Source organism: Pollutimonas subterranea (assembly GCF_002849655.1).
GTDB lineage: Bacteria > Pseudomonadota > Gammaproteobacteria > Burkholderiales > Burkholderiaceae_B > Pollutimonas > Pollutimonas subterranea.
In genome coordinates, this window is record NZ_PDNW01000022.1 from 1 (window position 1) to 57671 (window position 57671).

General features: G+C 54.7%; 48 protein-coding genes, 4 tRNA genes and 2 pseudogenes (1 of these 54 running past the window's edge). 34 read left to right on the forward strand and 20 right to left on the reverse strand.

Annotation, left to right across the window (positions count from 1 at the left end; genetic code table 11):
* Window positions 1-128 precede the first annotated feature (128 nt).
* The 9 genes and pseudogenes from CR159_RS18655 to CR159_RS22270 all read right to left on the reverse strand — a co-directional run.
* Window positions 129-320, reverse strand: a pseudogene (locus CR159_RS18655) (hypothetical protein); the annotation flags it as partial.
* 141 nt (window positions 321-461) lie between these two features.
* Window positions 462-1100: a hypothetical protein gene (locus tag CR159_RS18660; protein WP_102075466.1), complete on the reverse strand. Its 639-nt coding sequence runs from the start codon at window positions 1098-1100 to the stop codon at window positions 462-464.
* A gap of 123 nt (window positions 1101-1223) precedes the next feature.
* Window positions 1224-1427, reverse strand: a complete 204-nt coding sequence (locus CR159_RS22265; RefSeq protein WP_102075467.1) for an MbcA/ParS/Xre antitoxin family protein — start codon at window positions 1425-1427, stop codon at window positions 1224-1226.
* Between the two features lie 434 nt (window positions 1428-1861).
* Complete coding sequence (locus tag CR159_RS18670) at window positions 1862-3712, reverse strand: TniQ family protein (RefSeq protein ID WP_158238563.1); 1851 nt, start codon at window positions 3710-3712, stop codon at window positions 1862-1864.
* Window positions 3696-5150, reverse strand: coding sequence for a TniQ family protein (locus CR159_RS18675; RefSeq protein ID WP_102075469.1), 1455 nt, complete (start codon window positions 5148-5150; stop codon window positions 3696-3698). The genes CR159_RS18670 and CR159_RS18675 overlap by 17 nt, the downstream gene beginning before the upstream one ends.
* Window positions 5147-6085 (reverse strand): TniB family NTP-binding protein, encoded by a 939-nt coding sequence (locus tag CR159_RS18680; RefSeq protein ID WP_102075470.1) that lies wholly within the window; start codon window positions 6083-6085, stop codon window positions 5147-5149. The genes CR159_RS18675 and CR159_RS18680 overlap by 4 nt, the downstream gene beginning before the upstream one ends.
* The gene (locus CR159_RS18685; RefSeq protein WP_102075471.1) at window positions 6085-8058 is read right to left on the reverse strand and encodes a TnsB C-terminal domain-containing protein; all 1974 of its coding nucleotides are present in this window, start codon (window positions 8056-8058) and stop codon (window positions 6085-6087) included. The genes CR159_RS18680 and CR159_RS18685 overlap by 1 nt, the downstream gene beginning before the upstream one ends.
* On the reverse strand, window positions 8021-8608 hold the full coding sequence (locus tag CR159_RS18690; protein ID WP_158238565.1) for a TnsA endonuclease N-terminal domain-containing protein: 588 nt from the start codon (window positions 8606-8608) through the stop codon (window positions 8021-8023). Before CR159_RS18690 ends, CR159_RS18685 begins: the two co-directional genes overlap by 38 nt.
* Before the next feature lie 361 nt (window positions 8609-8969).
* A complete protein-coding gene (locus tag CR159_RS22270) occupies window positions 8970-9221 on the reverse strand; it encodes a helix-turn-helix domain-containing protein (protein ID WP_102075473.1) in 252 nt (83 codons plus the stop codon).
* Between the two features lie 368 nt (window positions 9222-9589).
* Between CR159_RS22270 and CR159_RS22125 the strand changes: the two genes are divergently transcribed.
* The gene (locus CR159_RS22125) at window positions 9590-9718 is read left to right on the forward strand and encodes a hypothetical protein (RefSeq protein WP_255398964.1); all 129 of its coding nucleotides are present in this window, start codon (window positions 9590-9592) and stop codon (window positions 9716-9718) included.
* 156 nt (window positions 9719-9874) lie between these two features.
* Here the strand turns inward: CR159_RS22125 and gyrB are convergent, their stop codons facing one another.
* From gyrB to dnaA, 3 genes are all read right to left on the reverse strand, one after another.
* Window positions 9875-12325: a DNA topoisomerase (ATP-hydrolyzing) subunit B gene (gene gyrB / locus CR159_RS18700; protein WP_102075474.1), complete on the reverse strand. Its 2451-nt coding sequence runs from the start codon at window positions 12323-12325 to the stop codon at window positions 9875-9877.
* A gap of 93 nt (window positions 12326-12418) precedes the next feature.
* Window positions 12419-13528 carry a DNA polymerase III subunit beta gene (gene dnaN / locus CR159_RS18705; protein WP_102075475.1) on the reverse strand — a complete coding sequence of 370 codons (1110 nt, stop codon included), beginning with the start codon at window positions 13526-13528 and terminating at the stop codon, window positions 12419-12421.
* A 2-nt stretch (window positions 13529-13530) separates the two neighbouring features.
* Window positions 13531-14949: a chromosomal replication initiator protein DnaA gene (gene dnaA / locus CR159_RS18710; protein WP_102075476.1), complete on the reverse strand. Its 1419-nt coding sequence runs from the start codon at window positions 14947-14949 to the stop codon at window positions 13531-13533.
* Window positions 14950-15165: 216 nt separating this feature from the next.
* Between dnaA and rpmH the strand changes: the two genes are divergently transcribed.
* From rpmH to CR159_RS18735, 5 genes are all read left to right on the forward strand, one after another.
* A complete protein-coding gene (gene rpmH, locus CR159_RS18715) occupies window positions 15166-15300 on the forward strand; it encodes a 50S ribosomal protein L34 (RefSeq protein ID WP_023951589.1) in 135 nt (44 codons plus the stop codon).
* Between the two features lie 50 nt (window positions 15301-15350).
* On the forward strand, window positions 15351-15719 hold the full coding sequence (gene rnpA, locus CR159_RS18720) for a ribonuclease P protein component (protein WP_102075477.1): 369 nt from the start codon (window positions 15351-15353) through the stop codon (window positions 15717-15719).
* On the forward strand, window positions 15716-15967 hold the full coding sequence (gene yidD, locus CR159_RS18725) for a membrane protein insertion efficiency factor YidD (RefSeq protein WP_102075478.1): 252 nt from the start codon (window positions 15716-15718) through the stop codon (window positions 15965-15967). The genes rnpA and yidD overlap by 4 nt, the downstream gene beginning before the upstream one ends.
* A gap of 108 nt (window positions 15968-16075) precedes the next feature.
* On the forward strand, window positions 16076-17764 hold the full coding sequence (gene yidC / locus CR159_RS18730; protein WP_102075479.1) for a membrane protein insertase YidC: 1689 nt from the start codon (window positions 16076-16078) through the stop codon (window positions 17762-17764).
* A gap of 306 nt (window positions 17765-18070) precedes the next feature.
* A complete protein-coding gene (locus CR159_RS18735) occupies window positions 18071-19504 on the forward strand; it encodes a catalase (protein ID WP_102075480.1) in 1434 nt (477 codons plus the stop codon).
* Between the two features lie 53 nt (window positions 19505-19557).
* On the opposite strand, the gene CR159_RS18740 is transcribed toward CR159_RS18735, so the two are convergent.
* Both CR159_RS18740 and CR159_RS18745 read right to left on the reverse strand, forming a co-directional pair.
* The gene (locus CR159_RS18740; protein ID WP_102075481.1) at window positions 19558-20250 is read right to left on the reverse strand and encodes a DUF421 domain-containing protein; all 693 of its coding nucleotides are present in this window, start codon (window positions 20248-20250) and stop codon (window positions 19558-19560) included.
* Between the two features lie 48 nt (window positions 20251-20298).
* Entirely contained in the window at window positions 20299-20595 is a 297-nt protein-coding gene (locus CR159_RS18745) for a YciI family protein (protein ID WP_102075482.1), read from the reverse strand.
* An 88-nt stretch (window positions 20596-20683) separates the two neighbouring features.
* On the opposite strand from CR159_RS18745, the gene mnmE reads away from it, so the two are divergent.
* The 3 genes and pseudogenes from mnmE to CR159_RS18760 all read left to right on the forward strand — a co-directional run bounded on the left by mnmE (window position 20684) and on the right by CR159_RS18760 (window position 24684).
* Entirely contained in the window at window positions 20684-22123 is a 1440-nt protein-coding gene (gene mnmE, locus CR159_RS18750; RefSeq protein ID WP_102075483.1) for a tRNA uridine-5-carboxymethylaminomethyl(34) synthesis GTPase MnmE, read from the forward strand.
* A gap of 10 nt (window positions 22124-22133) precedes the next feature.
* A pseudogene (locus CR159_RS18755) lies at window positions 22134-22310 on the forward strand (transposase); the annotation flags it as partial.
* Window positions 22311-22377: 67 nt separating this feature from the next.
* Window positions 22378-24684, forward strand: a complete 2307-nt coding sequence (locus CR159_RS18760; protein WP_102075484.1) for a 2OG-Fe(II) oxygenase — start codon at window positions 22378-22380, stop codon at window positions 24682-24684.
* Window positions 24685-24807: 123 nt separating this feature from the next.
* Here CR159_RS18760 and CR159_RS18765 read toward each other — a convergent pair whose 3' ends face one another.
* From CR159_RS18765 to CR159_RS18785, 5 genes are all read right to left on the reverse strand, one after another.
* Window positions 24808-25068, reverse strand: coding sequence for a ribbon-helix-helix domain-containing protein (locus tag CR159_RS18765; protein ID WP_102075485.1), 261 nt, complete (start codon window positions 25066-25068; stop codon window positions 24808-24810).
* Between the two features lie 208 nt (window positions 25069-25276).
* Window positions 25277-26101: an ABC transporter ATP-binding protein gene (locus tag CR159_RS18770; RefSeq protein WP_102075486.1), complete on the reverse strand. Its 825-nt coding sequence runs from the start codon at window positions 26099-26101 to the stop codon at window positions 25277-25279.
* Complete coding sequence (locus CR159_RS18775) at window positions 26098-27153, reverse strand: FecCD family ABC transporter permease (protein ID WP_102075487.1); 1056 nt, start codon at window positions 27151-27153, stop codon at window positions 26098-26100. Before CR159_RS18775 ends, CR159_RS18770 begins: the two co-directional genes overlap by 4 nt.
* 27 nt (window positions 27154-27180) lie before the next feature.
* Window positions 27181-28179 (reverse strand): FecCD family ABC transporter permease, encoded by a 999-nt coding sequence (locus CR159_RS18780; RefSeq protein WP_199173370.1) that lies wholly within the window; start codon window positions 28177-28179, stop codon window positions 27181-27183.
* An 8-nt stretch (window positions 28180-28187) separates the two neighbouring features.
* Entirely contained in the window at window positions 28188-29084 is an 897-nt protein-coding gene (locus tag CR159_RS18785) for an ABC transporter substrate-binding protein (protein WP_102075489.1), read from the reverse strand.
* 498 nt (window positions 29085-29582) lie between these two features.
* On the opposite strand from CR159_RS18785, the gene CR159_RS18790 reads away from it, so the two are divergent.
* Complete coding sequence (locus tag CR159_RS18790) at window positions 29583-30677, forward strand: metallophosphoesterase (protein WP_102075490.1); 1095 nt, start codon at window positions 29583-29585, stop codon at window positions 30675-30677.
* Window positions 30649-31305 (forward strand): FMN-binding negative transcriptional regulator, encoded by a 657-nt coding sequence (locus CR159_RS18795; protein ID WP_102075491.1) that lies wholly within the window; start codon window positions 30649-30651, stop codon window positions 31303-31305. The genes CR159_RS18790 and CR159_RS18795 overlap by 29 nt, the downstream gene beginning before the upstream one ends.
* Window positions 31306-31764: 459 nt before the next feature.
* Here CR159_RS18795 and CR159_RS18800 read toward each other — a convergent pair whose 3' ends face one another.
* Window positions 31765-32934, reverse strand: a complete 1170-nt coding sequence (locus CR159_RS18800) for a methionine aminotransferase (RefSeq protein WP_102075492.1) — start codon at window positions 32932-32934, stop codon at window positions 31765-31767.
* A gap of 1080 nt (window positions 32935-34014) precedes the next feature.
* Between CR159_RS18800 and mnmG the strand changes: the two genes are divergently transcribed.
* The 23 genes from mnmG to CR159_RS22335 all read left to right on the forward strand — a co-directional run.
* Window positions 34015-35931 carry a tRNA uridine-5-carboxymethylaminomethyl(34) synthesis enzyme MnmG gene (gene mnmG / locus CR159_RS18805; protein WP_102075493.1) on the forward strand — a complete coding sequence of 639 codons (1917 nt, stop codon included), beginning with the start codon at window positions 34015-34017 and terminating at the stop codon, window positions 35929-35931.
* Entirely contained in the window at window positions 35931-36608 is a 678-nt protein-coding gene (rsmG, locus tag CR159_RS18810; protein ID WP_102075494.1) for a 16S rRNA (guanine(527)-N(7))-methyltransferase RsmG, read from the forward strand. The genes mnmG and rsmG overlap by 1 nt, the downstream gene beginning before the upstream one ends.
* Entirely contained in the window at window positions 36605-37441 is an 837-nt protein-coding gene (locus tag CR159_RS18815) for a ParA family protein (protein WP_102075495.1), read from the forward strand. The genes rsmG and CR159_RS18815 overlap by 4 nt, the downstream gene beginning before the upstream one ends.
* A gap of 14 nt (window positions 37442-37455) precedes the next feature.
* Window positions 37456-38379: a ParB/RepB/Spo0J family partition protein gene (locus CR159_RS18820; protein ID WP_102075496.1), complete on the forward strand. Its 924-nt coding sequence runs from the start codon at window positions 37456-37458 to the stop codon at window positions 38377-38379.
* Between the two features lie 117 nt (window positions 38380-38496).
* Window positions 38497-38583, forward strand: a tRNA-Tyr gene (locus CR159_RS18825).
* A 72-nt stretch (window positions 38584-38655) separates the two neighbouring features.
* Window positions 38656-38729: transfer RNA gene (locus tag CR159_RS18830), tRNA-Gly, on the forward strand.
* A 48-nt stretch (window positions 38730-38777) separates the two neighbouring features.
* Window positions 38778-38852: transfer RNA gene (locus CR159_RS18835), tRNA-Thr, on the forward strand.
* A 46-nt stretch (window positions 38853-38898) separates the two neighbouring features.
* A complete protein-coding gene (gene tuf, locus CR159_RS18840; protein WP_102075497.1) occupies window positions 38899-40089 on the forward strand; it encodes an elongation factor Tu in 1191 nt (396 codons plus the stop codon).
* A gap of 92 nt (window positions 40090-40181) precedes the next feature.
* Window positions 40182-40257 (forward strand) — tRNA-Trp (locus CR159_RS18845).
* Between the two features lie 46 nt (window positions 40258-40303).
* Complete coding sequence (secE, locus tag CR159_RS18850; protein ID WP_102075498.1) at window positions 40304-40684, forward strand: preprotein translocase subunit SecE; 381 nt, start codon at window positions 40304-40306, stop codon at window positions 40682-40684.
* A 9-nt stretch (window positions 40685-40693) separates the two neighbouring features.
* The gene (gene nusG / locus CR159_RS18855; protein ID WP_102075499.1) at window positions 40694-41227 is read left to right on the forward strand and encodes a transcription termination/antitermination protein NusG; all 534 of its coding nucleotides are present in this window, start codon (window positions 40694-40696) and stop codon (window positions 41225-41227) included.
* A gap of 69 nt (window positions 41228-41296) precedes the next feature.
* Window positions 41297-41728, forward strand: coding sequence for a 50S ribosomal protein L11 (gene rplK / locus CR159_RS18860; protein WP_102075500.1), 432 nt, complete (start codon window positions 41297-41299; stop codon window positions 41726-41728).
* Between the two features lie 2 nt (window positions 41729-41730).
* Complete coding sequence (rplA, locus tag CR159_RS18865; protein ID WP_102075501.1) at window positions 41731-42426, forward strand: 50S ribosomal protein L1; 696 nt, start codon at window positions 41731-41733, stop codon at window positions 42424-42426.
* 249 nt (window positions 42427-42675) lie between these two features.
* Window positions 42676-43200, forward strand: coding sequence for a 50S ribosomal protein L10 (rplJ, locus tag CR159_RS18870; protein ID WP_102075502.1), 525 nt, complete (start codon window positions 42676-42678; stop codon window positions 43198-43200).
* 75 nt (window positions 43201-43275) lie between these two features.
* Entirely contained in the window at window positions 43276-43653 is a 378-nt protein-coding gene (gene rplL / locus CR159_RS18875) for a 50S ribosomal protein L7/L12 (protein ID WP_102075503.1), read from the forward strand.
* 161 nt (window positions 43654-43814) lie between these two features.
* Window positions 43815-47927 carry a DNA-directed RNA polymerase subunit beta gene (rpoB, locus tag CR159_RS18880; RefSeq protein WP_102075504.1) on the forward strand — a complete coding sequence of 1371 codons (4113 nt, stop codon included), beginning with the start codon at window positions 43815-43817 and terminating at the stop codon, window positions 47925-47927.
* On the forward strand, window positions 47927-52174 hold the full coding sequence (gene rpoC, locus CR159_RS18885; protein ID WP_102075505.1) for a DNA-directed RNA polymerase subunit beta': 4248 nt from the start codon (window positions 47927-47929) through the stop codon (window positions 52172-52174). Before rpoB ends, rpoC begins: the two co-directional genes overlap by 1 nt.
* Window positions 52175-52586: 412 nt before the next feature.
* Window positions 52587-52964, forward strand: coding sequence for a 30S ribosomal protein S12 (gene rpsL, locus CR159_RS18890; protein WP_073110196.1), 378 nt, complete (start codon window positions 52587-52589; stop codon window positions 52962-52964).
* Between the two features lie 138 nt (window positions 52965-53102).
* Window positions 53103-53573, forward strand: coding sequence for a 30S ribosomal protein S7 (gene rpsG, locus CR159_RS18895; RefSeq protein WP_102075506.1), 471 nt, complete (start codon window positions 53103-53105; stop codon window positions 53571-53573).
* A gap of 18 nt (window positions 53574-53591) precedes the next feature.
* Window positions 53592-55694 carry an elongation factor G gene (gene fusA / locus CR159_RS18900; RefSeq protein ID WP_102075507.1) on the forward strand — a complete coding sequence of 701 codons (2103 nt, stop codon included), beginning with the start codon at window positions 53592-53594 and terminating at the stop codon, window positions 55692-55694.
* A gap of 75 nt (window positions 55695-55769) precedes the next feature.
* Window positions 55770-56960, forward strand: a complete 1191-nt coding sequence (gene tuf, locus CR159_RS18905; RefSeq protein WP_102075508.1) for an elongation factor Tu — start codon at window positions 55770-55772, stop codon at window positions 56958-56960.
* 60 nt (window positions 56961-57020) lie between these two features.
* Window positions 57021-57332, forward strand: coding sequence for a 30S ribosomal protein S10 (rpsJ, locus tag CR159_RS18910; RefSeq protein ID WP_013743964.1), 312 nt, complete (start codon window positions 57021-57023; stop codon window positions 57330-57332).
* 189 nt (window positions 57333-57521) lie between these two features.
* Window positions 57522-57671, forward strand: the start of a protein-coding gene (locus CR159_RS22335) for a glycine betaine ABC transporter substrate-binding protein (RefSeq protein ID WP_102075510.1). 1770 nt of this gene lie beyond the right edge of the window; 150 of the gene's 1920 nt are visible here — the first part of the coding sequence; the start codon lies at window positions 57522-57524; its stop codon lies off the right edge, out of view.

The following is a 57671-nucleotide window of genomic DNA, read 5'->3' on the forward strand; positions in this document are numbered from 1 at the left end:
CATCATTCAAACATCTTTATGCTCGGCGGCGAGAGCTATCGACTGAAGCAGAAAACATCCAGTTAGCAAAGAATGGGTGGGTCAATTTTATTGGCCAATAGTGGGTCAAAAGTAATGGCCATTGACATGTGGAACAGAACGTAGTCAGCACGCTTGCTCCGGGCGCGCGTGTGTAGCTTGCCTCGGACGATAATTCGACCCTTGGTCAGCGAAAACTCTTCACGCACCTGAGTAACAATGTCCCAACCGGCCTGTTCAAGTGCAGGCGTGATGAACTTGGTACAGATATCGCGTTCCGAAAGGTCTTTTTTGTTGGTCATCTAGAGGTCTCGCTCGATACGTAACGGCCCCAAACTATCAGAGCAATGAATCGTTACATGATAGCGCAGGCCTTTTGGCTAGACTAACCGCAACACATACCCTCCAAGGGTCAAGCTGCTTTCGAGCTCAACGCGACCCTACTATGCCTTCTCGATATCCGAATAGTCAGTAAGCCAATGGTTTCGCCCGTAGCAATAGTCCGGAAACTCACGATCAAGCGAGGTCTCACCCCGAAGTAAGCATCTGGCAAGGTCTGCAACGGCTTTTAACTCTTTCTCGTTTCGCACCTCCAATGGTGCGACCAGCGCTACGCCTGTGGCCCATGACAGACGTTCACGACGCCAACTTGCGTGAACGTCAAAATCAATACCGTCACGCTGGAGGTTCTTTGTAACTGCATCTAGATTGTCATAGTACTGACGCAGCTCTTCCTGTGGGGGTGACGTGGTATAGCTTGTAATCCTCTTGCGTGAGCGGCCTATCTGTTTATAGTTTGGAGTCGAGTCGCTGAAGAGCTCGCCCTCTTGTGGAGGCTCTCCCGCTTCGCTCCACGCTCGATCCTGAATCTCATCCTTATAGGACATGCGTGGATGCTTCCACCAGACAATAACGCGCCGTTCACCCAAAATGAACCCCACGTCGTCCCACCAAGACAAAGCACCTGGAGACGTTTCTTCATACGAGTGTGGCATGAAGAGCCCATCCTTCATTACCCATCGGCAACAGCGATGATATGCTCGCTGAGACTCGCGCATTCGTTCAAGTCGTTTAATTTTCATTGCTTCACCATCTAATAAAGATCACCACGCCGTCCACTGAAAGTTGCAACCGCTATCGCGACTTAGCTTCTGCCAACTCTATAGCGCTCAAGTGTTTGAAGTGACTGATGATAATGAAACACATCAAACCACACCGCCAAACTCAATCGCACGCAAAACACGCCTGACATGTTGCGCCCCTTGTGCAGTGACACATAAATCGATCGGTTTACATCCACCAAGAGCCGTGTTTGGCGTAGACAACCACGCTTGCGCAGCATGGCTATTTCCAAATACGACTTCTGCCAACTTCTGTACCGATCTCAGCTTCGCTCTATGCGGCTCCATATCGTACTCGCCCACGATTACCGATCCGACTGCTTATCGTATCCATAGTCAAATGAGATGCAGCCGTCCCGCTCCAACGACTTCCAGCACTCCATGAGCGAGTGAGGCGTACGTCTCGCCGATGTATTAATCACGAATCTCCAAATTTACGTCCTCTGCTGCAGCTGCGTTGAAACATAGCGCATGGCATTGACTCTCTCATTTGTCTATGGCGCTCCAGCTTTACGACTGAGGATCCGATCTATCGTTAGGACGGGTCCGATAAGCTTTCTCGACAGCAATACGGGTCTTCGGGCTAGCGCTTGTTTCATTGTGTGGATTAAAGCGCCGCTGCGCCGACTCGCTGCTGAAATACAGCGAAAATAATCCGAACGCGATAAGAATTGACCCTAGAATGATGATCCAGAATGTTGCGGAATCCATAACGTACTCCTTTAGTCTATTGTGCTCCCATTACCATGCATCAAAAATCTAGCGGATGCGGCTATCCTCTCATCCGCCTTATCATTTAAATCCGCAACTCTATAGAAGTACTGTCGTCCGCCGTCAACATCCGGACCCGTGGCCGGATCACATAACAAACACAAGCGTAGCGTTTTGGGCGATGTCCCTCTCTTTTTTGCAAGCGTGGCAAGTGATACATACTTTGCCTGAAACGATTTCAAATCCTTTTGGCGAACCTGAACGCTACCTTGAGTACGGCCAGAACAGCTGATTAGTAAGCCTTTGCGCACCAGGAAGTAGGCAACCTCTTGCTTTATACCCAGCGCCTTTGCTGCCTGGTCAACGGATAGAGGCAGATCATTATCAAATCTGAATTTTTGTAGCCACTCCGTGAGCGCGACACGGCTTACTCTGGCCTGACCTAACGGAATAGTGCTTGCACTACCATTAACCGTCTGAATTTTCCCAGTCATCAACGCTTTGACCAAACCAATGAATTCCTCATTGGTAAGCTTGCCGCACTTCATGACGTGCGTGAATGAAACGGCATCGGCCGCCCGGTGCCCTTGGTTATGAAAAATGAGCCTATGCAGTTGATGAAGCGAAATAAACCACGCAGCAGCCTTATAGATTACTGGCGAAATATCCGCCTTTATAATCTCTGCTTCAATCAGTAGTCGAATGCGCCGTTCCTGAAGGTGCAATAGCTGTGCTGCTTTCTGCAGTGTCACGCCATCAATATGCTGCAGTCGTCGAGTCTCAACAGTGGTTATCCGACGACCGTGAGTTGTACCCACCTCAGCCGCTGCGACAATTGTACCCAGCCGCTTAAGCACCGAAGGTGCCGCCTTCGACTTTGCGGTGGCGTCCTTGAGCGTCATTCTTGGATGCTTAGCGAGCGTGCCTCGGGAAAATGACTTATTCCTCTTTGTGAGGGCTCCTTGCCAGTGATCATTGACAAATTTCTCGAACTCATCTCGCAAGAATTGATATTCTGAGCCCCTCAAACAACGATATAGAACGGTGTATACCACCCCAAAATCTCGGCGAACACTTTGCGTAGACGGAAGCGCTTGATTCAATGCCAGTAGCGTTAAAAAACTCTCCGGCCAACGATCTAAAGTGTTCGCCGCCGCCGTCATCAATACACGATCATTGAATAATCGGCATGAGAGCGCACTCTCGCGTAAAGACTGTTTACCAGAACCACAAGCCAGCATCCCCATGTAATGGGCCAACTTGGCAGCCTTAAAATACGTCAACCCAAAAAGGGCCTGGCTACCTTCACAAAACAGGGACCGATGCAGCTTTTGCTGTAGTCGATACAGCGGTTCGGGGACGGCATGATCTTCCGAGCGAGTTAGGATGAGTCCGCATTTGCAAAGTCCTGGGAGAGAACGGGCGAGTTGAGGGCTATGGCAGCTCGGACATTCATCACGCAAGTACGACCGATGTTTAACGCAAATCACGGTCGTTCTATATGCCCAATTCGCCAAAAATATGCCGTTCTCCACAACACATTTAGGACACCAACGAATTCGCGGAGTTAAGAATAGTTTTCGGTGCTCTTTCGCCTCAATCACCACATGCTCTGGATCCATCAAACGGCCGAGTTCTTCCTCTTGCAGCGAGGCATGGCGCTGTAAGAACTCGAGCTTGGATGTACGAGCAAGCGGAGATGCCTCAACCAACCCTCGCAACTCCTGATAGCCATTGACGCGAAGCAGCCGGTGCAAATACGCATCGAGTAGTTCTCCTTGCACCGGTCGCGGTCTTAAAACAAAGGGCAGACTATCTGCTGTATTCTCCCAGTTGTCTGCCCTCTCAGCGAAGGTGTTCACAGAACCTCCTTCGCTGCGCGTGCAAACTCGCTTCAAGGAGCGCCTTCCAATGCTGCAGCTCTGCCATACTACATCTCATGAGATGCGCTATCAGACGTTTATATGGCCGCTGACGCGGCCTACCCGGCAATCGTCGAGGCAGGCCAATACCGGACCAAAAATCGTTTAGGTCCGAGATGCGAAAATCCATACACGCTGCAAATACCAGCAAGTTGATCAAATTCGCCAAGCACACCTCGCGGTCTACTGCCGCATCGGTCTCCTCGTCGGCGCTCAGTAAGTCCTTAGTCGGAGCGAGAGTCCAAGTTGCGGACGCATAGCCTCCTTGGTGTGCTTCATCGACGGCTTGCGGCCACCATTGATCAAATTGCCGCAATGCTGAGACCCCGATGTTTAACGGCACCTGGCTATGAACATGTATCAGTACACGGCTTAGCCGAGCCACACGATGCGGATAAATCAGCTCAGCAGTTTTCTTAAACTTCCTTTCTGCCGCGCTCTTCCTCCTGGTACCGGACGCCTCAAACGAGCCAGGAACAACCATGTGCGCCAACGTAGAAACATACTCTGGTATGTGACAACCGGCTGGCTGCATAACTATCCGCCACAGGTAAAGCCATCGGATGAACAAAAAGGTCACGGGCGGATTAATGCCAATTGCATATTCAATTTGCATTGTGTTTGGCTCGTCTTCGACGTTCAATGCTGCGTTTGCATAACTCTCCAGCCCCCAATCGAGGTCTACCACGCTGCGTGCTGCAGTTGGAGAGTTCCATGTAAGCGACGACAGGTAAGCAACGTAGACTTCATGAATGGCTACCTGCTCACGGTATCGAGCCAAGTTGGATGGCACACCCCCCATGAAGAAGTGGCTGTGCAGTGAGAAGAACTGATCCCTTATTACCGAGCGTAGCGTCCCAGTTGAGCTAACACCGTCGTAGACCTTGTGTCCCGCAGAACAACGCCAACCTCCGTTTAATCCCGACCAGGACAAGGGCTTTTCGCAAACACGACATACGGAGCTCAACGATTCATTATGCACTGGACAGGTTTTAGCCAAAGGAAACACCCAATACTCTCGGTGTATCGGCTCTTCTTTCATGCATGTGCAGCAGAACCAAACGTGTTTTGAACGCTGTTTAGGAAACTTGTTGTTGGTCCGATAAAACTCGTCTTTGAACAAATATTCCCGCTGGCGCCAGAATTGTGCCTCGGAATAGTCAGGTTCTCCAATTGTCACTGCCAACTCCCGCAATAGACTGGCAGAGCGCTCCAGATCCTTTGCATAAATGTGGCATACCGCGTTGTAATACCCGCCAACCGCTATTCGATGGCCGTTGGCAGCCAAGAAGCGGTAGATGTAACCCACCAAACTTTCTTGGCCATGTCGTTTTGGCCGACAGGGGAACGAAGAGAACGCTAGCAACCTACTGCTCATACCGGTCGATCCAATGCGAACGGCTCGCCTGGCCGGTCGAGCCTACGAAATACAAAACGTGGATTGAAAGGGTTGAGCTGGCCGATGGCGCCACGCCAGATTGTCGTGAATGCAAACTCCAAGTCGCTTCGCGTTATTTCCTCACCTCCAATTTCCCACGTCTTCTCTAGCGCTGACGCCAAGAGCTTCTTCAAATAGCCGACACGTCCATCCGTGGCGTAATACATGCGTTGAGTCAGGTCTTGGACGCTCATGTCCCCGCGTGACAAGGGCAAGGGAAGCACAGGTAGAAGCGCATTCAGCACATCGAAACTCGCCTCCAGGAACTGTGGCTCATCAGGGTTCCCCAGTGATAGTATTAGAGGCGCGCTGAACCTGCGACGCAACTGAACATTGACACGTAAGAGATTTTCCAGTCGCGGTATGCCAAACAGAACAACCGGAATCTCTATGGCATTCAGCAAGTTCTTCAGCCAATCTGCAGTCGCATATTGACTTTTACTCTGTCCACGGTCGTATACGTGCTGAGCCTCATCTAATACAAGCATCTCCGTCTTCGAGTTTTTCACCAACAGTCGGATGCGTGCCGTTTGGTCGATAACTCGCCCCTTTTCTGGAAATGGGTCGCCCAAAGCCTCCAGGATCTGTCGAGCTAGACTACCAACCGTGCCCACCGACGGCACCTCTATCAGCACCACCGGCGTCACTGTCTGCTCTACAAGATGTTGGCGCGGATATCGTGCGCAAAAGGATCGAGCCAAACTCGTTTTGCCGCAGCCGCTTTCACCAATCACTACCAGATTCCTGACGATGCTCGTCTGCCGATACAGCTGTATCACATGCTCCATCTGCTGCAAAATTTGGGAAAACGTGTCGAAACTCACATACTCACCGTCAAACGTGACGAGGGCACGATAGAACTGTTCTCTGTCCATTACAACGCCCCTTTGCGCATTTGAAACGTCTGCAGTCGCGGTCTATCGTTACGCACCAACGGGGGCGAAATATTGAGCGCATCGCGGGCCGGGTGAGATGCAATATCTTCAGGACGCCGCTCGGAACTATCGGCAAATGATCTCTCTGGCTTAGAAGCGTATCGTGCACCCTGACGCCGCTTGGAGTGTTTTTTGCTGAAAATTAATTCAGAAATGTACGCTTGGATTGCGCGCTTCGCTGCATAGAGCGCCTCAATATCTACCGCCGCTTGACCTTGAGCTCTGACCTCTGCTTTTATAAGCTTATGTTGCTCCAAGGTTAAGCCATTTGCATATTCAAATTCATTTGCCTGAGCAACATGAACGGCTTCGTTGGAATCTGGTTCACAGAGTCGAATTTTTCCCATATCAGCATGGTCAACGAGGACGGTAAGGCGTACACCTTCACCATATCGACGCATAATCGTTGCAAGCGCATCACCAGCATAATGTAAGCCATACACTACTATTCCATCGTGGCGAAGACTGCGCCTCAGGGGCATGCCCATTTCTTCTATGAGGCGGTCAATACTCTGCGGTAGCCTTGGCGGATTAGTCCGGGCACTACTCGTCCATTTTTCAAATGGGGTAGTTCCTAGTCCTCGGTGCACCGTGTGTGCGTACTCGTCAATCATCCATTTTTCGAAGATATTTTTGAATTGCGTCAATGTCAGAACTGCATTGCGCTCTGGGTCGTAATCACCGCGCTGATAAAATCTGGCAAATGAGGTTCCAGGAAGAAGATGAACAAACGAATAATTAATCGTTTTTAAATAACGCTCAACGGCCCCCTTGAAGCGTGGCTCTCTTTTGGGACAATACAGTATGCGGATGCCAAAGTTTAAGGCCAAGTGGTCAAGAATAAGCCCATGAAACTCTATGCCGTTGTCAACTATGATTGCCTGTGGAATGCCGTAACAAGGCCAAGGCTTAATAATCTCAAGGCCATCTGCGCTTGTTGTATAAATCTTCGGCAGCACGGCATGCCTAATCGCAGAAGTAACCGCGAGGGCTGACGCGCCATTGAACCCCACGTGGTAGCCCAATGGCATGCGGCTGTAGTGGTCCACCAGCATAGTCAACATCGGACGCCCGAGAGGCATGCCTGTGCGTTCGTCAACAAGGAACACATCGATGGGTGAGTGGTCAACTTCTACTCGCTCGAGTATTCGAGTAGAGACCGCCCCGGGGCCGCTGATCGTGAATTTTCGGTCTGCTGCGGCTTTTCCTTCGCGCCATACCGTTTTTTCATACTGAGAAATTCGATTGAACAAACGATACGTCGTGGCCTGGCTTGGCATCTTCAATTGCTGCCCGAGCGGGCGCAATGAGTTTTCATCTTCTATCAAAATGAAAAGACGATCATGCACGGCTTTGACCGTTGCCTGCGGACTTTTGGAGAACGCTTGATCGGCAGCTTGCTGGAATAGCTCAATCACCCGATTTGGCTGATAAAGACTGCGAGGGCCACGGCGGTCATGACGCGGTATCAAGATCCTAAACGTCTTGCACTGATAGAATGCTCGCATCCAACGATAAAGGGTTGTAAAAGACGGTGGTGCTGCATCGCCGATCCTATCGGCTACTACAGCGCAGATAGGCATTACAGATTGTGGCGTCAGAACACTTAGCGCTTCCTCCCGAATTGCAGATACGTATTCCAGACGCCGATTAATTTCTTTCCGTATAGAGTCCTTCAGCTCATCAATTGGTCGTGAGTACAGTTTCTTCGGTTCCTCGTGCCAACTATCGCCATGGAATTTCAATGAACCGAGAGTGAGAGAACGTAGAAGAGCCTCTCTCTGGAACACCGTGACTTCGCCGGTCTCAATTCTTTCGGTGACGACGCTTTGATCAGGGTTTATCTGACGGACAACATACAGAATGTCATCCAAATCAAAACGGCAATTTTTCAGAAATTCGTAGCCATTCATGGTCGGGCTCCTTGAGGATCGACACGGTTGTGGATGAAGACATTTCGGTATCTAAGTCACAAATCAGATATCCGTTGGCCAGCAGGTCGGCTGTTGTCAACCCACGGTGTTTTAGGTAATCATCCAGCTCCAAAATAGTCGGGGAGTCATTAGCGAGTAGCGGGCTAATCGCGGTGCAGATGAAGTCGTCGGTGGGTGTGGGGAAGGTCAATACGGCGGACGCCTTTTTCAAAGTCGTGAGGCGCGGCTCAAGGCGGATTAACTCCTCCGTAATAATTGCGTAATCGATACCCTCACTGCCCAAGTGAGCAGCGATGTTGTCGTACTTTTCTCGTACATCTTTTCTGGCAAGGATTTCAGAGTGCTTGATTTCTACGAGCACTTTCTTCCCAGTGCGCAGGGTCAGTTCAAAATCCGGGGTGTAGTTCCGCAGTCGGTAGCCCTCCGGATACCTCAACTTCAGGGGCTGCTCTTGGTATCTCAGAACCAAAGGATGCATCTCGAACAGAAAGCACGCATCAAGTTCGATGAGACCTTCGTGATGAATCATCCGTCCGTTCTTCCGGCTGGGAAACTTTCCTCTGAAAATGGCACCGGACCTAGTAATGACCCTTCGTGCTCTTTCCGCTGACGGGTGTGCGTATATTGGCATTGGGCTGACGTGGCTCATTAACCTACTCCTTTTTTGGGCAAAAGAATCCCCCTACGCCTACCGCGGACGCGGATCAAAGACGCAAGAACACCCCGCCTTGCGTGCCCGCAAGAAAACGTTAAGTTACTTTTAGGGGTTTGAAAGCTTGACTTAAGCCCAAGAAAGAAGGAATACTGAGAGTGTCGAAGTCGCAGTTCTCGATCTAATTCGAGCCCAAGCCGAGCAATCTTCTAAAGGGTTGCTCGGTTTTTTGTGGTGACTATTCTCCTTTTTCTGCGTGGGGATTGCGCCCACCCTGCGCTTTGTGCCGCGAATAGCGACCCGGCCAGATACGTTCAACTTCCTCCCCAATAACTGTAGCGATGTGCGTGGCAACGCGTTGAGATGCACCGCGCCCGTGTACGACGTCATTCACGACCGCTCGTTTAACACCGAGCTCCTGTGCTAAGCGGACTTGGCTATATCCCGCACGTTTCAACCGATAGATCAGATCTATTACGTCCATATGCATAGCGGGCCTGAACACGGAGTGATTTACATTCTCTAAAGTCTAGTCCCGAGTTGTCCGTCGTACAAGTATTAGACTATCGAGCAATATAATTCAATAGTTTTTGCATTAATTTAATGCATAACCGAAGATGATGCGAAACGACTTTTTTGCTGAGTAATATCAATGCCTTACATAGCATCATGTTTAGCCTTTCCGTAGGAACGTCAAACAAGACATGAAGGCAGAGGTTTAAATCTAATTATTTATGTTGTAACGTTATATTTATTTTGACTCGGTGGTGTCGCTTATTCACATGATTTTGCTTCGCGTGCTACGCTCGTAATTACCTTTCCCGTTTAAAGGCTGCTCGTTTTTTCCGAGAGGGTCGTATGTCTAGTACAACATTGATCGCTGTAGGCTTCCTGTTGGTTCTTTGCCTTGGGCTGGCAGCCGGGTCTGCCCATCACTATTTCACAAAAGAACAGCCCAAAGAAGGCGATACCACCAATCCCAGCTAGTTACTACCTCCCAGCAAATACAAACAAAACGGGCTCCGGCATTACTGCCCGAGCCCATTTTGTTACGTTCACATTGCTGCGGATTTTTTCACTAATTGTGAGAACGCATTTTCGTTAATTATGAGAATTTTTCAACAATTGTGAGAACCGACAACATCAAACATCAATATTGCTGGCCTGCAGCGCATGTTCCTCGATGAACGCCCTGCGCGGTTCGACGTGGTCGCCCATGAGCGTCGTAAATATCTCGTCGGCGGCAATGGCGTCTTCCACCTGCACGCGCAGCAAGCGACGCACCTTGGGATCCATCGTGGTTTCCCATAGCTGGCTGGGATTCATTTCGCCCAGGCCCTTGTAACGCTGCTTGCTGATGCTGCGGTCGGCCTCGCCGCGCAACCACTGCATGGCTTCACGGAAATCGGAGATATACTTTTCGCGACGCTTATCGCCTTCGCCACGCGCCACCAGCGCGCCTGTGCCCATCAGGCCAAGGAAAGTCTTGGCCGCCTTGGAAAGAATGGCATAGTCGGCGCCGCGGACAAACGTACGATCAAAAATGCTGACGCGCACATTGCCGTGATGCATGCGGTTGACGATAAGGCGCCAGGAGTCGCCCTCTTCGTTCTCGTCCACGGTAACCTTCACGCCGTTCGGAACGGAAGGATCGTCGATAGCGTCCTGCAGGCGCTGGGCCGAGGCCGCTGCCTGTTCGGCATCATCAAGGTTGATTTCCACGCCTTCGGCCATGGCCGACAGCGAGGCCATGTCGATGTGCTTGGTGAGACGGCTGATGACGCCATCGGCCATGATGTACTGGCGGGCCAATTCGGTCAGCGCATCGCCGGAGATCGGGTCGGCGCCATCCCTGGGGATCAGCACCGCGTCTTTCATGGCCACCTGCAGCATGAACTGGGCTTCTTCCGCATCGTCTTTCAGGTAGCGCTCTTCACGGCCGACCTTGACCTTGTACAGTGGCGGCTGGGCAATATAGATATGACCGCGGTCGACCAGTTCGGGCATCTGGCGATACAAGAGCGTCAGCAATAGCGTGCGAATGTGCGCGCCATCGACGTCGGCATCGGTCATGATGATGATGCGGTGATAGCGGAGCTTGTCGATATTGAAGTCCGGGCCAATGCTGGTGCCCAGCGCGGTGATCAACGTGGTGATCTGCTCGCTGGTAATCAGGCGATCGAAGCGTGCCTTTTCTACGTTAAGCACCTTGCCGCGCAAGGGCAGGATGGCCTGGAACTTGCGGTCACGGCCTTGCTTGGCCGAACCGCCTGCGGAGTCACCCTCGACAATATAGATTTCGCACAGAGCCGGGTCTTTTTCCTGGCAGTCGGCCAGCTTGCCGGGCAAGCCGGCGCCTTCCAGCACGCTTTTGCGCCGAGTCATCTCGCGGGCCTTGCGGGCCGCATCGCGGGCGCGAGCCGCATCGATAATCTTGTTGCACAAGGCCTTGGCGTCGGTGGGGTTCTCGAGCAGCCACGTTTCCAGCGTACGGGCCACGGCCTCTTCGACCGCGGGGCGCACTTCGCTGGACACCAGCTTGTCTTTGGTCTGGCTGCTGAACTTGGGATCGGGCACCTTCACTGACAATACGCAGGCCAGGCCTTCGCGCATGTCGTCGCCAGTGGTATCGACCTTGGCCTTCTTGGCCAGGTCGTTATCGGCAATGTACTTGTTCAGGATACGCGTCATAGCAGCGCGCAAGCCTGTCAGGTGCGAGCCACCGTCACGCTGGGGAATATTATTGGTGAAGCACAGGACGGTTTCTGTGTAACTGTCGTTCCATTGCATGGCCACCTCCACGCCCACGGTGGTCTCACCAACCGTCGACTCGGTACTTACCGAGAACACGTTAGGATGCAGCACTGTTTTTGTACGATTGATGTACTCGACAAAGCCTTTTACGCCGCCCAGGAAAGCGAAGTTTTCTTCTTTGCCGTTGCGCTCGTCAATAAGGCGGATTTTCACGCCATTGTTGAGGAAGGATAATTCGCGCAGGCGCTTGGCAAGGATTTCGTAATGGTATTCAATGTTCTCGAAGATCTGGGTGTCGGCCAGGAACTGTACCCGCGTGCCCTTTTGATCGGTCTTGCCTGTAAGCTTCAACGGCTCGACCCGAGCGCCGCGGTTGAACTCCATTTCGTGCATTTCGCCATTGCGCGCAATGCTCAGGCGCAGCCACTCGGACAAGGCATTCACGCACGATACGCCCACACCATGCAGCCCGCCCGACACCTTATACGAGTTGTGATCGAACTTGCCCCCGGCATGCAGCTCGGTCATGACAATTTCGGCGGCACTGCGTTGGAACTCGTCGCCCTTATGAATGTCGGTCGGGATGCCGCGCCCATTGTCGGAGACTGAAATGCTGTTGTCGGCGTGTATGGTGACGACAATGTCATCGCAATGACCGGCCAGCGCTTCATCGATGGCGTTGTCGACGACTTCGAACACCATGTGGTGCAGTCCGGTTCCGTCGGAGGTGTCGCCAATATACATGCCCGGACGCTTGCGAACTGCTTCGAGCCCCTTGAGCATTTTGATCGAGTCGGCGCCGTATCCGTCAACGGCGGCATTCATTGGTAGATCTGACATAGTTTGTGAAAACCTTTATATAAGCCTTGCGGCTGTTGAAATGTGCCGGACCGGCTCGTCCGGCACACTTCCTGCGATGTAAATTCCGGGAATCTAGATGCGCATTGGCATGACGACATACTTGAACTGCTCGTCGTCAGGACATGTAATCAACGCCGATGCATTGACGTCGGGCTGGACCGACCATTGAATGGTTTCGGTTTTGACATTAGCCAGGACGTCGAGCAGGTAGCTGACGTTGAAGCCCACATCCAGGGGCTCGTGGCTGTAGTCGATATCGAGCTCTTCTTGCGCCTCTTCCTGCTCGGCGTTGGTGGAAGAAATCTTTAACTGGTTATCCGACAATTGCAGACGAACGCCTTTGAGTTTGTCGGTGGTCAGAATGGCCGCGCGCTGCAGGCTGCCCTGCAATATTTCGCGGCTGATGGAAAAATGGCGCGTGTAATTGCTGGGGATCACCCGCGTAAAGTCAGGGAATTTTCCTTCGACCAGCTTGGATACCAGTTCGACGTCGCCGAACCGGAAACGAATCTGGCCAGTGGCTACGTCGATGGACACCGGCTCGTCGGTGTCGCCCAGCAAGCGCTGCATTTCCAGTACGGTCTTGCGCGGCACGATGACGTCGTGCTTGGAAGCAATGCCTTCGACAACGGTACCGCTATGCGCAAGCCGATGCCCATCGGTGGCCACGGCGCGTACGAAACCGGGTTCGAACACGAACAGCAGGCCATTAAGGTAGTAACGGATGTCTTGCTGCGCCATGGCGAAATGCACCATGTTGAACAAATGCTTCAGCGTTTTCTGCGGCAGCGAAAAGGAAATATCCCATTGTTCCGGCTGCGCCAGGGTTGGATACTCGGCGGCGCCCATCGTCTGCAAGGCGAAACGGCTTTTGCCGCTTTGCACCGACAGCTTGGCACTGGCCAGGCCGAGCTTCACATCGCCCGTATCGGGCAGCGCCCGCAATATGTCAAGCAGCTTGCGTGCGGCAACCGTCGTGGACTCGTTCTCATCGCCAATACCGAACTCGGCGTGCGTGGTAATTTGAACCTCGAGATCGGTGGCAATAAATGCGACGCTCTTGCCTTCTTTGCGCATCAGGATATTTGCCAAAATAGGCAAGGTATTCCTGCGCTCGACAATTCCGGCTACCGTCGATAACGGTTTGAGCAATGCATCACGAGTCGCTTGTACGAGTTGCATGGTTATCCTTTTAAGGTTTGTTCTAATACGTGAAGAGCGTGATTAAGTTCGGTCTGCTTGGATCTTGCGTCGGAAATCTTCCGCACCGCATGAAGCACGGTAGTGTGGTCGCGCCCGCCAAATAGATCGCCAATTTCGGGCAGGCTTTTTTGGGTGAGCTCCTTGGCCAGATACATGGCCACCTGGCGCGGCATTGCAATGTTGGCGGGGCGGCGCTTGGAATACATGTCGGCCACTTTTATCTTGTAGAAGTCGGCCACCGTCTTTTGGATGTTCTCGACCGTAATTTGGCCGTTGGACACCGACAGCAGGTCTTTGAGCGCATCCTTGCAGACATCGACGGTAAGGACTTCGCGTCCGTGAAAGCGTGCATAGGCCGAGACCTTGCGCAATGCCCCTTCCAGTTCGCGCACATTGCTGCGCAAATGCTTGGCAATGAAAAATGCGACCTCTTCGGGCATGGTCACGCCTTCGGTCTGCGCCTTGCGCAACAAAATAGCCACGCGCATTTCCAGTTCGGGGGGCTCGATGGCAACAGTCAAGCCTGAATCGAAGCGGGAAATGAGACGGCTGTCTATATTGGCCAGTTCTTTGGGATACGTGTCGGACGTGATGATGATTTGCTTGCGCTGCGCGACCATGGCCTCGAACGCATAGAAAAATTCTTCCTGGGTGCGATTCTTGCCCGCGAAAAACTGTATGTCGTCAATCAGCAACAAATCGAGCGAATGGTAATAGCGTTTGAATTCGTCAAAAGCCTTGCGCTGATAGGCCTTGACCACGTCGGACACATACTGGTCGGCATGGACGTACCGGACTCGGGCTCCTTTACCGCTGGCCAGCAAGGCGTTTCCGATGGCGTGAATAAGGTGGGTCTTGCCCAGCCCGACGCCCCCGTACAGGAACAAAGGGTTGTACGAAACACCGGGGTTCTCGGCCACCTGCAGTGCTGCGGCCCTGGCCAGCTGGTTGGCCTTGCCGGTAACGAAGTTATCGAAGGTGAGGTCGGTGTTTAACCGCGACCGATCGTGCGCAAGTTCTGCAGCCGCGGCGTTCGCCACGGGACTGGCCGGCGTGGCGACGGGGGTGGTAGGCGCAGCCTGCGCAGTAGCGGCATCAGGGCCCGCGCCCAGGCGTGCAGCCGGGCCGCTGCGGGCGGGCGCAGGTGATGCGCCCGCGCCCGCGAGCTCGAAAACAACTTGTACCGGGCGTTCGTACCATTCCGTAGCGAGCGTTTCGATTTGGTGCGCAAAGTTTTTTCGCACCCAGTCCAGCTTGAAACGGTTGGGCGCAGAGACTCGGAGCACCGCTTCAGCTTCGTCGAAGGCAAGGGGAACCAATGGGCGTATCCAGGCACTAATTTGCTGTGAAGGTAGGTCCTGCTCCAGACGCTGGACGCAGGTCTGCCAGAAATCTTTCATGTCCACCACTTCTGTAAACCTCGATTCTACCCTGTTGAGCCCATAGTTATCCACAAGGTGTGACAAGATTCCTGCCTAGTACTTGTGCTAACCATTTGACTAAACTATCAAAATTTGATGAAATGGTGAGCTTTACACGAATTTTTAACGCCTGCGACCATAGCTGCAAACCAAACTTGTGGCAGTTTCAGGTAGCTCTTTTATTTTGGATCCCCAATGAAACGCACCTTCCAACCTTCCGTCACCCGTCGCAAGCGCACCCATGGTTTTCGCGTCCGCATGAAAACGCGTGGCGGTCGTGCCGTTATCAATGCGCGTCGCGCCAAAGGCCGCAAGCGCCTGGCCGTATAGCCAAAAAAAGCCGTTGCGCCAGCCGATAGCTACGGTGGGCGCCTGCTTTTATGCGCGCCACGTTTCCTGCTGCGGCACGCCTGCATCGCCCCTCGGAATACGCGTCTGCCCTCAGGGGTAAACGACTTGCCAGAGGGGCGTTGTTCGTTGTAACCACGCCGCGCGATCTACCCGAAGGTTCAGAACCGGTCTGCGCCAGGCTTGGTCTCGTCATTGCCAAGCGCTTTGCCGCGAAGTCTGTCACCCGAAATGCCATCAAACGCGTCATACGGGAAGCGTTTCGGCAAAAAAGGCATGAGCTTCCGGCGCGCGACCTGGTATTTCGCCTGCACTCCAAAGTCGGGCCGTTTACGCTGACCGAACTGAAGACTTTGGTACGCAGCGAAATCGATGCCTTGCTGAACCGCGCCATGAGATGATCAAGGCGCTGCTTATCGCACCTATCCGGTTCTACCGGTATTTCCTCAGTCCCTGGGTCGGCAGAAGTTGTCGCTTTACGCCCACCTGTTCCAACTACACAATAGAGGCCATTGAAACACATGGTTCCCTTAAAGGGCTTTGGCTCGGAACGCGGCGTATTGCGCGCTGCCATCCATGGTGCCCGGGCGGCTACGACCCGGTGCCAGAACCGAAAAAAGATTCCGGTGGCACAGGCAAGTTGTCTTAAACTTCCGACCTGCCGCAATTTTTCCGAACAACCTTCCGCTCATCTACGATTTAGCTGAGCTACGTTAAACTGTTGGGCTTTGCTCAGCTTTGACTTGAAACAGGCGCTATGGATATCCGACGCACCATCCTATGGATGATTTTCTCCTTCTCGCTCTTGCTGCTGTGGAACAACTGGCAAGTCCATAACGGCAAGCCTTCATTGTTCGGCGGCACCCCACCGGCCACTCAGACAACCGGGCAAGCACCAACCCCGCCCGCTCCTGCCGACACCAGCGTGCCCACGGCTCCGGCTGGAACACCGGGAGCCCCCGTGGCGGCGACCGATGCGGCAGTACCGGGAGGCACCGATAAGCCAGCCAGCACGTCCGAGCAAGTCAACGTAAAAACCGACGTATTCGATCTTACCTTCGATACAGTCGGAGCCCAGCTGGTCAAGGCAGAGCTGCTGAAGTACACGGGCTTTGAAGGTTCCAGCGACCCCATGGTGCTACTGGACAACTCCACATCCCTGGTGTATCTGGCCCAGTCCGGCGTGATCGGCGCTCCTGCCGGCGCCAGCTACCCCACGCACCTGACGCCATTCAAGCTGGTTTCGAAAGAAGCCAGCGGCGATGCGCTGAACGTAGTTTTCGAGTCTGAATCCGATGGCGTCCGGGTCGTCAAGACTTATACACTTCATCAGGGCCGCTACGACATCCAGGTGAAGCACGACATTTACAACCTGGACACCAAGCCGATCAATCCCGCCTTGTATCTGCAACTGGTACGAGACGGCAACGATCCGCCCGATACCTCGTCCTTCTACAGCACGTTTACCGGTCCTGCACTGTACTCGGCCCAGGACAATTTCCAAAAAGTCTCATTCTCCGATATCGACAAAGGCAAAAGCGGCTACACCAAGGAAGCCGATAACGGCTGGATAGGCATGGTGCAGCACTATTTCGCCTCCGCCTGGGTGCCAACAGAGAATGTAGTTCGTCAAAATGAAGCACTGCGCCTGAGCGACAACCTGTATGCCATTCGCAGCATCGAGCCGGTAGGCACGATCGAGCCCGGTCAACACAAGGTTGTTGAATCCGACCTATGGGTGGGCCCGCAAGATCAGAAAGCCATGAGCGAACTGGCACCTGGGCTTGAACTCGTGGTCGACTATGGCTGGCTCACCATCATTGCCAAGCCCCTGTTCAAGATCATGACGTGGCTGCATGCCGTGCTGGGCAACTGGGGCTGGACCATCGTCGCGCTCACGCTGTTGATCAAGCTGGTGTTCTATCCTTTGTCGGCCGCAAGCTATCGCTCCATGGCAAAGATGAAGCAGGTAACGCCCCGCATGCAGGCCTTGCGCGAGAAGTTTGGCGACGACAAGGCCAAGCTGAATGCGGCAATGATGGAAATGTATCGCACCGAGAAAATCAATCCATTGGGCGGCTGCCTGCCCATGGTGGTACAGATTCCGGTGTTCATTTCACTGTACTGGGTGCTGCTGGGCAGCGTCGAAATGCGCGGAGCCCCCTGGATACTCTGGATAAACGATTTGGCCGCTCGCGACCCATGGTTCATTTTGCCTGCGTTCATGATGGCCACCATGTTCCTGCAAATCAAGCTCAACCCCACGCCGCCAGATCCGACCCAGGCCAAGATCATGATGATCATGCCTTTGGTATTCGGCGGCATGATGTTCTTGTTCCCGGCCGGCCTGGTACTTTACTGGTGCGTGAATAATGCGGTATCAATCGCACAACAGCGCTACATCATGCACAAGCTCGATAAGGAAACGGCAGCGGCCGCGCGCTAGAAGCCGCCGTTGACCTAAAGCCAGGGGCGCCGCAAGGCGCCCTTTGCTTTTCCGGAGCACCAACTGCTGAATCATGCTGCCCCGCTGTCGCGCACGTTGTGACTTGGCATCTGCTTGGGAGCCAGCAACTGCCCTCTTGCCGAACATAGCCAATGGCTATTGTTAAATAACAATTAATCAATTTTACGTTTATGTGACAATCTCCTACACTGGGTCCCATACAACATTTGTCAAAGAAACACATCGACATTCGTGTTCTTATCGGCATCCGTATTGGTTACACCCATGCATCACAAAAGGAACAAAATGGCAAAGCTCACCACCGCTGCCGGCGCTCCAGTCGCCGATAATCAAAATATCCAGACGGCAGGTCCTCGTGGTCCCGCACTGCTGCAAGACGTTTGGCTGCTCGAAAAACTGGCTCACTTTGATCGTGAAGTCATCCCGGAACGCCGCATGCACGCCAAAGGCGCAGGCGCCTACGGTACTTTCACCGTCACTCATGACATCAGCCAGTTCACGCGCGCAAAGCTCTTTTCACAGATCGGCAAGAAAACCGACATATTCATGCGTTTCTCCACCGTGGCCGGTGAACGTGGCGCCGCTGACGCAGAGCGCGACATTCGCGGCGTGGCCATGAAGTTTTATACCGAGGAAGGAAACTGGGACCTGGTCGGCAACAACACGCCGGTGTTCTTTTTCCGCGACCCACTGAAGTTTCCCGACCTGAATCACGCCGTAAAGCGCGACCCGCGCACCGGCATGCGCAGTGCGCAAAATAATTGGGAATTCTGGACAGGCCTGCCCGAAGCACTGCATCAGATAACCATCGTCATGAGCGACCGCGGAATCCCCATGGGCTTTCGCAACATGCACCTGTTCGGCAGCCACACCTTCAGCTTCATCAACGCCAATAATGAACGCTATTGGGTCAAGTTCACCTTCAAGACGCAGCAGGGAATCAAGAATCTTACCGATGCAGAGGCGACCCAGGTTGTCGGGCGCGATCGCGAAAGCTCGCAGCGCGATCTGTTCGATGCCATCGAACGCAACGACTTTCCCCGGTGGACCATGTATGTACAGATCATGCCGGAAAACGATGCCTCCACGTATCACTTGAATCCGTTCGACCTGACCAAAGTCTGGCCTCACGGCGACTACCCTCTGATCGAGGTCGGAACACTGGAGCTGAATCGCAATCCTGAGAACTTCTTCGCTGAAGTGGAACAGGCGGCATTCACACCGGCCAATGTCGTGCCTGGTATCAGCTTTTCCCCAGACAAAATGCTGCAAGCCAGGCTGTTCTCGTATGGTGACGCGCAACGCTACCGTCTGGGCGTCAACCACCATCAAATCCCGGTGAACGCACCCAAGTGTCCGTTCCATAGCTATCACCGCGACGGTGCGATGCGTGTGGACGGCAACCACGGCCGCATCACGGGCAATGAACCCAATACACAGGGCGAATGGCAGGAACAACCGGACTACCGCGAACCGCCGCTGTCCATCCAGGGTGCCGCCGATCATTGGAATCATCGCGAAGACACCGACTACTTTTCGCAACCGGGCGACTTGTTCCGCTTGATGGATGATGAGCAGAAACAAGCCCTGTTCGATAACACCGCACGCGCGATCTCGGGTGCTTCCAGAGACGTTCAGGAACGCCATATAAGCCACTGCACCCAAGCCGATCCAGCCTATGGCGCCGGTGTAGCCGCCGCCATCTTCGCCCTGGCGTAAGCCTCGGGCGGTAGTTGAATCACTGCACCGGCGACTGCCGGTGCAGTGACACCTTAACGAGCCCGGCGATTCGCCAAAGCCACGGACCACAAACTATGGCTGCAACGCGAACATGCCGATTCCTGATGCGCGTTTAGCGACTGAGTATGCCCACAGTTGTTACAGGCGTAAAGCCCATCGGCGGGCGCGTGACAGTGATCTTGCCGATGTTCTGGTGGCAGTACCGATAAGCCAGGCTGCACGAGATCATCGTCATAGAAGAAAAGACTGACATCGCCATCGATTTCCAGAATTCCCATTCTGACCTGACCCAGGTGTTCAACGCCCTGTTGACGCAACTCCATGAAGAACTCGTCTTCCGATATATTGAGCCTGGTCAGGTTATCGATCTCATAACGACCGTCACGGATCAGCGTTACCGGCGAGCCGTCCATCCATGCGGCAAGGCGAGAGCTTCGGGTCATCAGATAAGTAGTAGTTCGGTACAACAGCAACAAAACCACGAAGACTGTCGCCACTGGCGCGATAGGAACATCGTCGTAGAATGTGACGTCGCCGGCGGCGGAACCCAGCGTCAAAATAACGACCAGCTCGAACACCGATAATTGGCGTATGCCCCGCCGACCTGATACCTTTAGAAAAAGGAATACCAGCAAATACGCGATGAATACCCGTAAAGCGACTTCGGCCAAAAAAACAAGCGGGAGTTTATCAAGAAACATTCGGTGCCAGTCGAAAGCGTTCATTGATGCAATCCGATCAAGTTGTTATTGTGCAGATCAGGGTCGGTCAGTTTACAGATACGACTTGCCATCAAGGTAAGCCTTGCGCCAACGCGTAATCACGGTACGCTCGAACAGACCGCCAACGGCAAACGGATCAGCATTCACGAAGTCTTCGGCCTCGGCTCGCGTTTCAAGATTCACAATATAGACGCTGCCGGTGCCGCCCGTACCATCATCTTCCAGCTTGGCCCCGCAAGCCAGCAACAGCTCTTTATTGTCTTCCAGATAGTCAAGATGTTTGTCGCGCAAGGCCTGGCGCAGGGCTTGAGTATGTGGCTTGTCAAAGGTTTCAATCAGGTATGGCATGATGGTTCCTCGTGGATATTTATGTTTACACTGTCCGGCGTCTGCGCCAATAGTAGTACGCTTTTCATCAACCTAGCCACATGCTGCCATGACCCTTCGCTCTCACGAACCCATCATCGCCATCGCAACCGCTCCCGGGCACGGCGGGATAGGCGTCGTACGTATATCGGCCAGCGATATAGATCCCTTGCTGGCCCGACTGTTTACGGTTCAGCTCAAGCCTCGCCACGCTCACTACCTGCCGTTTAACGACAAGAACGGCAATGCCATCGATGCCGGCATTGCACTGCTCTTCAAGGGCCCTCATTCCTACACGGGCGAAGACGTACTTGAATTGCAAGGCCACGGCGGACCCGCGGTACTGCGACGCGTGCTTGACCATTGCCTTGAGGTCGGAAAGGAATATGGCTTGCGCCATGCGGAACCCGGCGAGTTCACGCAACGCGCATTCCTCAACGAACGCCTGGACCTGGCGCAGGCAGAAGCCGTGGCCGACCTCATCGATGCTTCATCGGCCGCCGCCGCGCGCAGTGCCATGGCTTCGCTCAGTGGTGCCTTTTCAAGCCGCGTCAACGCGCTGGGAGATCGAATTGTCCGCTTGCGCATATTGGTCGAGGCAACACTGGACTTTCCCGAGGAAGAAATCGACTTCCTTGAAAAGTACCAAGCCCATGCCACACTGCAAGATATCCAGTCCGACCTGACTGCGCTGATAGCGCTGGCCAAGCAAGGCATGATCCTGCGTGAGGGCTTGCATGTCGTGCTGGCGGGCCAGCCCAATGTCGGCAAATCCAGCTTGCTGAATGCACTGGCCGGCGACGACATTGCCATCGTCACGCCGGTCGCCGGTACAACGCGCGACAAAGTCATTCAGCAGATCCACATACAAGGGGTACCGCTGCATATTGTCGATACGGCAGGCCTGCGGGAAACTGAAGACACTGTTGAAAGCATAGGCATAGCACGTACCTGGGCCGAACTGGAAAAGGCGAATGTCATCATTCACCTGCAGGATGCGCGTGCCCGGAACGACGAACTCGATACCGCCATTACCAATCGTCTTCCTGCGCAAACACCGGTGCTCAAGGTGTTCAATAAAATCGATTTGCTCGACACCGCCGCGCAAGCAGAGTTCCTGTCTTCGCCGGATATGGATATACCGTCCGGCGACGGTCGCTCAGCGCCGGAAGTGCATGCTGCGGCAGCTGCCCCTGGCCTGGCACTGGGTATCTCCGCCAAGACGGGCGACGGCCTTGATATGCTGCGCCAGAAGCTGCTGGATATTGCTGGCTGGAGCCCCACCAGCGAATCCCCCTGGCTCGCACGGGAACGCCACCTGAAGGCGCTGGACAGCGCCGGTAACCATATGGCGCTGGCCGTCGAACACGCCAGCCAGAACGACCGCGTACTCGACCTATTCGCGGAAGAACTCCGCCTGGCTCATGAAGATCTCTGCGCCATCACCGGTCAATTCACCAGCGATGATTTGCTGGGCGAGATATTTTCGAGCTTTTGTATTGGGAAGTGAGGTGGATTTCACCCGGCACAAGCTCTCCATGATTGCCAGCGTCACCAACCAGGGCAAGGCGCGCTGGATGATCATTGATGAGGCGTTCAATTCGGACAAGCTGATCGAGTTTCTAGAGGCGCTTATTAAGGATGCGGGCGAGAAAGTATTCCTGATTCTGGACAACCTGCGCGTGCATCAAGGCCGAATCAATAAACTGGAGTAATGTGGCTAACACGGCGTCAAGCCTAAACTGCAACTCCAAGCTACCGTACATGACCACCTCCACCGAGTCCATCGCCCAACAACTGGCCGCTCTGGGTACTTCCAGCACATTTGCCACGCGCTTCGCCATCGCCGCCGATCCGCAGTTGCATGTGGAAGGCGTGGGAGACATCCCCTTACCCATCGGACTGCAAACAGCCCATCTCCTGTGCGCGGCAGCACAGCCCGCACACCATGGCTATAAAGACCAAACCCGGTTGGATCCACGGGTACGCGACACTTGGGAAATTCCAGCCGAGAGCCTGCGCTTCACTTCGCCCGAATGGACGGCCGTGCTTGATCGCGCATTGCTGCGCATCGGCCGCGAGCTTGGGGTGCCATCACCCGATTCACTGCGCGCAGACCTGCACAACTTATTGATCTATGCACCTGGGCAATTCTTCGCGGTGCATCAGGATTCGGAGAAGGCCGACGGCATGCTGGGCACGCTGGTGATCACGCTGCCATCGAGCTTCACTGGTGGTGAGTTCGTGGTGTCGCATCTGGGTCAGACGGTGCGTGCACGCGGTTCGCAAAATCGGCTCGGCATGGTGGCCTTCTATGCCGATTGCCATCACGAGGTACGCCCAGTCAAGCAAGGCTACCGGGTTGTGCTGACCTATAACCTAATCGCACAGGGGGCCACCCGCACAAGCGAATTGCCACAACAAGCTGTCACTACATTGGCAAGCGAACTCCACCGTTTCTGGCAAACCCCCGCACCACCACGATGGGATGGCGATACCCACACAGAACCACCGGATAGATTGGTGTATCTGCTCGACCACCAATACACCCCCAGCGGCTTGTCGTGGCAGCGTATCAAAGGCGTGGATGTTCAACGCGCAGCGGCATTGCTGGCCGCCGCCAGACAACTGGACGCAGAGATATTCCTGACATTGGCGGATGTGCACGAAACCTGGTCAGCCGAAGACGACTATCAGCAGCATGGTTATTGGAGCGATGAGCAGGAAGATGAAGACGACAGGTTCGACCACAATGAGGATCATCCCGCACTGGGTGATCTGATCGACAGCGAAGTTGAACTGCGCCACTGGCTTGCTCCGGATGGCAGCAAACGTGAAGACATCAGTTTTGCCAGTGAGGCAGAGCTGTGCATGAATCGCCTGTCGGTTGATTGTGCGCCGTTCCAGTCCGAGCACGAAGGCTATATGGGCAATTACGGCAATACCGTCGATCGTTGGTACCATCGCGCCGCCGTAGTGCTATGGCCACGTGAACGCGCCTTTGTCATTCGGGCACGGCAGACACCTGCTTGGGCTATCGCTCGGATTGCCGAATGGCTCGATGCTGGCGACACTCTTCAGGCCCATGCACGTGCCCAGTCATTGCTGCCATTTTGGGAACAGGCAAGAAGCGTCGCCGATCCCGACGTACTATTCACCGCGACGCTGCCCGTCGCGGCCAGACTCGACGACGCAGAGATCGCTGCTGGTCTGTTGTCACCCTTTGCACTGTCGCAACTGACTGCACAGCAGGCTCCCTGGCTGTGGCAATTGCTCGAACGCCACGGTCAGGCATGGTGTGCCGAACGTGTCCAGCAGTGGACCGGAACGCACCAGGCAGACACGCGTCAACTGGCCTGGATGGCGCAGGAACTACCTGCTCTGGCACAATCCTCTTGCACGAGTACCAACGCCGTGGCCCTGATTGCCGGCCTGATGCAACAGCGCTGGGATTGGTTGTGTTGGCATATTGCGCAAGTACAGAAGTATCACCAGCGCAGTACGATAGTTTCAACCTTAACTGACACCAGCGCCGCATGGCTGGGCCTGCTTCGCGCCAGCCAAGTCACTGGTTGCTCTGCGTTCACCGAGCAAATCATCGCCATGCTGCGCACGAACGACATACCGCTGGAAGTCCCGCTGCAAGTTTTACATCAGGCCCAGAAAATAAAGAATCTCGAAGGGCTGCATATTTCAGTTCTCTACAGTCATTGCACGCACGCGCTCGAAACCTGCCTGGCAAAGCCAAAGCGCGATGCAACCGACTGGTCGATCACACCGCCGTCCGAACATGGGAGACTCGACGATCTTGCTGCACCCTTGCTGGCCTTTCTAGCCTCCCCACAACAGCAACGGCTCGAATGGCCCTTGGCTCAAGCCAGACGTCAGTTGATCCACCAGTTCATCGACCGTCATGAGCTGCCGATACGGCATGAAACCCGCCGCACGGGCAGGCCTTACACATTGGTACTGGAAAAGACCCTTGCTCTGTTCGAGCGTGACGCTGCCGATCGCCAGCAATGGAAAAAAGACTTGGCCTGGTTGCGACGTACGCAGGCACAGCCAACGTGAAACTGGAAGGTGACGAACTCGTCTACGCTTAACAATCCGATCCAGGCCTGCTACGGAACTGAGCGTCCAACCGCCAGGATGCGGCTTCCTGAACGCGTATCTGCGCCTTGACCATGACGGAAATCAGGCCCGGTTACGCGCGATGACGTCTGCTGCCGTCAAGGGCTTGTATGACGAGTCCGGCGGCGCCCAGGCATGGGTGAGTTCGGCCTTGAGCCGCTCGAAAGCAGCCGTTTCCCTGGTTTCTTTGTCGCGACGAATGAGGTCGCGCACATATTCGCTGACGTTCTCGTAGTCGCCTTGTTCGCCAACATTTGTGGCAACGAATTCGCTCAGAGGGCCACTGAGGCGCACTGTCACGGTGGTGGTGTTCGTGCGGGGCATGGTCAGCTTCTTGCCGTCTTGATGTCTTGATGTCTTGATGTCTTGATGTCTTGATGTCTTGATGTCTTGATGTCTTGATGTCTTGATGTCTTGATGTCTTCAATATATTCAATAATGAACACATCACCAAGTCTGAGCGTTGCGGGACTGCGCGGATCATGCAGCCAATAGCTCCTTCTGTATTGGGAAATGATGCAACGCCCAGAGACTACCCCATCCGCCTGATACCCGCGATAAGAGGCGTCCCGGAATGGGGGTCTTGCAGAAGTACACAACTTACCCCGTACAGTTGCTCCACCAGTTCCGGAGTAACTACATCCCGCGGCTTGCCCTCGGCAACAATCCTGCCCTCATGCATGGCCACCAAGTGGTCGGCATAGCGGCATGCGCTGGATAAGTCATGAACCACCATCACGACCGTTTTTCCGGCTTCCGCCAATGCCCGGATAAGCTCGAATACCTCGATCTGGTGGCCCATGTCCAATGCCGACGTGGGCTCATCCAAAAACAATAATGGTGTGGCCTGGGCGATGGCCATGGCGATCCAGGCACGCTGGCGCTGCCCGCCAGACATGGACTCCAATGGACGATGAGCCAGATCATTGAGTTGAGTAGCGTCGAGCGCGGCTTGCACAATGTCACTGTCACGCTGCGACCACTGTCGCAAAACACCTTGGTGCGGCTGGCGTCCGAATTGAATCAACTCGGATACCGTGAGGCCGTCAGGTGCGCTTGCTCCTTGCGGCAGCAAGGCCAAATGGCGGGCCACTTCTTTGGACCGCAACGTGGCGATATCCTTGCCGTTTAGCAAGACTGAGCCCGCCGTTGGCTTGTGCAAACGCGACAAGCCGGCCAGCAAGGTGGATTTTCCGCAACCATTGGGGCCGACTATGGCAGTGACCTGGCCCTGCGGGATACGAAGGGACAGTTCCTTGATGATGGCAGTGTTGCCGTAATTCAGATCCAGGGACCGCGCTTCCATCTGCGCGTCACCGGCCGACGTGGCAACGAGCAAAGGCGAGGTAACACTCATTCAGTTCTCCGGGATGGCTGGCGCAGTAGAATCCAAAGCAAGTAGGGACCGCCCACCGCCGCCATTATTACGCCTACGGGTATTTCTATCGGGGCGAACAGACTGCGTCCCGCCCAATCGGCAACGAGCATAAGCAAAGCCCCAGCCAAACCAGCTCCCATAACGGCGACTCCCTGGTGACCCGCCAAATGTCGTGCTACTTCGGGCGCCGCCAAGGCTATCAGCCCGACCGGTCCGACAACCGCCACACCGAGCGCCGTTAGAATAACCGTAACAACCAAGGTATAGATTCGCACCCGACGCAGATTAATGCCCAGGCCCTGGGCCACCGCGTCGGAAAAACGCAGTACGTTCAACGCTCGTGCAAGATATTTTGCGCAGGGAACACAGACCAGCAGGCCCGCCATCAACACCCACACCGCCTCAGGTGGCCGGGCATTAAGGCTACCCACCGTCCAGGGATAAGCAAGATTGGCACTGTCGATGTGAGCGCGAGCCAGCATAAAATTCGTCAGCGCTCCAAACATGGCACCGACACCAATGCCCACGACGATAAAGCGGTAGCCGCGTGATCCCGCCGCGCCGCTCAAGCCGAATGCCAGCGCCGCGGCGACCGCCGCTCCCGACAGGGCCAGGGCCGACGGAGCCAAACTCGTAGGAACGGCCACGATAGACGCAACCGCAAAGGCTGTCGCGCCATCATCGATGCCAATGATGCCCGGCGTGGCAAGGCGGTTGCGCGCCAAGGTTTGCAATAGGCATCCCGCTACGCCAAGGGCGAAGCCAGTGGCCAGGCCGGCGATGAGCCGTGGCATGCGTAGTTCTTGTATCAGGAATACATGCATGGGGTCGCCCAGGCCAGCCGCATTAAAAAACACGCTGACCAGGCTCAGATCTTCGACGCCCCAAACGAGACTTAAGCCCGCCGTCACGATAAGGGCCGCGATCAATGCCAAGGCAGCGAAACTTCCCCGCCTGTGCACCAGAATCCGATATGAGCCTACCGTAAGCAGCCAATATCCCGCTGGCGTATTCTTATTCTGATTGAACATTGACGATGTTTTGTCTTGATGTATCACTTAAAGCCTTGGCAATCGATGGCTGCGGACAATGGCAATCAGGACAGGGGCCCCCACCATGGCAGTAACCACGCCCACCGGCAACTCGTACGGCTTTACCACGAGACGGGACACGGTATCGGCAAAAAGCAAAATGGCTGGACCGATAAGACAGGACAGACCCAATGTGCGACGGATGTCTGGACCGACAAAACGCCGTGCTACGAATGGCACGACCAGGCCCACGAATACGATGGGACCCGCGGCTGCGGTGGCGGTACCCACCAGGATGGCCACGCTTACCAGCGCCCATAAACGCGTCAGTTTTGGATGGTGCCCCAAGCCGGTTGCTACATGCTCGCCAAGGGCCAGCGCCGCCAAGGGCCGTATGGCTGGAAGCAGCAATAACAAGCCCAACACCACCCCCGGGAGACTCCAGATCAGCGTTTCGACCGAGCGTCCTCCCAGGGCACCTATAATCCAGAATCTGATTTCGTCGGCGCTTCGTTGGTCGTACAACAAAATAAGCGTACTCAGCGCGGTCAATATTCCCGAGAACGCGGCACCGGCCAGTACCAGCCTTACCGGGTCATCGCCCACATCGCGTATCTGGGTAACCAACAGCACCAGCATGCAGCCGGCCAGCGCGCCGCTTATGGCGACGCCCAGGTGCAAGGTTGCGGCGGCTCCGCCCATGCTGATGGCCAGCACGACCGCAAACGATGCGCCAGCGCTGACGCCGAGAAGCCCCGGTTCCGCCAGAGGATTTCGGGTGGCCGCCTGCAAAACAATTCCTGCTATGCCGAGCGCAGCGCCGACCAGGATCGCCAATAGGGTGCGCGGTACCCGCAATTCCATCAGCATGAATCGTGCTTCGGCATCGCCCTGCCCCAATAGGCTAAGCCATATACGGGATGGCGCCACATCACCGGCCCCATACGTCAGGCTGGCCACAACGAGCAGCAGTAATACCGCTGCGCATTTCACCGCAACATGCGTGACAGAGGAGGGTCTATGCACGACTGCTGTCATTGCTGCAACAGCGTCTTTTCCACGTCATCGAGAATCTTGCCGGCCGCCAATAGCCCGGTTCCACTCGTCCATACCTGCCCATTAACGACGTTGACGCGATTCTCATCGACCGCGGTCAGGCGAACAAAAGCCGGCTGGCGGCGTGCTTCGGTCAGCGTTTTTTCGCCTTCCGCATTCAGCGTAGCCAGAAACAACCAGTCTGCGTCAATTTTTGCTAAATTCTCGAGGCTCAACACATCGCTATGAGGGCGATCGGTAAGGCTGGAAGCGATATCGGTGGCGGCAAGCCCCAGCTGCGACAGCAATTGGCCCGTGAAAACATGTGCCGACATGACCATTGGACCTTGTGGCATCCATCGCACCACCGAAACCGATTGATTTGCGGGCAACTTGGCCCGCAAGCCATCAATGCGTTTATCCAATTCGGAAAATCCCGACTTCAGTTCAGAATCTTTACCAAGGGCGGTGCCATAAATCGACACCGCGTCGCGCCAATCATCGGTGTTCTTGGCGGTCGGGACTATCGTAGGTGCCAACTTGCTGAGCTTCGCGTATATATCTTTACTTAAACCATTCGACGCCAGAATAAGATCGGGTTTTAGGCGCAATATGGCCTCCAGGTTGTATTCCCGGCTTGTTCCTACGATGCTGAATGGGCCAACCTTTTCCTGCAGATAATCGGACACAGTTTTACTGCCACGAGTCGCCACCCCGCCGACCGGCTGGACGCCCACTGCCAAAGCAGTGTCCAGTGCGCTTTCACTCAGCGTTATGACGCGCTGGGGCATGCCGGTTACTGACACGACCCCAAACTGGGTATCCACACTGCGTGCGCCCTGCTCCGCTGATGACACCGAACCCGTCGCCAGATAGACAAAGACCAACGCCAACATTGTGACGGCGGAAAAGATGTTCGGACGAAAAGATCGACATTTTTGACTATACAAAACCTGACTCCAGAGAAAGAGAATCCCTCTCCTGTGAGAGATGCGAATGAAAACGATTATCGATTTTACCAAATCTAACGGCGAGACAGATCCGATCCTGCTCCCTGTGGATAAGTACTATGAAGGTGGGCTGTGCACAGCATGTTGATGGCGCAGGCACAAGCTTGTAATTTTTCTGCGCCTCAAAAGTTGTGCCGAAACGATCCACTGCGAGAACAGAACTTGTCCTTGCCAAATAACGGCCGCAAGCCACTGTTTCAAAAATATATTTTGGAGTTGTGCTACTTATCCACAGACACCCATTAGTATTAGTCTCTATATATAAAAGAATAGTAAACAACTACAAGCAACTCCCTAAAGTCCTTCCATCCATCCATTTTTCTTTCACTCATACGAAGGTATACTGCTTGCAGTTTCGGAGCATTACGACACCAAGTTCCCCTTATGCACCTGGTACAACGACTCCCTGACAATCCGCTGGACATCATTGGCGATATCCACGGCGAATATTCCGCACTCCTGGCCTTGCTGGATCGCCTGGGCTACGACAAAAACGGACAACATCGCAAAGACCGGAAACTGGCTTTCGTAGGCGACCTGTGCGATCGCGGTCCCGATAGCCACAGCGTGATCCAATTGGTTCAGCACATGGTGCAGCAAAGGAATGCGCAAACTGTGCTGGGCAATCATGAGCTCAACTTGTTGACTGGCGACGTCAAGGATGGCTCTGGATGGTTTTTCGACGAACGCCACGATCGCGATATCAAAAACTATGCGCCGTTCCGGCGCACGCCGCCGGCGCAACGCGCTGCAATCATTGAGTTCCTGCAGGGCATGCCTATCGCCTTGCAACGGGATGACATACGGATCGTGCATGCGGCATGGACCACTCCCGCTATCGAGGCCGTCGGCGCCGTATCCATCGGCAATGTCGTCGAACAATTTCGTGTTTGGGACAACCTTGCACAATCCACGGCTGACGCGTCCGGCTTGTACCAACGCTATCTCGACGAAAAAGAATATTGGTCGGTGCAGCTCGAGGACGAGACCTCTCCCCCGCCATTCCTGCATTCGATTGCCGAATACGAAGCCACACAGCAGATGGTCAACCCCCTTAAGGTTCTGACCTCAGGCGTCGAACAAAAGGCCGCCACGCCCTTTTTTGCAGGCAACCGGTGGCGTTTTTCCGATCGGGTCAGCTGGTGGGATACCTATGAAGACGATATACCGGTCGTAATAGGCCATTATTGGCGCATGTACCGCATGCAGACCGGCCAGGCTTCTCCCAGGTACAGTCAACTGTTCAGGAACGTCGAATCAATGGCCTGGCATGGAAAGCGCGGCAACGTCTTTTGCGTGGATTTCTCTGTTGGCGCACGGTGGCGCGACCGAAAGGCAAATCGACCTCCAACCAAATCTCGCTTCAAACTTGCCGCCTTGCAGTGGCCGGAGAATCAAATCGTCTTCGACACTGGCGAGGTACTTCCAACTTTCCAGCATCCAGGACATCATGTATACACCGAAGGCTTTCGAACTTAACGACCCTGATTTGCAGCATCAGTTGATCCATGAATACCCTTTTGGCACGCTCGTGTCAGAAGGCAAGGACAAGCTTGCAGCCACACATTTGCCGTTTCTTCTCACTGCTGGTTCCCAGGGAAAGCGGCTGCTGCAAGCGCACATAGCCAAGAGCAACTCTGAGTTCTCTCAATTGCAGGACGGCACACCGGTGCTTGCCGTCTTCCATGGCCCTCAGGCGTACGTATCGCCGTCCTGGTACCCCTCCAAGGCCAGCACCCACGGGAAAGCTGTACCTACTTGGAATTATGTCGCCATCCACGTCCACGGGACGATGACGACCCAGACCGACCCAGCTTGGCTCCTGGAGCATCTAAGGCAGCAAACCGAGCGTTATGAGCGGAACCAGCCCAACCCATGGTCCATCGACGACGCGCCGCCTGACTATATCGATGCCATGCTGCGAGGCATTATTGGCCTTGAAATAACAATCACCTGTATCGAAGCCAAGCAAAAGCTGAGTCAAAACCGTTCACTTGTCGACCAGCAATCGGTGGCTGAGTCCTTGCGCCATGCGGATGGATCACCGTTGCAGCGAGCACTTAATGGCGAAATCTCCCGCCTTATGGACTCAAATACACTTGGTTGAATGGAATTTACATATGGTAACTATTTCGTAGCGGCTGATTAAGATTGCCATCGCTGTGGATAACTCCTAACAAGCCTGCATGTGCACAGGTTGTGGACTACGCGGGTACAACTCCAATTAAATCCCCAATCCGAAAAGTTGTCCTGATTCAGTCCACGAATAAAACATAGGTTATGCCGCGCTTTATTTGTATCTAAATCCATGATGCCAAACGGTTTAATTGGGTTGTGCCAGTTATCCACAGACACCCATTAGTATCAGTCGTTATAAATTACAAAGATAATTAACAGCTGGGCTTCCGCCCTCTATCAGCGGCTAAGGACGTTTGCAAACTTTATGCTGTTGCCATGTATACTTCGTCCACTTCATCAAAGTTCAAAATTATTCGGGAATGGGGCTTGGATAATTAATGGGCATAAAAAAACTCCGCCATGGCGGAGTCGATAAGAGCCTGCAGCTTTAGACCATGGCTAGTTTATCCAGCGCGGCGTCCAAGGTTTCGTCCTGTTTGGCAAAGCAGAAGCGAACCAATTGATGGTTGGATTCATCCGCATTAGGCCGGCCGTAGAAAGCTGCCACAGGAATCACGCCGACACCATGTTGTACTGTCAGTTTTCGTGCAAACTCAGCTTCCGGTAAATTTGATATCTGGCTGTAATCGGCAAGCAGGAAGAACGTGCCTTGACTGGGCATGGGTTTGAAGCGTGTTTTCGCGAGTCCGCGTGTGAGACGATCGCGTTTTTGCTGGTAAAAACGCGATAATTCCAGGTAGGGAGCCGGGTCTTTCATATAGTGTGCCAGGGCCACTTGCATGGGGGACGACACGGTAAAAACCATGAATTGGTGCACTTTGCGTATCTCGATGGACAACGCGCTCGGTGCACAGCAATAACCGACTTTCCATCCGGTAGTGTGGTAGGTCTTTCCAAACGAAGAAATGACAATGGAATTCGCCGCTAGCGCTTCCCTTCTTGCAAGGCTTTGATGTTGTTTGCCGTCGAAGACGATGTGCTCATAAACCTCATCGGAAAGTACAAGAATGCCTGTTTCGTCCACAATAAGTTCAAGGGCGTCGAGATCGGATTCGTGGAGATTTATTCCAGTCGGGTTATGCGGAAAATTGATGATCAACATCCGTGTCTTAGTCGTTACGGCAGCCCTGACCTTTTGCCAGTCGACCTGGTATAGCGGATTGGATTCCGTAGGCGGCTGCATTGAAACGATTACCGGCAGCCCACCCGCCAGCTCAATAGCTGGAATATACAGATCGTAGAAAGGTTCAATAACCACGACTTCGTCGCCGGGTTTAACAAACGCCATGATACTGGCCATCAACGCTTCGCTCGCGCCACTGGTCACCGTCACTTCGGTGTCTGGATCATAGTAGTGGCCATACATGGCCTTCATCTTCGTCGATATTTCGTTTCGCAATAAAGGAATACCGGCCATGGGCGGATACTGGTTGTGCCCATCTTTCATGGCCTTTACGACCTGATCCAATAGATCTGCAGACGGATTGAAGTCCGGGAATCCCTGCCCCAGATTGATGGCCTTATGCTCGGCGGCAAGCTGGCTCATTACGGTAAAAATGGTGGTACCTACTTTCGGAAGCTTGGATTCGAATTTCATGTGTGGACTATCTTGTTGGGGTTAACGGCCACCGTTGCGTAGCCATGGATCGGGGATTCTTTCATTTTCGGGATATTGCTACAACGTGCAGGTGTTCCTGATGTCCGGTCTTAATATTTGCTCTTAACGCTGCAGGCGCTGTGGCCTTAAAGTTTATTATCTACACGTTATAGGTGCGCCCATTGTAGATGCAAGGCCGCCTTATTGCATCGTTAAGCACTGCTTATCAACATCTTATTAGGCGGGTTATCCACAGCATTGTCCCCAGGCGTTAATGCTCGCGCAGCATTGTTCCACGTGAAACAGGACCGGCGAGCCGCGTTCTATCAAAGATGAAAAATACATCCGCCTTTTGCTAACTAACTGTTTAACTATTTCTATACATGTACAACAGAACATCGATTTCTACATGTATTTTATAAGGCGGCATATCCTGGTTAATTCCGTTCTTCTATGGAGCGATGTTTGATTCTTTAATTTTTTGCTCGACCTAATAAAAAAATAATCAAAGTTCGTATTACCTGCATGCTTCGGTCATGGCTGGAATGTAAATAACTGCTGCTTCCCCATATCGTCTTCCCTTGTTTCACGTGGAACATTCCGCGAAAGCAAGAATGGAAATGTTTTTCATCCTCTTGATTTTCCATGCAACCATTGCAGGCTAAAGTTAATCATTCGAGGCACCGCATAAAAATCAAACAATGAAGGTAGATCAAAATCCAACCGTATGTCGTTTCGAACAACCTATCGTCATGGTTTGGCTAATATGGTTCCATCCTTCATCTCGTGTTTCACGTGAAACAAAACCGTTTATATACAGCTATTCCCTTATCGGGTTTGGTTTCCGGGCTCTGTGTCTAAGCAGGCATAAAAAATCCAGATGAACTTTCCGGCGGACGTTTCAAACCTCTGTACCGAGAAACGAAAAACTTCTGTACATGGCAAAGCAGCTGTTTCACGTGGAACATTCCGTTAATATAAAGTTCCTAGGTATGAGACCGAAAAACCTACGTTTCACGTGAAACATCTTCCTACGGCGCTATAATGTTAAGTTGGCGTACTTACTCGCTTGAGCGAAAAATGATTTATCCAGAACAATTTGATGTGATTGTGGTCGGTGGCGGCCATGCTGGTACCGAGGCTGCTCTAGCGGCTGCCCGTACAGGTGCGTCCACGCTTTTATTGACCCATAATATGGAAACGCTGGGGCAGATGTCCTGCAATCCGTCCATAGGAGGGATTGGTAAAGGCCATTTGGTAAAAGAGATTGACGCCTTGGGTGGAGTAATGGCTTATGCCACTGACCAGGCCGGCATACAGTTTCGCATCCTCAATCAATCGAAAGGCCCCGCAGTGCGGGCAACGCGCGCTCAAGCAGACCGGTCTTTGTATCGCCAAGCAATCCGGACGACGTTGCAAAATCAGCCCAATTTGATGATTTTCCAGCAGGCGGTGGATGATTTGATGTTGGAGGGCGACAGAGTCGTAGGTGCCGTCACGCAAATCGGCCTGAAGTTTCGCGGCCGCACGGTGGTAGTCACGGCCGGAACGTTTCTTAATGGCTTGATCCACGTGGGACTGGATCACTATTCGGCGGGTAGAGCAGGTGATCCTCCGTCTGTTTCTTTGGGTCAACGGCTAAAGGAAATGAAACTGCCGCAAGGCCGGCTGAAGACCGGAACCCCGCCGCGCATCGATGCACGCAGCATTGATTTTTCGAAGTTGGAAACTCAGGCCGGTGACAGCGACCCGGTGCCGGTATTCTCCTACATGGGCAGTGCGGACATGCATCCCCGGCAATTGCCGTGTTGGATCACGCATACCAACGAACGGACACATGACATCGTGCGTTCGGGATTGAGCCGGTCACCCATGTATAGCGATGATGCGACAATCGAAGGGATCGGACCTCGTTATTGTCCTTCTATCGAAGATAAAATTCATCGATTTGCTGATAAGGCCAGTCACCAGATATTTTTGGAGCCCGAAGGCCTTACCACCCAGGAGATCTACCCAAACGGTGTGTCGACGAGTCTGCCATTCGACATACAACTAGCCATGGTCAGGACGTTGCCAGGACTCGATAACGCGGTCATCATGCGGCCGGGTTACGCAATCGAGTATGACTATTTCGATCCACGTGAACTCAAGACGACATTGGAAACTCGCGCCATAAACGGACTGTTTTTTGCAGGCCAGATCAATGGAACGACCGGCTACGAAGAAGCGGCGGCACAAGGTTTGTTGGCAGGCCTGAACGCTGCACGTCAGGCAAAAGGCGAGGAAGGCTGGTGTCCCAAGCGGAACGAGGCTTACCTGGGTGTTTTGGTGGATGACCTGATTACCAGTGGGGTAACAGAACCGTATCGCATGTTTACATCGCGCGCTGAATATCGTTTGAGTCTACGTGAAGACAACGCAGACTTGCGCCTCACCGAGCAAGGTCGGGCGCTAGGGTTGATTGACGATGCGCGGTGGGATTCCTTCTGCCGGAAGCGCGACTCTGTAAATACCGAAATTGAAAGACTAAGAAGCAGTTGGGTCAATCCAAAAACGCTTGCCTTGCATACTGCCGAGACCTTGTTGGGAAAGCAGGTCGAACGGGAGTATTCCTTGTACGACCTGTTGAAGCGGCCACAGGTATCCTATAAAGCGCTGATGGATTTGGCCAAACAAGATGGCGAGCCGCTGGCAGGGCCCGGCTTGGCCGATAAAACGGCTGCTGAACAAGTCGAGATCCAGGTCAAGTATTCCGGCTACGTGGCCAAGCAACAGGAAGAGGTTGAAAAACAGGCCACTCAGGAAGGACAGCCCATTCCGGCCGATATGGATTACGACGCCATCACAAGTCTGTCCATCGAGGTCCGTCATCGTTTGAAAGCCAGTCGGCCAGAGACAGTAGGGCAGGCCGGACGGATATCAGGTGTCACGCCCGCAGCCGTGTCCCTGCTTTTAATCCATTTGAAGCGTCTGCAGCACCGGAAAAAAGTAGCGTAATGACGCAGGATCACGATTACGCACAGCGTCTTGACGCCGCTGCCAAAGCACTCGAAATCGATCTCGACCTGGAACAATCTTCAGCGCTGCTCGGGTATATCGCCCAGCTTCAACGCTGGAATCGCACCTACAACCTTACCGCCTTGCGTGACCCTGAACAAATGTTGATTCAGCATCTGTTTGACAGTTTGGCGGTTGTCGGTCCACTTGATCAAATACTGTATAAAAACACAGTGTCGACAAAGCCGCTTGTTGTCGATGTAGGTTCCGGTGCGGGCCTTCCCGGAGTGGTGCTCGCGATTATGCGACCACACTGGACTATTCGCTGCGTCGACGCCGTCGAAAAGAAGATGGCGTTTGTGAGGCAAATGGCCAGCGTACTGAAGCTACCGAATTTGCATGCCGTCCATGCCCGTGTAGAGACTTTGCCCTCGCTTGAGGCTGATATCGTCATCTCCCGGGCATTTGCATCGTTGCTTGATTTCGCAACACTGGCGGGGTCGCACGTCGCCCAAGGTGGACAATTGGCTGCCATGAAAGGTCGGGAACCGTTGGATGAGATCGATACACTAGAGCAGCAGACGGATTGGCGGTCTCGTCATGTCCAGACGCTGCATGTCCCGGAATTGAATGCCCAGCGTTGCCTGGTCTGGTTGAGTCGCCAAGGAAGCTCATGAATAACAATATAACCACAGCCGTTGCCAATGTGTTTTGTATCGCAAACCAGAAGGGAGGGGTGGGAAAAACCACCACAGCCATCAATCTTGCTGCGGCACTGGCCATGTTGCGCAAACGCGTACTGTTGATCGACCTGGATCCTCAGGGCAACGCCACCATGGGTAGCGGCATTGATAAAAACAAAGTCGAGCATAATCTTTACCAGGTGCTTATCGGCGACTCCACGATTGCTCAAGCACGGGTCAGGTCCGAAGCGGGGGGCTACGACGTACTGCCCGCCAATCGCGAGCTTTCGGGTGCCGAAATAGACCTGATCCAGATGGACCAGCGCGAACAGCAGCTTAAACAGGCTATAGAGCACGTGCTCGACGACTATGACTTCATTCTTATCGATTGCCCGCCGACCCTGTCATTGCTTACATTGAACGGCCTGGCCTCTGCCAATGGCGTCATCATCCCCATGCAGTGCGAGTACTTCGCGCTGGAAGGGCTGTCTGACCTCGTGAACACCGTTAAGCGCGTGCACCGCAACATCAATCCGCAATTGCAATTGGTGGGCTTGCTACGCGTGATGTTCGATGCTCGAGTAACCCTGCAGCAGCAGGTATCGGCCCAGATCGAAGCTCATTTTGGCGACAAGGTTTTCAAGGCTGTGGTGCCACGCAATGTGCGCCTTGCTGAAGCCCCTAGCCATGGCTTGCCCGGTGTGGTCTACGACAAGAATTCACGCGGGGCGAAGGCCTACATCGAATTCGGCAATGAACTTATAAAGCGCATGAAGAAAGAAGCCTTGCGCCAGCAAGCGCGACCGCGCAACGAATCAAGAATCTGAAAGAGGAACACACAATGGCAACAAGGAAACCCAAAGGATTGGGCCGGGGTCTGGAAGCCTTGCTGGGCGAGGATGTACCGGTGATGGAGAATTTTGGTAAAGCCGATCCACAGGAAGACCGTCTTCCTTCCGTGCTGAAAGTGAAGCTCATGCGCGCCGGTAAATACCAGCCTCGCACGCGCATGGACGAAGGCGCCCTGAATGAGCTCGCCGAATCGATTCGCAGCCAAGGCATCATGCAGCCTATCCTGGTGCGTCCCCTTGCTGGCAAGGACGCCGGCAAGTACGAAATCATTGCGGGAGAACGCCGTTTCCGCGCGGCCCAGTTGGCCGGCCTGGCGGAAGTACCGGTTCTAGTGCGTGAAGTGCCTGATGAAAGTGCCGCGGTCATGGCGCTGATCGAGAACATTCAACGCGAAGACCTGAATCCACTGGAGGAAGCACAGGGCGTACGCCGCTTGCTGGACGAGTTCGGACTGACCCATGAACAAGCGGCGCAGGCAATAGGACGCTCGCGTTCGGCCACCACCAACCTGATGCGTCTCCTCAACCTCACCGGCCCGGTTCAGACCATGTTGTTGGCCGGCGACATCGATATGGGTCATGCCCGGGCATTATTAGCGACCGATTCCGCCACCCAGATACTGTTGGCGAACGAAGTCATTGCAAAAGGCCTTTCCGTTCGTGAAACTGAAAAGCTGGTGGGCCGCAGCATACGCGAAGCCGACGAGCAAGGCGCAAAGCCCGCACGCAAATCGGTCGCACAGTCAGGCGACGTGAAGCGCATGGAAGAAGCATTATCCGACTATCTCGGTACACGCGTGACACTCAAAATCGGTGCCAAAAGCCGCGGTCAGCTAATGATTGATTTTCATGGCTGGGAGCACTTGAATTCATTGCTTGAACGCCAAGGTATGTCGAGTATTGTGGAAACCTGACACCCGACTGGAACCGTATTTGTATCTTTCGTTACAATCCGGCTTGTTTAAGGCTGTTTATCGTCGTTTGTGTTTGACATGGCTTTAAAAAGCCTTCATAATTCGCAATTCGCTTTTGGTGGGATGCCCGAGTGGTTAAAGGGGGCAGACTGTAAATCTGTTGACCTTGCGTCTACGTTGGTTCGAATCCAACTCCCACCACCAAAAGCCCCTTTTTATGTAGCCGCTGGCCAGTTGTCAGCGTTTGCAGAATGATCAGGTGGATAGAATCCCCTCGCGGGTGTAGCTCAATGGTAGAGCAGAAGCCTTCCAAGCTTATGACGAGGGTTCGATTCCCTTCACCCGCTCCAGCAGTTTATTGATTTCTGCCCGAAATGGCAGATAGCAACGAAGTCGTTGCCCATGTGGCTCAGTGGTAGAGCACTCCCTTGGTAAGGGAGAGGTCACGCGTTCGATCCGCGTCATGGGCACCAAAAATTTTATTTATTTGTAGCTTTATTCCATAGTCAGGAGTCCGCCATGGCAAAAGGTAAGTTCGAACGTACCAAACCACACGTAAACGTCGGCACGATCGGTCACGTTGACCACGGCAAGACGACGCTTACGGCGGCAATCACCACCGTGCTGGCAACAGCCTTCGGTGGCGAAGCCAAGGGCTACGCGCAAATTGACGCGGCTCCTGAAGAAAAAGCACGCGGTATCACCATCAACACCTCGCACGTCGAGTACGAAACGCAATCGCGTCACTACGCGCACGTTGACTGCCCGGGCCACGCCGACTATATCAAGAACATGATCACGGGCGCAGCACAAATGGACGGCGCGATCCTGGTGGTGTCGGCCGCTGACGGCCCAATGCCCCAGACGCGCGAGCACATCCTGCTGTCGCGCCAGGTCGGCGTGCCTTACATCATCGTGTTCCTGAACAAGGCCGACATGGTCGACGACGAAGAGTTGCTCGAGCTGGTCGAAATGGAAGTGCGCGAACTGCTCTCCAAGTACGACTTCCCCGGCGACGACACGCCTATCATCAAGGGCTCGGCCAAGCTGGCACTCGAAGGCGACGAAGGCCCATTGGGCAAGCAAGCCATCATGCAATTGGCTGAAGCGCTGGACAGCTACATCCCCACGCCAGAGCGCGCAGTGGACGGCGCCTTCCTGATGCCTGTGGAAGACGTATTCTCGATCTCGGGTCGCGGCACCGTGGTGACTGGCCGTATCGAGCGCGGTATCGTCAAGGTTGGCGAAGAAATCGAAATCGTGGGCATCAAGGACACCGTCAAGACCACTTGCACGGGCGTTGAAATGTTCCGCAAGCTGCTGGACCAAGGTCAAGCGGGCGACAACGTGGGTGTCTTGCTGCGCGGTACCAAGCGCGAAGACGTCGAGCGCGGCCAGGTTCTGGCCAAGCCCGGCTCGATCAAGCCGCACACCGACTTCTCGGCCGAAGTGTACATTCTGTCCAAAGACGAAGGTGGCCGTCACACGCCGTTCTTCCAGGGCTACCGTCCTCAGTTCTACTTCCGTACGACGGACGTGACGGGTACGATCGAATTGCCAGCGGACAAGGAAATGGTCCTGCCCGGTGACAACGTCTCGATGAAAGTCAGCCTGATGTCGCCCATCGCCATGGAAGAAGGCTTGCGCTTCGCCATCCGCGAAGGCGGCCGTACCGTTGGTGCTGGCGTTGTTGCCACCATCATCAAGTAAGCAGTAAAGTATCAATAGCGAACAAACAGTATGTTGGTTCGCGTCAGTTCAAAAGGTGGTGAGCCAAAACCGGTCACCACCTTTCGGGGTCTAGGGGCATAGCTCAATTGGCAGAGCGTCGGTCTCCAAAACCGAAGGTTGTAGGTTCGATTCCTACTGCCCCTGCCACAGTCAGTTCATCGCAGCCGCATTCAGCGGCGCCACTCGCCGGAATATGTCGAATAGCAACATAGTAACCGTTACCAGTACCACCGATCGCGTCAAGCTGGGTCTGGCGGTGCTTGTTATCGTAGCCGGCATCGTCGGCTACTCGATGCTCGATGGCCAACCCGTCATAGCGCGTGTAGGCGTTTTTCTCGGCAGTCTGGTCGTCGCCGCAATTATTGCCTGGTTCAGCGAGCCTGGTCGTCGCACCATCAGTTTTGGTCGCGATTCATACAACGAAGTCAAGCGTGTAGTCTGGCCGACGCGTAAAGAAGCCACGCAGATGACGGGCATCGTATTCGTGTTCGTCGTCGTGATGGGTATCTTGTTGTGGATCGTCGACAAAGGTCTTGAGTGGGTCATCTATGGCCTGCTGCTCGGCTGGAAATAAAGGGCACACATGAGCAAACGTTGGTATGTCGTTCACGTCTATTCCGGAATGGAAAAAAGCGTGCACAAGGCACTGGTCGAGCGTATTGAACGCGCCGGACTGGAAACATCCTTTGGACGCATCCTCGTTCCGTCCGAAGAAGTCCTTGAAGTAAAGGGCGGCAAGAAGTCCATTACAGAACGACGTATTTTCCCAGGTTACGTGCTGGTCGAAATGGACCTTACCGACGAAACCTGGCATTTGGTAAAAAATACAAACCGGGTAACCGGTTTCCTCGGCGGTTCCGGTAATCGCCCCGCGCCCATTTCCGACCGTGAAGTCGAAAAAATTCTTTCCCAAATGGAAGAAGGCGTCGAGAAGCCCAAGCCCAAAGTCCTCTTTGAAGTCGGCGAAATGGTTCGCGTCAAGGAAGGCCCGTTTGCTGACTTCAACGGCAATGTCGAAGAAGTCAACTACGAGAAAAGCAAGGTGCGTGTGTCGGTCACTATTTTTGGTCGCGCAACACCTGTCGAACTGGATTTTGGTCAGGTTGAAAAGACCTGATTTTTTGAAACCCCGGGGAGCCGGCCTCGCTACGCGCAGGCCAGTGTTTGAACCCGCAAGGAGCTAAGCATGGCGAAGAAAATCGTCGGCTTTATCAAGCTGCAAGTGCCAGCTGGTAAGGCTAACCCCTCACCCCCAATCGGTCCGGCGCTGGGTCAGCGCGGTCTGAACATCATGGAATTCTGCAAGGCGTTCAACGCCAAGACCCAAGGCCTCGAGCCCGGTCTGCCAATTCCAGTGGTCATTACCGCCTACGCAGACAAGAGCTTCACGTTCATCATGAAGACTCCGCCTGCTACAGTCCTGATCAAAAAGGCTGTTAGCGTGCAAAAAGGTTCGGCTCGTCCAAACCTGGACAAAGTGGGCGTCCTTACGCGCGCCCAGGCTGAAGAAATTGCAAAAGCCAAATCGCCCGATCTGACGGCCGCCGACCTCGATGCAGCCGTACGCACGATCGCTGGTAGCGCCCGCAGCATGGGCATCACGGTTGAAGGGGTATAAACATGGCCAAGTTGAGCAAACGCGCCGCAGCAATCGCTGCCAAGATTGACGCCAATAAATTCTATCCTGTTGCTGAAGCCATCGCGCTGATCAAAGAAACGGCTACGGCCAAATTCAATGAATCGATCGATGTCGCTGTGCAATTGGGTATCGATCCCAAGAAATCCGACCAATTGGTTCGTGGTTCGGTCGTGTTGCCCGCCGGCACCGGCAAGTCGGTACGTGTTGCCGTCTTCGCCCAAGGCGAGAAAGCTGACGCTGCACGCGCCGCTGGTGCCGATATCGTCGGCCTGGACGACCTTGCCGAAAGCATCAAGGCTGGCCAGATGGATTTCGACGTGGTCATTGCATCGCCTGACACAATGCGCGTTGTCGGCGCCCTGGGTCAAATCCTCGGTCCTCGCGGCCTGATGCCCAATCCCAAGGTCGGCACCGTGACTCCTGATGTCGTTACCGCCGTCAAGAATGCGAAGGCAGGTCAGGTGCAGTACCGTACCGACAAGGCTGGCATTATCCACGCCACGATAGGCCGTGCTTCCTTCGAAGTGGAACAATTGCAATCCAACCTGCTTGCTCTGGTTGATGCCCTGAACAAGGCGCGTCCAACTGCAGCAAAAGGTGTTTACATGCGCAAGCTCGCTGTTTCGTCCACGATGGGCGGCGGTGCGCGCGTAGAAATAGCTTCCCTGACGGCTTGATTTCAAGCCACAGGAAATAGAACTTTGGGCTGTGTCTGGGTTCGCCAGACATTGCTGTCAAAGACCGCTGGAGTACCTCCGCATGGCGTTTCGTGCGCAAGCTTTGGTACTTAATTTCAGACTGCTTGCAGAATGAGTCCAGCGCAGACGGCGCCCATGGAAGAATTCTTTTAAGAACTCGACCAGGTGCGCCGCATTCGGTTGACGCAAGGGACCCTCCCGAGCGTCTTTAGATGGAGTGTTCAAACCGTGAGTCTCAATCGTCAAGAGAAAGCGGTAGTCATCGAGGAAGTCACTGCAGAAGTTGCAAAGGCTCAATCGGTCATTATCGCTGAGTACCGTGGTCTGGACGTTGCCTCTGCTACCGTATTGCGCAAAACTGCGCGTGAGTCGGGTGTGTATCTGCGTGTTCTCAAAAACACGCTAGTCCGTCGTGCTGTTGTCGGAACTCCTTTCGAGGAACTCTCGGCTCAGCTGACCGGTCCGCTAATCTACGCGATTAGCACAGATCCGGTTTCGGCGGCAAAAGTACTAGCCGGTTTCGCTAAAACCAATGACAAGCTGGTTCTCAAAGGCGGGGCATTGCCCAATAACGTCTTGAGCCAAGATGGTGTGAAGGCCCTGGCCACCATGCCGTCGCGCGACGAGTTGATCTCGAAACTGATGGGTACGATGCAAGCCCCTGTCACGCAATTTGTGCGTACGCTCAACGAAGTTCCTACCAAGTTCGTTCGCGGCCTCGCGGCTGTGCGCGATCAGAAGGAAACTGCGTAAGCAGGTCCTTCGGATTTCGTCGAACAGAGCGACACCCAACCCTGGTTTTTATATATATATTTGGAGTTCTCAAAAATGGCATTAAGCAAAGCTGACATCCTTGACGCTATCGCTAGCATGACCGTGCTCGAATTGTCCGAGCTGATCAAGGAAATGGAAGAAAAATTTGGCGTTTCGGCTGCTGCCGCCGCTGTGGCTGCCGCTCCTGCTGCTGGTGGCGCTGCCGCTGCTGCTGAAGAGCAAACCGAGTTCACGCTCGTATTGAGCGAATTTGGCGCAAACAAGGTTAGCGTCATTAAAGCCGTGCGTGAAATCACTGGTCTGGGCTTGAAAGAAGCCAAAGACCTGGTTGACGGCGCACCAAAGCCAGTCAAGGAAGGCATGGCCAAAGCTGACGCTGAAGCTGCCAAGAAGAAGCTTGAAGAAGCCGGTGCTAAGGCCGAACTGAAGTAAGCTTGTTTTCGCTTGCCCGGGAAGCGCCAAGGCCTTCCCGGGCTTTTGCGTTTCCAGAAAACCCTCGATTCTGGTCGGGTTATTGGCCCGAATCGGGTTTTCTGGAGTCGTAAACCAGGGCCGTGGTTGACGGCCCATGTAACCCTCGAGTCGGAGTGCTCATGCCTTATTCGTTCACCGAAAAAAAGCGCATACGCAAGAGCTTCGCCAAGCGTGAAGACGTCCAGGACGTCCCTTACCTTTTGGCGACTCAACTGCAATCATTTAAAACATTTCTGCAGGCGGATACTACACCTTCCAAACGCAAAGATGAGGGCCTGCAAGCGGCCTTTAGTTCAATCTTCCCGATCGTTAGCCATAATCAGATGGCGCGGCTTGAGTTCGTGAGCTACGTGCTTGGCGAACCTGTGTTTGATGTCAAGGAATGCCAGCTGCGCGGGCTGACCTATGCTTCTCCGTTGCGTGCCAAGGTACGCCTGGTCCTGCTGGACCGCGAAGTAAGCAAGCCCACAGTCAAAGAAGTCAAAGAGCAGGAAGTATACATGGGCGAAATTCCGCTCATGACCAATACTGGCTCTTTTGTGATCAATGGCACGGAACGTGTCATTGTTTCCCAGTTGCACCGTTCCCCCGGCGTCTTTTTCGAGCATGATCGCGGTAAAACGCACAGCTCGGGCAAGCTGCTGTTCTCGGCTCGCGTGATTCCCTACCGTGGTTCGTGGCTGGATTTCGAGTTCGACCCCAAGGACGTCCTGTTCTTCCGTGTCGACCGTCGTCGCAAGATGCCCGTCACCATTCTGCTCAAGGCCATCGGGATGACACCCGAAGCCATCCTGGCGTACTTCTCGGATTTCGACAACTTTGAAATCCACAAAGAAGGCGGCACGCTTGAATTCGTGTCGGAACGCTGGAAGGGCGAAATGGCCCATTTCGATATCACCGATCGCGATGGCAAGGTCATTGTCGAGAAAGATAAACGAATCAATGCCAAGCATTTGCGCGACCTGGCTGCCGCCAACGTCGAGCGCGTTTCCGTGCCTGAAGATTTTCTTCTTGGCCGTGTGCTGGCCAAGGGCGTGATCAACCCCGAAACGGGCGAAGTCATTGCCAACGCCAACGACGAAATTTCCGAGTCCATGCTCGCCGAACTACGCGTGGCGAACATCCGTGAAATCCAGACGCTGTACATCAACGAATTGGACCGCGGCGGCTATATTTCGCAAACCCTGCGCACCGATGAAACCGCTGACCAGATGGCTGCCCGCGTGGCAATCTATCGCATGATGCGCCCCGGTGAGCCTCCGACCGAGGACGCCGTCGAAGCCTTGTTCCAGCGTTTGTTCTACAGCGAAGACGCCTACGATTTGTCGCGCGTCGGCCGCATGAAGGTAAACAGCCGTTTGGGCCGTGGTGAAGACATCACCGGTCCGATGACGCTTACCAACGAAGATATCCTTCAGACCATCATGGTGCTGGTGGAGCTGCGTAACGGGCGCGGTCAGATCGATGACATCGATCACCTGGGCAATCGCCGTGTACGTTGCGTGGGCGAACTGGCCGAGAACCAGTTCCGTGCGGGCCTGGTACGTGTAGAGCGTGCGGTAAAAGAACGTCTGGGCCAAGCCGAGACAGAAAACCTGATGCCTCACGACTTGATCAATTCCAAGCCTATTTCGGCTGCCATCAAGGAATTCTTCGGTTCAAGCCAGTTGTCGCAGTTTATGGACCAGACCAATCCTTTGTCCGAAATTACGCACAAGCGTCGCGTTTCGGCCTTGGGACCTGGCGGTCTTACACGCGAACGTGCGGGCTTCGAAGTGCGCGACGTGCACCCGACCCATTACGGCCGCGTATGCCCGATCGAAACGCCTGAAGGCCCGAACATCGGGCTGATCAACTCCATGGCGCTGTACGCTCGTCTGAATGAGTATGGTTTCCTGGAAACGCCTTACCGCAAGATTATCGACGGCAAGGTCAGCGAGCAGATCGATTACCTGTCGGCCATCGAAGAAAGCCACTACGTCATTGCGCAGGCCAACGCCGAGCTCGACGACGAAGGACGTTTTGCCGATGATCTCGTGGCTTGCCGCGAAGCGGGCGAAACCATGCTGACCGCACCGACCAATGTGCACTACATGGACGTTGCTCCATCGCAGATCGTATCCGTGGCTGCATCGCTGATTCCATTCCTGGAGCACGATGACGCCAACCGGGCACTGATGGGCGCCAACATGCAGCGTCAGGCTGTTCCGTGCCTGCGTCCCGAGAAGCCACTGGTCGGCACGGGCATCGAGCGCACGGTCGCCGTCGACTCGGGTACAACGGTACAGGCCATTCGCGGCGGTATCGTTGATCACGTCGATGCAGAGCGTGTGGTTATTCGCGTGAACGATGAAGAAGATATCGCCGGCCAGGTCGGTGTGGATATCTACAATCTCATCAAGTACACGCGTTCCAACCAGAACACCAACATCAACCAGCGTCCTATCGTCAAGCGTGGCGATCACGTCGCGCGTGGCGACGTGCTGGCCGATGGCGCCTCGACCGATCTGGGCGAACTGGCCCTGGGCCAGAACATGCTGATCGCGTTCATGCCCTGGAACGGGTACAACTTCGAAGATTCAATTCTTATCTCCGAAAAAGTAGTTGCCGATGATCGCTATACGTCGATCCACATCGAAGAGCTGACAGTAGTCGCTCGCGACACCAAACTGGGTGCCGAAGAAATCACCCGCGACATCAGCAATCTGGCCGAGACGCAATTGAACCGTCTGGATGATTCGGGCATTGTCCATATCGGCGCTGAAGTGCGCGCCGACGACGTGCTGGTCGGCAAGGTCACGCCTAAAGGCGAGACCCAGCTGACTCCCGAAGAAAAGCTGCTGCGCGCCATTTTCGGCGAGAAAGCCTCCGACGTGAAAGATACGTCACTGCGCGTGCCTTCGGGCATGGTCGGTACCGTTATCGATGTGCAGGTCTTTACGCGTGAAGGGATTGAACGCGATAAGCGCGCTCAGTCCATCATCGACGACGAATTGCGCCGTTACCGCCAAGACCTTAACGATCAGCTGCGTATTGTTGAAAACGATACCTTCGATCGTATCGGCAAGTTTCTGGTCGGCAAAGTGGTCAACGGTGGTCCGCGCAAGCTGGCCAAGGGTACGGCTCTTACCAGCGAATACCTCGCCGAGGTCGATCGCTGGCAGTGGTTTGACGTGCGCCTCTCCGACGAAGCCCACGCTATCGTGCTGGAGCAGGCCAAGGAATCGGTCGAGCAGAAGCGTCACGAGTTCGACCTTGCCTTTGAAGAGAAGCGCAAGAAGCTGACTCAGGGCGACGAACTGCCTCCTGGCGTACTCAAGATGATCAAGGTTTACCTTGCCGTCAAGCGCCGCCTGCAACCTGGCGACAAGATGGCTGGCCGTCACGGTAACAAGGGTGTCGTATCGCGCATCACACCTATCGAAGACATGCCGCACATGGCCGACGGCACGCCTGCCGACATCGTGCTGAACCCTCTGGGTGTTCCTTCGCGGATGAACGTCGGTCAGGTTCTTGAAGTGCATCTGGGCTGGGCCGCCAAGGGCGTGGGCTTCCGCATTGCAGACATGCTCGAAGACGAAAAGAATATCCAGCTCAAGGATATTCGCACCTACCTCGAGAAGGTCTACAACAGCACAGGCGCCAAGGCCCGTATCAGTGAGCTGACCGATGATGAAGTCATCGAGATGGCGCACAACCTGAAAAATGGCGTGCCTTTGGCAACTCCGGTCTTCGACGGTGCTACCGAAGAAGAGATTACCAAGATGCTGGAACTGGCTTACCCCGACGATATCGCCGAACGCCTCAAGCTTACGGAAACACGTTCGCAAGCGTGGCTGGTTGACGGTCGTACGGGCGAGCAATTTGAACGTCCGGTTACGGTCGGCTACATGCACTATCTGAAACTGCATCACCTGGTTGACGACAAGATGCATGCGCGTTCTACTGGCCCATACTCGCTGGTTACGCAGCAGCCACTGGGCGGTAAAGCCCAGTTCGGTGGACAGCGTTTTGGTGAGATGGAAGTGTGGGCGCTCGAAGCTTACGGTGCAGCGTACACGTTGCAGGAAATGCTTACCGTCAAGTCTGACGATATTGCAGGCCGGACCAAGGTGTACGAAAACATCGTCAAGGGCGACCACGTCATCGACGCCGGTATGCCAGAGTCGTTCAACGTTCTGGTCAAAGAAATTAGATCCCTGTCCCTGGACATGGATTTGGAGCGTAAATAATGAAAGCGCTACTCGATCTGTTTAAACAAGTTTCGCAGGACGAGCAATTCGATGCCATCAAGATCGGCATCGCTTCGCCCGAGAAAGTGCGGTCGTGGTCTTTTGGGGAAGTTCGCAAGCCCGAAACGATCAACTACCGTACATTCAAGCCCGAGCGCGACGGCTTGTTCTGCGCCAAGATATTCGGCCCAATCAAAGACTACGAGTGCCTTTGCGGCAAGTACAAGCGCCTGAAGCACCGTGGCGTCATCTGCGAAAAGTGCGGTGTCGAAGTTACCGTAGCCAAAGTGCGCCGCGAGCGCATGGGCCATATCGAGCTTGCCAGCCCCGTGGCGCACATCTGGTTCCTCAAGAGCCTGCCTTCGCGCCTCGGCATGGTCCTGGATATGACCCTGCGGGATATCGAACGCGTACTGTACTTTGAAGCATGGTGCGTCATCGAACCTGGCATGACCCCGCTCAAGCGCGGTCAGATCATGTCCGACGACGACTTCCTGGCCAAGACCGAAGAATACGGCGACGACTTCCACGCCCTGATGGGTGCGGAAGCGGTGCGCGAATTGTTGCGCACCATCGATATCGATCGCGATGTCGAAATCCTGCGCGCTGAACTCAAGGCCACGTCATCCGACGCCAAGATCAAAAAGATCTCCAAGCGTCTGAAGGTGCTGGAAGGCTTCCAGAAATCGGGTATCAAGCCCGAGTGGATGGTAATGGAAGTGCTGCCCGTGCTGCCGCCGGACCTGCGTCCGCTGGTGCCGCTGGATGGCGGTCGCTTCGCGACTTCCGACCTGAACGACCTGTATCGCCGCGTCATCAACCGCAACAATCGCCTGAAGCGCCTGCTGGAATTGAAGGCGCCGGACATCATCCTGCGCAACGAAAAGCGCATGCTGCAGGAATCGGTCGACTCCTTGCTGGATAACGGTCGTCGCGGCAAGGCCATGACGGGCGCCAACAAGCGCCAGCTCAAGTCGCTGGCCGACATGATCAAGGGCAAGAGCGGTCGTTTCCGTCAGAACTTGCTGGGCAAGCGCGTCGACTACTCCGGCCGTTCGGTTATTGTGGTGGGCCCGCAGCTCAAGTTGCATCAATGCGGTCTGCCCAAGCTGATGGCGCTCGAACTGTTCAAGCCTTTCATCTTCAATCGTCTTGAAATGATGGGCCTGGCCACGACGATCAAGGCTGCCAAGAAGCTGGTCGAAACTCAAGAGCCGGTGGTCTGGGATATCCTCGAAGAGGTCATCCGCGAACACCCGGTCATGCTCAACCGTGCGCCAACGCTGCACCGTCTGGGTATCCAGGCGTTCGAACCCGTTCTGATCGAAGGCAAGGCGATCCAGCTGCATCCGCTGGTTTGCGCGGCGTTCAACGCCGACTTCGACGGCGACCAGATGGCCGTACACGTACCGCTGTCGCTGGAAGCCCAGCTCGAGGCCCGCACGCTGATGCTGGCGTCGAACAACATTCTGTTCCCGGCCAATGGCGAACCGTCCATCGTGCCGTCGCAGGATATCGTGCTGGGTCTTTACTACACGACGCGCGAACGCACCAACGGCAAAGGCGAAGGCTTGTTCTTCACCGACGTTGCTGAAGTCCAGCGTGCCTACGATAACCGCGAGGTCGAGCTTCAAAGTCGCGTCACCGTTCGCCTGAACGAGTACGAGAAAGACGAGCAGGGCGCATGGCAACCTGTGCTGCGTCGGTTCGAAACGACAGTGGGTCGTGCATTGCTGTCGGAAATCTTGCCGCACGGGCTGCCGTTCTCGGTGTTGAACCGTCCGCTCAAGAAGAAAGAGATTTCTCGTCTTATCAACCAGTCCTTCCGTCGCTGCGGTTTGCGCGCAACGGTGATTTTCGCCGACAAGTTGATGCAGTCGGGCTTCCGTTTGGCTACTCGCGGCGGGATCTCGATTGCCATGAGCGACATGCTGATCCCCTCGGTCAAGGAAGAAATCCTTGCCCAGGCCAGCAAGGAAGTCAAGGAAATCGATAAGCAGTACTCGTCGGGTCTGGTGACTTCGCAAGAGCGTTACAACAACGTGGTCGATATCTGGGGCAAGGCCGGCGACAAGGTCGGCAAAGCCATGATGGAGCAGTTGTCCACCGAGCCGGTCACCAACCGCCACGGCGAAGAAGTACGCCAGGAATCGTTCAACTCCATCTACATGATGGCCGACTCCGGCGCGCGGGGTTCCGCCGCACAGATACGCCAGTTGGCTGGTATGCGTGGCCTGATGGCCAAGCCTGACGGTTCGATTATCGAAACGCCGATTACCGCCAACTTCCGTGAAGGTCTTAACGTACTCCAGTACTTTATTTCCACTCACGGTGCTCGTAAAGGTCTGGCCGATACCGCTCTTAAAACAGCGAACTCGGGTTACCTGACACGTCGCCTGGTTGACGTGACGCAGGATCTGGTCATCAGGACCTACGATTGCGGTACGACGCGCGGCTATCTGATGAAGGCCCTGGTGGAAGGCGGTGAAGTCATCGAACCGTTGCGCGACCGTATTCTGGGTCGTGTGGTCGCCGCCGATATCGTCAATCCTGAGAACCAGGAAACCGCGCTGGCTGCCGGCACGTTGCTCGACGAAGACCTGGTCGAATACATCGACAGCATCGGTGTGGACGAAGTCAAGGTGCGTACACCTCTTACTTGCGAAACACGCCATGGCTTGTGTGCGCATTGCTATGGGCGTGACCTGGGCCGCGGCAGCATGATCAACCAAGGTGAGGCTATCGGTGTTATCGCCGCCCAGTCCATCGGGGAGCCAGGCACGCAGCTTACGATGCGTACCTTCCACATTGGTGGTGCGGCATCGCGTAATGCCATGGCCAGCTCGGTGGAAACAAAGTCCGCCGGTACCATCGGCTTTGCCATCGGCCTGCGCTACGTGACCAATGCCAAGGGCGATCGCGTTGCCATCTCGCGCTCGGGCGAAATCGTCATTTTTGACGATAATCGCCGCGAACGTGAACGCCACAAGATCCCGTACGGCGCAACCATCACCGTTGGTGACGGCGATGTCGTCAAGGCCGGTCAACGCCTTGCAAGCTGGGATCCGCTGACGCGTCCTATCGTGTCGGAATATGCGGGACTGGTGCGGTTCGAGAATATCGACGAAGGCGTCACCGTCGCCCGCCAGCTGGACGAAGTCACCGGCCTGTCGACACTCGTGGTCATTACGCCCAAGACTCGTGGCGGCAAGATCATGATGCGTCCGCAGATCAAGCTTCTGAATGAAGCAGGCGAAGAAGTGAAGATTGCCGGCACCGACCATTCGGTAAACATCACCTTCCCGGTGGGCGCACTGATTACCGTGCGCGATGGCATGCAAGTCTCCATCGGTGAAGTGCTGGCGCGTATTCCACAAGAATCGCAAAAGACGCGTGATATTACCGGCGGTTTGCCACGCGTGGCCGAGCTGTTCGAAGCACGCTCACCGAAAGATGCCGGCATGCTTGCCGACGTCACCGGTACTGTTTCCTTCGGCAAGGACACCAAGGGCAAGCAGCGCCTGGTCATCACCGACCTGGATGGTGTCAGCCATGAGTTCCTGATTCCCAAGGAAAAACAGGTGCTTGTGCATGACGGCCAAGTCGTGAACAAGGGTGAAATGATTGTTGACGGTCCGGCCGATCCGCACGATATCCTGCGCCTGCAAGGTATCGAGCGCCTCGCCAGCTACGTGGTCAATGAAGTCCAGGACGTGTACCGTTTGCAAGGCGTGAAGATCAACGACAAGCATATCGAAGTGATTGTTCGCCAGATGCTGCGCCGCGTAAACATCACCAACGCGGGCGACACCAGTTTCATTACCGGCGAGCAAGTAGAGCGTTCCGAGCTGCTTAACGAAAACGACCGCATGGAAGCCGAGGGCAAGATTCCAGCCACGTACGACAACGTACTGCTGGGTATCACCAAGGCATCCCTGTCGACCGATTCGTTTATCTCGGCGGCCTCGTTCCAGGAAACCACGCGGGTTCTTACCGAAGCGGCAATCATGGGCAAGCGCGACGATTTGCGCGGCCTGAAAGAAAACGTGATTGTCGGTCGCCTGATTCCCGCGGGTACCGGTATGGCCTACCACATGGCGCGCAAAGACAAAGAGGCCCACGAAGCGGCCGAACGTCAAGCCGCTCGTGCGATGGCCAATCCTTTCGAGGATACGCCTCCCGTCGAAGCTGTGGAAACTCACAGTGAAACGGCCTCCGACGAGGGCACAGGGCCTATCGAAGAGTAAGCCTGCAGTGTGTAGCAAGTGAAAAAGCCGGGTGGCCACACCCGGCTTTTTCTATTTGGCGCGGTATAAACAAATAAATGTTTGTCTATCAGGGTATTTATCTAGACTCTTATTGACCTTCCGGATATTGCTATGCTACGATGGCGAGCTTGCCAAAGGGATTATTTGCCAAAATACCCGGGTAAGGTTAGTAAAAGCTGGCTAGCAATAGCCGCAAGTATCAATAGCAAGAATTGTCGCAAGACCCGCTCTTTTACGTTTTTCGTGTCTGGCGGTTTTTGCGCAAACCGCCTGAGGCTCCCTTAGTGTTCGACATCATGTCGAGCCTATCGCAGCAGGCGTCTCATTCAAATTATGCAAATCGGGTACGCAAGTGCCCTATGCATAAAAAGTCACAGGATGCGTAAAGGTCATGCCAACCATTAGCCAACTCGTGCGCAAGCCGCGCGAAGTCTCCCGCGAGAACAGCAAGAGCCCCGCGCTCGAAAACTGCCCTCAGCGTCGTGGTGTTTGCACACGCGTGTACACCACAACCCCTAAAAAACCTAACTCGGCTTTGCGTAAAGTCGCCAAGGTGCGTCTTACCAACGGTTTCGAAGTCATTTCGTACATCGGCGGTGAAGGCCACAACCTGCAAGAACACTCGGTCGTTCTTGTGCGCGGTGGTCGTGTCAAAGACTTGCCTGGTGTTCGTTACCACATCGTTCGCGGTTCGCTCGACTTGCAAGGTGTTAAAGACCGCAAGCAATCGCGTTCCAAGTACGGTGCAAAACGCCCGAAAAAAGCCTAAGTTTTTCCATAGTCCAGCCCGTCTGGTCGTATCAGTGCAGCCATGGGCATGAGCCCATAGCATGTAAGTGACCCTTTCCAATAAAGTGGTCGTGGCCGTTTAAAAACGGTTCAACTGAACTGTCACAAGGAAGTTAAAATGCCTCGTCGTCGCGAAGTCCCCAAACGTGAGATTCTCCCCGATCCAAAATTCGGCAGCGTAGAGCTCGCCAAATTCATGAACGTTGTTATGTTGGCTGGTAAAAAAGCAGTAGCCGAACGTATTATCTACGGCGCTTTTGAACAGATTCAGGCTAAAACTGGCAAAGAGCCCATCGAGGTTTTCAATCTCGCCATCAACAACATCAAGCCCCTCGTTGAAGTGAAAAGCCGCCGTGTCGGTGGTGCAAACTATCAAGTGCCGGTTGAAGTGCGCCCTGTGCGCCGCCTGGCACTGGCCATGCGCTGGTTGCGTGAAGCAGCCAAGAAGCGTGGCGAAAAATCGATGGATCTGCGCCTGGCCGGTGAATTGCTTGACGCCTCCGAGGGTCGCGGTGGAGCAATGAAGAAGCGTGAAGACACGCACAAGATGGCAGAGGCCAACAAGGCGTTCAGCCATTTCCGCTGGTAATCTAAGGACATTTTTATTATGGCCCGCAAAACCCCCATTTCGCGCTATCGCAATATTGGTATTTCCGCGCATATCGACGCAGGGAAAACCACAACGACAGAGCGCATCCTGTTCTACACCGGCGTCAACCACAAAATTGGCGAAACCCATGAAGGCTCCGCCACCATGGACTGGATGGAACAAGAGCAAGAGCGCGGCATCACGATTACTTCGGCTGCCACGACAGCTTTCTGGCGCGGTATGGCCGGCGAGTACCCCGAGCACCGCATCAACATCATCGACACCCCCGGACACGTCGACTTCACGATCGAAGTTGAACGCTCCATGCGCGTGCTCGATGGCGCCTGCATGGTGTATTGCGCTGTAGGCGGCGTTCAGCCCCAGTCGGAAACGGTATGGCGCCAGGCGAACAAGTACGGTGTGCCACGCCTGGCGTTCATCAACAAGATGGACCGTACCGGCGCGAACTTCTTCAAGGTCTACGACCAGCTCAAGCTGCGTCTTAAGGCTAACCCCGTGCCTATCGTCATTCCTATCGGCGCCGAAGACACCTTCACGGGTGTGGTCGACCTCGTCAAAATGAAAGCAATCATTTGGGATGAAGCCAGCCAAGGCATGAAGTTCGAATACATGGATATTCCGGCCGAGTTGGCTGACGACGCTGCCGAATGGCACGAAAAGCTGGTTGAATCAGCAGCCGAAGCCAATGAAGAGCTCATGAACAAGTACCTGGAAACAGGCGCTTTGACCGAAGCCGAAATCAATCTTGGCATCCGTACGCGCACCATCGCTGGTGAAATCCAGCCTATGTTGTGCGGTACGGCGTTCAAGAACAAAGGCGTTCAGCGCATGCTTGACGCCGTCATCGACTACCTGCCCGCACCGACGGATATTCCTCCTGTCCAGGGCACAGACGATGAAGGCAATATTGTTCATCTGCCTGCTGACGACAATGCCAAGTTCTCCGCACTGGCGTTCAAGTTGATGAGTGATCCGTTCGTGGGTCAGTTGACCTTCGTTCGTGTGTATTCAGGCGTCCTCAAGTCCGGCGAAACGGTCTACAACCCTTTCAAGGGTAAAAAAGAGCGTATTGGCCGTATTTTGCAGATGCACGCAAACAACCGTGCTGAAATCAAAGAAGTTCTGGCAGGTGACATCGCCGCCGTGGTGGGTCTGAAAGACGTGACCACTGGCGAAACGCTTTGCGATCTCGACGAGCACATCCTGCTTGAACGCATGGTGTTTCCGGAACCCGTGATCTCGCAGGCTGTCGAACCCAAGACTAAACCCGACCAGGAAAAAATGGGCATTGCGCTGTCGCGTCTTGCACAGGAAGATCCTTCGTTTCGCGTACGCACTGACGAAGAATCCGGCCAAACCATTATTTCGGGTATGGGCGAGCTTCACCTGGAAGTGCTGGTTGACCGCATGCGCCGTGAATTCGGCGTTGAAGCCAACGTAGGTAAGCCACAAGTGGCCTACCGCGAGACGATTCGCAAAACTTGCGAAGAAATCGAAGGCAAGTTCGTCAAGCAGTCGGGCGGTCGCGGCCAGTATGGTCACGTTGTCCTGAAGCTCGAGCCCCTTCCTCCAGGCGGTGGTTACGAGTTCGTCGACGCCATCAAGGGCGGTGTGGTTCCTCGCGAATACATCCCTGCGGTTGACAAGGGTATTCAGGAAACCTTGCCAGCGGGCGTCGTTGCCGGCTACCCGGTCGTCGATGTCAAGGTTACGTTGTTCTTTGGTTCGTACCACGACGTTGACTCGAACGAAAACGCGTTCCGTATGGCTGCCTCCATGGCATTCAAAGACGGCATGCGCAAGGCTAGCCCAGTATTGCTCGAACCCATGATGGCTGTTGAAGTCGAAACACCTGAAGATTATGCCGGTAACGTGATGGGCGATCTGTCCTCGCGTCGCGGCATGGTCCAGGGTATGGACGACATCGTAGGCGGTGGCAAGATCATCAAGGCAGAAGTGCCTCTAGCCGAGATGTTCGGTTACTCGACTACTTTGCGTTCACAAACGCAAGGCCGGGCAACCTACACCATGGAGTTCAAGCACTACGCCGAAGCTCCGAAAAACGTTGCTGACGAAGTGATTACCGCTCGCGGTAAGTAATATACAGGTCCTGCCCATCTTGTATGGTGGGCAGGGAAAATTTTTGTTTCCTTGAAAACATTGATGGATTAAATCATGGCAAAAGGTAAGTTCGAACGTACCAAACCACACGTAAACGTCGGCACGATCGGTCACGTTGACCACGGCAAGACGACGCTTACGGCGGCAATCACCACCGTGCTGGCAACAGCCTTCGGTGGCGAAGCCAAGGGCTACGCGCAAATTGACGCGGCTCCTGAAGAAAAAGCACGCGGCATCACCATCAACACCTCGCACGTCGAGTACGAAACGCAAGCGCGTCACTACGCGCACGTTGACTGCCCGGGCCACGCCGACTACATCAAGAACATGATCACGGGTGCGGCGCAAATGGACGGCGCCATCCTGGTGGTGTCGGCCGCTGACGGCCCAATGCCCCAGACGCGCGAGCACATCCTGCTGTCGCGCCAGGTTGGCGTGCCGTACATCATCGTGTTCCTGAACAAGGCCGACATGGTCGACGACGAAGAGTTGCTCGAGCTGGTCGAAATGGAAGTGCGCGAACTGTTGTCCAAGTACGACTTCCCCGGCGACGACACCCCGATCATCAAGGGCTCGGCCAAGCTGGCACTCGAAGGCGACGAAGGCCCATTGGGCAAGCAAGCCATCATGCAGTTGGCTGAAGCGCTGGACAGCTACATCCCCACGCCAGAGCGCGCGGTCGACGGCGCTTTCCTGATGCCTGTGGAAGACGTGTTCTCGATCTCGGGTCGCGGTACCGTGGTGACGGGCCGTATCGAACGCGGTATCGTCAAGGTTGGCGAAGAAATCGAAATCGTCGGTATCAAAGACACCGTCAAGACCACGTGCACGGGCGTTGAGATGTTCCGCAAGCTGCTGGACCAAGGTCAAGCGGGCGACAACGTGGGTGTCTTGCTGCGCGGTACCAAGCGCGAAGACGTCGAGCGCGGCCAGGTTCTGGCCAAGCCCGGCTCGATCAAGCCGCACACCGACTTCTCGGCCGAAGTGTACATTCTGTCCAAAGACGAAGGTGGTCGTCACACGCCGTTCTTCCAGGGCTACCGTCCTCAGTTCTACTTCCGTACGACGGACGTGACGGGTACCATCGAATTGCCCGCGGACAAGGAAATGGTCCTGCCCGGTGACAACGTGTCGATGAAAGTCAGCCTGATGTCGCCCATCGCCATGGAAGAAGGCTTGCGCTTCGCCATCCGCGAAGGCGGCCGTACCGTTGGTGCTGGCGTTGTTGCCACCATCATCAAGTAATATTGCTAGCGTGGGCAGGAGCGGTATTGCTCCTGCCTTATTCGTTCTTTAGGAATTCCCATGAAAAACCAGAAAATCCGCATCCGTTTAAAAGCGTTTGACTACAAGCTTATCGACCAATCGGCCGCCGAAATTGTTGAAACCGCCAAGCGCACGGGCGCGGTAGTGCGTGGTCCAGTACCTCTGCCTACACGTATTCGTCGCTATGACGTATTGCGTTCGCCTCACGTCAACAAGACGTCGCGCGACCAGTTCGAAATGCGCACGCATCAGCGTCTTATGGACATCGTGGATCCAACCGATAAAACTGTTGACGCACTGATGCGCCTGGACCTGCCCGCAGGTGTAGACGTCGAAATCGCTTTGCAGTAATCTGTACGCCGCGCCTATGGCGCAGTATGTAAAAAACGCCATGCACGATGCATGGCGTTTTTTTTCCGCGCAGCGGCAAGCGCGGGGGCTTTTTTTGCCGCCGGGCCGCCCCTAGGCAAAAGGCGCCCCCACGGGGGGCAGCGCCGCCGCGCAGCGGCAAGCGTGGGGGCTTTTTTGGAGAGCATCGTCATGAAGCAACTGCTCATTTCCCTTGGCTGCATGGTGCTGCTACTGGCAGGCCTGGCACCCGGGCAGGCCGCGGCGGCAAGCTGCAATAACGGCCAGGTCATCAAGCTGGCCGACCAGACCTGGGAAAGCGCAAGCTTCACGACCCACGTC

Bases quoted from the DNA above. Each gene is read 5' to 3' on its own strand.
- CR159_RS18660 (WP_102075466.1), bottom strand. From the start codon at position 1,100: ATGAAAATTAAACGACTTGAACGAATGCGCGAGTCTCAGCGAGCATAT.
- CR159_RS22265 (WP_102075467.1), bottom strand. From the start codon at position 1,427: ATGGAGCCGCATAGAGCGAAGCTGAGATCGGTACAGAAGTTGGCAGAA.
- CR159_RS18675 (WP_102075469.1), bottom strand. From the start codon at position 5,150: ATGAGCAGTAGGTTGCTAGCGTTCTCTTCGTTCCCCTGTCGGCCAAAA.
- CR159_RS18680 (WP_102075470.1), bottom strand. From the start codon at position 6,085: ATGGACAGAGAACAGTTCTATCGTGCCCTCGTCACGTTTGACGGTGAG.
- CR159_RS18685 (WP_102075471.1), bottom strand. From the start codon at position 8,058: ATGAATGGCTACGAATTTCTGAAAAATTGCCGTTTTGATTTGGATGAC.
- CR159_RS18690 (WP_158238565.1), bottom strand. From the start codon at position 8,608: ATGATTCATCACGAAGGTCTCATCGAACTTGATGCGTGCTTTCTGTTC.
- CR159_RS22270 (WP_102075473.1), bottom strand. From the start codon at position 9,221: ATGCATATGGACGTAATAGATCTGATCTATCGGTTGAAACGTGCGGGA.
- CR159_RS22125 (WP_255398964.1), top strand. From the start codon at position 9,590: ATGTCTAGTACAACATTGATCGCTGTAGGCTTCCTGTTGGTTCTTTGC.
- gyrB (WP_102075474.1), bottom strand. From the start codon at position 12,325: ATGTCAGATCTACCAATGAATGCCGCCGTTGACGGATACGGCGCCGAC.
- dnaN (WP_102075475.1), bottom strand. From the start codon at position 13,528: ATGCAACTCGTACAAGCGACTCGTGATGCATTGCTCAAACCGTTATCG.
- dnaA (WP_102075476.1), bottom strand. From the start codon at position 14,949: ATGAAAGATTTCTGGCAGACCTGCGTCCAGCGTCTGGAGCAGGACCTA.
- rpmH (WP_023951589.1), top strand. From the start codon at position 15,166: ATGAAACGCACCTTCCAACCTTCCGTCACCCGTCGCAAGCGCACCCAT.
- rnpA (WP_102075477.1), top strand. From the start codon at position 15,351: ATGCGCGCCACGTTTCCTGCTGCGGCACGCCTGCATCGCCCCTCGGAA.
- yidD (WP_102075478.1), top strand. From the start codon at position 15,716: ATGATCAAGGCGCTGCTTATCGCACCTATCCGGTTCTACCGGTATTTC.
- yidC (WP_102075479.1), top strand. From the start codon at position 16,076: ATGGATATCCGACGCACCATCCTATGGATGATTTTCTCCTTCTCGCTC.
- CR159_RS18735 (WP_102075480.1), top strand. From the start codon at position 18,071: ATGGCAAAGCTCACCACCGCTGCCGGCGCTCCAGTCGCCGATAATCAA.
- CR159_RS18740 (WP_102075481.1), bottom strand. From the start codon at position 20,250: ATGAACGCTTTCGACTGGCACCGAATGTTTCTTGATAAACTCCCGCTT.
- CR159_RS18745 (WP_102075482.1), bottom strand. From the start codon at position 20,595: ATGCCATACCTGATTGAAACCTTTGACAAGCCACATACTCAAGCCCTG.
- mnmE (WP_102075483.1), top strand. From the start codon at position 20,684: ATGACCCTTCGCTCTCACGAACCCATCATCGCCATCGCAACCGCTCCC.
- CR159_RS18760 (WP_102075484.1), top strand. From the start codon at position 22,378: ATGACCACCTCCACCGAGTCCATCGCCCAACAACTGGCCGCTCTGGGT.
- CR159_RS18765 (WP_102075485.1), bottom strand. From the start codon at position 25,068: ATGCCCCGCACGAACACCACCACCGTGACAGTGCGCCTCAGTGGCCCT.
- CR159_RS18770 (WP_102075486.1), bottom strand. From the start codon at position 26,101: ATGAGTGTTACCTCGCCTTTGCTCGTTGCCACGTCGGCCGGTGACGCG.
- CR159_RS18775 (WP_102075487.1), bottom strand. From the start codon at position 27,153: ATGTTCAATCAGAATAAGAATACGCCAGCGGGATATTGGCTGCTTACG.
- CR159_RS18785 (WP_102075489.1), bottom strand. From the start codon at position 29,084: ATGTTGGCGTTGGTCTTTGTCTATCTGGCGACGGGTTCGGTGTCATCA.
- CR159_RS18790 (WP_102075490.1), top strand. From the start codon at position 29,583: ATGCACCTGGTACAACGACTCCCTGACAATCCGCTGGACATCATTGGC.
- CR159_RS18795 (WP_102075491.1), top strand. From the start codon at position 30,649: ATGTATACACCGAAGGCTTTCGAACTTAACGACCCTGATTTGCAGCAT.
- CR159_RS18800 (WP_102075492.1), bottom strand. From the start codon at position 32,934: ATGAAATTCGAATCCAAGCTTCCGAAAGTAGGTACCACCATTTTTACC.
- mnmG (WP_102075493.1), top strand. From the start codon at position 34,015: ATGATTTATCCAGAACAATTTGATGTGATTGTGGTCGGTGGCGGCCAT.
- rsmG (WP_102075494.1), top strand. From the start codon at position 35,931: ATGACGCAGGATCACGATTACGCACAGCGTCTTGACGCCGCTGCCAAA.
- CR159_RS18815 (WP_102075495.1), top strand. From the start codon at position 36,605: ATGAATAACAATATAACCACAGCCGTTGCCAATGTGTTTTGTATCGCA.
- CR159_RS18820 (WP_102075496.1), top strand. From the start codon at position 37,456: ATGGCAACAAGGAAACCCAAAGGATTGGGCCGGGGTCTGGAAGCCTTG.
- tuf (WP_102075497.1), top strand. From the start codon at position 38,899: ATGGCAAAAGGTAAGTTCGAACGTACCAAACCACACGTAAACGTCGGC.
- secE (WP_102075498.1), top strand. From the start codon at position 40,304: ATGTCGAATAGCAACATAGTAACCGTTACCAGTACCACCGATCGCGTC.
- nusG (WP_102075499.1), top strand. From the start codon at position 40,694: ATGAGCAAACGTTGGTATGTCGTTCACGTCTATTCCGGAATGGAAAAA.
- rplK (WP_102075500.1), top strand. From the start codon at position 41,297: ATGGCGAAGAAAATCGTCGGCTTTATCAAGCTGCAAGTGCCAGCTGGT.
- rplA (WP_102075501.1), top strand. From the start codon at position 41,731: ATGGCCAAGTTGAGCAAACGCGCCGCAGCAATCGCTGCCAAGATTGAC.
- rplL (WP_102075503.1), top strand. From the start codon at position 43,276: ATGGCATTAAGCAAAGCTGACATCCTTGACGCTATCGCTAGCATGACC.
- rpoB (WP_102075504.1), top strand. From the start codon at position 43,815: ATGCCTTATTCGTTCACCGAAAAAAAGCGCATACGCAAGAGCTTCGCC.
- rpoC (WP_102075505.1), top strand. From the start codon at position 47,927: ATGAAAGCGCTACTCGATCTGTTTAAACAAGTTTCGCAGGACGAGCAA.
- rpsL (WP_073110196.1), top strand. From the start codon at position 52,587: ATGCCAACCATTAGCCAACTCGTGCGCAAGCCGCGCGAAGTCTCCCGC.
- rpsG (WP_102075506.1), top strand. From the start codon at position 53,103: ATGCCTCGTCGTCGCGAAGTCCCCAAACGTGAGATTCTCCCCGATCCA.
- fusA (WP_102075507.1), top strand. From the start codon at position 53,592: ATGGCCCGCAAAACCCCCATTTCGCGCTATCGCAATATTGGTATTTCC.
- tuf (WP_102075508.1), top strand. From the start codon at position 55,770: ATGGCAAAAGGTAAGTTCGAACGTACCAAACCACACGTAAACGTCGGC.
- rpsJ (WP_013743964.1), top strand. From the start codon at position 57,021: ATGAAAAACCAGAAAATCCGCATCCGTTTAAAAGCGTTTGACTACAAG.